General features: G+C 70.3%; 79 protein-coding genes and 1 tRNA gene (2 of these 80 running past the window's edge). 68 read left to right on the top strand and 12 right to left on the bottom strand.

Annotation, left to right across the window (positions count from 1 at the left end):
* From AB0M08_RS12515 to AB0M08_RS12490, 6 genes are all read left to right on the top strand, one after another.
* Positions 1 to 599, top strand: the 3' portion of a protein-coding gene (locus AB0M08_RS12515) for an amidohydrolase family protein (RefSeq protein ID WP_364492092.1). The gene continues 166 nt to the left of window position 1, outside the view; 599 of the gene's 765 nt are visible here — the last part of the coding sequence; its start codon lies beyond the left edge, outside the window; its stop codon occupies positions 597 to 599.
* The gene (locus AB0M08_RS12510; RefSeq protein WP_364492090.1) at positions 596 to 1039 is read left to right on the top strand and encodes a hypothetical protein; all 444 of its coding nucleotides are present in this window, start codon (positions 596 to 598) and stop codon (positions 1037 to 1039) included. Before AB0M08_RS12515 ends, AB0M08_RS12510 begins: the two co-directional genes overlap by 4 nt.
* A gap of 17 nt (positions 1040 to 1056) precedes the next feature.
* A complete protein-coding gene (locus tag AB0M08_RS12505; protein WP_364492088.1) occupies positions 1057 to 1815 on the top strand; it encodes a creatininase family protein in 759 nt (252 codons plus the stop codon).
* A gap of 11 nt (positions 1816 to 1826) precedes the next feature.
* Entirely contained in the window at positions 1827 to 2462 is a 636-nt protein-coding gene (locus AB0M08_RS12500; protein WP_364492086.1) for a cyclase family protein, read from the top strand.
* The gene (locus AB0M08_RS12495; RefSeq protein WP_364492084.1) at positions 2462 to 4003 is read left to right on the top strand and encodes a gamma-glutamyltransferase; all 1542 of its coding nucleotides are present in this window, start codon (positions 2462 to 2464) and stop codon (positions 4001 to 4003) included. Before AB0M08_RS12500 ends, AB0M08_RS12495 begins: the two co-directional genes overlap by 1 nt.
* A gap of 161 nt (positions 4004 to 4164) precedes the next feature.
* On the top strand, positions 4165 to 4929 hold the full coding sequence (locus AB0M08_RS12490) for a sulfite exporter TauE/SafE family protein (protein WP_364492082.1): 765 nt from the start codon (positions 4165 to 4167) through the stop codon (positions 4927 to 4929).
* Between the two features lie 42 nt (positions 4930 to 4971).
* Here the strand turns inward: AB0M08_RS12490 and AB0M08_RS12485 are convergent, their stop codons facing one another.
* From AB0M08_RS12485 to AB0M08_RS12470, 4 genes are all read right to left on the bottom strand, one after another.
* The gene (locus AB0M08_RS12485) at positions 4972 to 5805 is read right to left on the bottom strand and encodes an N-acyl homoserine lactonase family protein (protein ID WP_364492080.1); all 834 of its coding nucleotides are present in this window, start codon (positions 5803 to 5805) and stop codon (positions 4972 to 4974) included.
* A gap of 62 nt (positions 5806 to 5867) precedes the next feature.
* A complete protein-coding gene (locus tag AB0M08_RS12480; RefSeq protein ID WP_364492078.1) occupies positions 5868 to 6785 on the bottom strand; it encodes a cation diffusion facilitator family transporter in 918 nt (305 codons plus the stop codon).
* Positions 6786 to 6990: 205 nt separating this feature from the next.
* On the bottom strand, positions 6991 to 9717 hold the full coding sequence (locus AB0M08_RS12475) for an NACHT domain-containing protein (RefSeq protein WP_364492076.1): 2727 nt from the start codon (positions 9715 to 9717) through the stop codon (positions 6991 to 6993).
* A gap of 16 nt (positions 9718 to 9733) precedes the next feature.
* A complete protein-coding gene (locus tag AB0M08_RS12470) occupies positions 9734 to 10339 on the bottom strand; it encodes an AbfB domain-containing protein (protein WP_364492074.1) in 606 nt (201 codons plus the stop codon).
* Between the two features lie 273 nt (positions 10340 to 10612).
* Between AB0M08_RS12470 and AB0M08_RS12465 the strand changes: the two genes are divergently transcribed.
* Positions 10613 to 11527: a tyrosine-type recombinase/integrase gene (locus AB0M08_RS12465; RefSeq protein WP_364492069.1), complete on the top strand. Its 915-nt coding sequence runs from the start codon at positions 10613 to 10615 to the stop codon at positions 11525 to 11527.
* Here AB0M08_RS12465 and AB0M08_RS12460 read toward each other — a convergent pair.
* Positions 11524 to 12108 carry a hypothetical protein gene (locus AB0M08_RS12460; protein ID WP_364492067.1) on the bottom strand — a complete coding sequence of 195 codons (585 nt, stop codon included), beginning with the start codon at positions 12106 to 12108 and terminating at the stop codon, positions 11524 to 11526. The genes AB0M08_RS12465 and AB0M08_RS12460 overlap by 4 nt on opposite strands.
* Before the next feature lie 183 nt (positions 12109 to 12291).
* On the opposite strand from AB0M08_RS12460, the gene AB0M08_RS12455 reads away from it, so the two are divergent.
* The 44 genes from AB0M08_RS12455 (at position 12292) to AB0M08_RS12240 (ending at position 36309) form a co-directional block, all read left to right on the top strand.
* Complete coding sequence (locus tag AB0M08_RS12455; protein ID WP_364492065.1) at positions 12292 to 12534, top strand: helix-turn-helix transcriptional regulator; 243 nt, start codon at positions 12292 to 12294, stop codon at positions 12532 to 12534.
* On the top strand, positions 12534 to 12809 hold the full coding sequence (locus AB0M08_RS12450) for a hypothetical protein (RefSeq protein ID WP_364492063.1): 276 nt from the start codon (positions 12534 to 12536) through the stop codon (positions 12807 to 12809). The genes AB0M08_RS12455 and AB0M08_RS12450 overlap by 1 nt, the downstream gene beginning before the upstream one ends.
* 73 nt (positions 12810 to 12882) lie before the next feature.
* Positions 12883 to 13272, top strand: a complete 390-nt coding sequence (locus AB0M08_RS12445) for a hypothetical protein (protein ID WP_364492061.1) — start codon at positions 12883 to 12885, stop codon at positions 13270 to 13272.
* A gap of 110 nt (positions 13273 to 13382) precedes the next feature.
* Positions 13383 to 13700: a hypothetical protein gene (locus AB0M08_RS12440; protein ID WP_364492058.1), complete on the top strand. Its 318-nt coding sequence runs from the start codon at positions 13383 to 13385 to the stop codon at positions 13698 to 13700.
* Positions 13697 to 13981 carry a hypothetical protein gene (locus AB0M08_RS12435; protein WP_364492056.1) on the top strand — a complete coding sequence of 95 codons (285 nt, stop codon included), beginning with the start codon at positions 13697 to 13699 and terminating at the stop codon, positions 13979 to 13981. The genes AB0M08_RS12440 and AB0M08_RS12435 overlap by 4 nt, the downstream gene beginning before the upstream one ends.
* Positions 13978 to 14439, top strand: a complete 462-nt coding sequence (locus tag AB0M08_RS12430; protein ID WP_364492054.1) for a DUF6248 family natural product biosynthesis protein — start codon at positions 13978 to 13980, stop codon at positions 14437 to 14439. The genes AB0M08_RS12435 and AB0M08_RS12430 overlap by 4 nt, the downstream gene beginning before the upstream one ends.
* Positions 14436 to 14660, top strand: coding sequence for a hypothetical protein (locus AB0M08_RS12425; protein WP_364492052.1), 225 nt, complete (start codon positions 14436 to 14438; stop codon positions 14658 to 14660). The genes AB0M08_RS12430 and AB0M08_RS12425 overlap by 4 nt, the downstream gene beginning before the upstream one ends.
* Positions 14657 to 14977, top strand: a complete 321-nt coding sequence (locus tag AB0M08_RS12420; RefSeq protein WP_364492050.1) for a WhiB family transcriptional regulator — start codon at positions 14657 to 14659, stop codon at positions 14975 to 14977. Before AB0M08_RS12425 ends, AB0M08_RS12420 begins: the two co-directional genes overlap by 4 nt.
* 2 nt (positions 14978 to 14979) lie before the next feature.
* On the top strand, positions 14980 to 15414 hold the full coding sequence (locus AB0M08_RS12415; protein WP_364492048.1) for a WhiB family transcriptional regulator: 435 nt from the start codon (positions 14980 to 14982) through the stop codon (positions 15412 to 15414).
* Complete coding sequence (locus AB0M08_RS12410) at positions 15411 to 16244, top strand: PD-(D/E)XK nuclease-like domain-containing protein (RefSeq protein ID WP_364492047.1); 834 nt, start codon at positions 15411 to 15413, stop codon at positions 16242 to 16244. The genes AB0M08_RS12415 and AB0M08_RS12410 overlap by 4 nt, the downstream gene beginning before the upstream one ends.
* Positions 16241 to 16471: a hypothetical protein gene (locus tag AB0M08_RS12405; RefSeq protein WP_364492045.1), complete on the top strand. Its 231-nt coding sequence runs from the start codon at positions 16241 to 16243 to the stop codon at positions 16469 to 16471. Before AB0M08_RS12410 ends, AB0M08_RS12405 begins: the two co-directional genes overlap by 4 nt.
* The gene (locus AB0M08_RS12400; protein ID WP_364492043.1) at positions 16471 to 17307 is read left to right on the top strand and encodes a hypothetical protein; all 837 of its coding nucleotides are present in this window, start codon (positions 16471 to 16473) and stop codon (positions 17305 to 17307) included. The genes AB0M08_RS12405 and AB0M08_RS12400 overlap by 1 nt, the downstream gene beginning before the upstream one ends.
* Complete coding sequence (locus AB0M08_RS12395; protein ID WP_364492041.1) at positions 17304 to 17600, top strand: hypothetical protein; 297 nt, start codon at positions 17304 to 17306, stop codon at positions 17598 to 17600. Before AB0M08_RS12400 ends, AB0M08_RS12395 begins: the two co-directional genes overlap by 4 nt.
* Entirely contained in the window at positions 17600 to 17791 is a 192-nt protein-coding gene (locus AB0M08_RS12390) for a hypothetical protein (RefSeq protein WP_364492039.1), read from the top strand. The genes AB0M08_RS12395 and AB0M08_RS12390 overlap by 1 nt, the downstream gene beginning before the upstream one ends.
* Positions 17792 to 17810: 19 nt before the next feature.
* Positions 17811 to 19154 carry a replicative DNA helicase gene (gene dnaB, locus AB0M08_RS12385; protein ID WP_364492037.1) on the top strand — a complete coding sequence of 448 codons (1344 nt, stop codon included), beginning with the start codon at positions 17811 to 17813 and terminating at the stop codon, positions 19152 to 19154.
* A 26-nt stretch (positions 19155 to 19180) separates the two neighbouring features.
* Positions 19181 to 19915: a hypothetical protein gene (locus tag AB0M08_RS12380; protein WP_364492034.1), complete on the top strand. Its 735-nt coding sequence runs from the start codon at positions 19181 to 19183 to the stop codon at positions 19913 to 19915.
* Between the two features lie 168 nt (positions 19916 to 20083).
* The gene (locus AB0M08_RS12375) at positions 20084 to 20596 is read left to right on the top strand and encodes a hypothetical protein (RefSeq protein ID WP_364492031.1); all 513 of its coding nucleotides are present in this window, start codon (positions 20084 to 20086) and stop codon (positions 20594 to 20596) included.
* A 74-nt stretch (positions 20597 to 20670) separates the two neighbouring features.
* Positions 20671 to 21507, top strand: coding sequence for a hypothetical protein (locus tag AB0M08_RS12370; RefSeq protein ID WP_364492029.1), 837 nt, complete (start codon positions 20671 to 20673; stop codon positions 21505 to 21507).
* Positions 21504 to 22118: a hypothetical protein gene (locus AB0M08_RS12365; protein ID WP_364492027.1), complete on the top strand. Its 615-nt coding sequence runs from the start codon at positions 21504 to 21506 to the stop codon at positions 22116 to 22118. Before AB0M08_RS12370 ends, AB0M08_RS12365 begins: the two co-directional genes overlap by 4 nt.
* Positions 22118 to 22354 carry a hypothetical protein gene (locus AB0M08_RS12360; protein ID WP_364492025.1) on the top strand — a complete coding sequence of 79 codons (237 nt, stop codon included), beginning with the start codon at positions 22118 to 22120 and terminating at the stop codon, positions 22352 to 22354. The genes AB0M08_RS12365 and AB0M08_RS12360 overlap by 1 nt, the downstream gene beginning before the upstream one ends.
* A 26-nt stretch (positions 22355 to 22380) precedes the next feature.
* Positions 22381 to 22605 carry a hypothetical protein gene (locus AB0M08_RS12355; protein ID WP_364492023.1) on the top strand — a complete coding sequence of 75 codons (225 nt, stop codon included), beginning with the start codon at positions 22381 to 22383 and terminating at the stop codon, positions 22603 to 22605.
* Between the two features lie 19 nt (positions 22606 to 22624).
* The gene (locus AB0M08_RS12350) at positions 22625 to 22828 is read left to right on the top strand and encodes a hypothetical protein (protein WP_364492021.1); all 204 of its coding nucleotides are present in this window, start codon (positions 22625 to 22627) and stop codon (positions 22826 to 22828) included.
* Between the two features lie 83 nt (positions 22829 to 22911).
* On the top strand, positions 22912 to 23562 hold the full coding sequence (locus AB0M08_RS12345; RefSeq protein ID WP_364492019.1) for a hypothetical protein: 651 nt from the start codon (positions 22912 to 22914) through the stop codon (positions 23560 to 23562).
* Entirely contained in the window at positions 23559 to 23747 is a 189-nt protein-coding gene (locus AB0M08_RS12340; RefSeq protein ID WP_364492017.1) for a hypothetical protein, read from the top strand. The genes AB0M08_RS12345 and AB0M08_RS12340 overlap by 4 nt, the downstream gene beginning before the upstream one ends.
* Complete coding sequence (locus AB0M08_RS12335) at positions 23744 to 24187, top strand: DUF6221 family protein (protein ID WP_364492015.1); 444 nt, start codon at positions 23744 to 23746, stop codon at positions 24185 to 24187. Before AB0M08_RS12340 ends, AB0M08_RS12335 begins: the two co-directional genes overlap by 4 nt.
* Positions 24184 to 24375: a hypothetical protein gene (locus AB0M08_RS12330; RefSeq protein WP_364492013.1), complete on the top strand. Its 192-nt coding sequence runs from the start codon at positions 24184 to 24186 to the stop codon at positions 24373 to 24375. The genes AB0M08_RS12335 and AB0M08_RS12330 overlap by 4 nt, the downstream gene beginning before the upstream one ends.
* Positions 24372 to 24602 (top strand): hypothetical protein, encoded by a 231-nt coding sequence (locus AB0M08_RS12325; protein ID WP_364492011.1) that lies wholly within the window; start codon positions 24372 to 24374, stop codon positions 24600 to 24602. The genes AB0M08_RS12330 and AB0M08_RS12325 overlap by 4 nt, the downstream gene beginning before the upstream one ends.
* A 93-nt stretch (positions 24603 to 24695) precedes the next feature.
* Positions 24696 to 24772: transfer RNA gene (locus AB0M08_RS12320), tRNA-Met, on the top strand.
* Between the two features lie 385 nt (positions 24773 to 25157).
* On the top strand, positions 25158 to 25415 hold the full coding sequence (locus AB0M08_RS12315) for a hypothetical protein (RefSeq protein ID WP_364492009.1): 258 nt from the start codon (positions 25158 to 25160) through the stop codon (positions 25413 to 25415).
* A gap of 17 nt (positions 25416 to 25432) precedes the next feature.
* Entirely contained in the window at positions 25433 to 25672 is a 240-nt protein-coding gene (locus AB0M08_RS12310; RefSeq protein WP_364492007.1) for a hypothetical protein, read from the top strand.
* 14 nt (positions 25673 to 25686) lie between these two features.
* Positions 25687 to 25908, top strand: a complete 222-nt coding sequence (locus AB0M08_RS12305) for a hypothetical protein (RefSeq protein WP_364492005.1) — start codon at positions 25687 to 25689, stop codon at positions 25906 to 25908.
* A gap of 119 nt (positions 25909 to 26027) precedes the next feature.
* Entirely contained in the window at positions 26028 to 26483 is a 456-nt protein-coding gene (locus AB0M08_RS12300; RefSeq protein WP_364492003.1) for a hypothetical protein, read from the top strand.
* Positions 26480 to 28126 carry a hypothetical protein gene (locus AB0M08_RS12295; RefSeq protein WP_364492001.1) on the top strand — a complete coding sequence of 549 codons (1647 nt, stop codon included), beginning with the start codon at positions 26480 to 26482 and terminating at the stop codon, positions 28124 to 28126. Before AB0M08_RS12300 ends, AB0M08_RS12295 begins: the two co-directional genes overlap by 4 nt.
* A 9-nt stretch (positions 28127 to 28135) precedes the next feature.
* Complete coding sequence (locus AB0M08_RS12290; RefSeq protein ID WP_364491999.1) at positions 28136 to 29533, top strand: phage portal protein; 1398 nt, start codon at positions 28136 to 28138, stop codon at positions 29531 to 29533.
* Positions 29534 to 29536: 3 nt separating this feature from the next.
* Positions 29537 to 30601 (top strand): hypothetical protein, encoded by a 1065-nt coding sequence (locus AB0M08_RS12285; RefSeq protein WP_364491997.1) that lies wholly within the window; start codon positions 29537 to 29539, stop codon positions 30599 to 30601.
* A 42-nt stretch (positions 30602 to 30643) separates the two neighbouring features.
* Positions 30644 to 31309 (top strand): hypothetical protein, encoded by a 666-nt coding sequence (locus AB0M08_RS12280; RefSeq protein ID WP_364491995.1) that lies wholly within the window; start codon positions 30644 to 30646, stop codon positions 31307 to 31309.
* 58 nt (positions 31310 to 31367) lie between these two features.
* Positions 31368 to 32558 (top strand): DUF5309 family protein, encoded by a 1191-nt coding sequence (locus AB0M08_RS12275; protein WP_364491993.1) that lies wholly within the window; start codon positions 31368 to 31370, stop codon positions 32556 to 32558.
* Positions 32555 to 32917 carry a hypothetical protein gene (locus tag AB0M08_RS12270; protein ID WP_364491991.1) on the top strand — a complete coding sequence of 121 codons (363 nt, stop codon included), beginning with the start codon at positions 32555 to 32557 and terminating at the stop codon, positions 32915 to 32917. The genes AB0M08_RS12275 and AB0M08_RS12270 overlap by 4 nt, the downstream gene beginning before the upstream one ends.
* 88 nt (positions 32918 to 33005) lie before the next feature.
* Entirely contained in the window at positions 33006 to 33575 is a 570-nt protein-coding gene (locus tag AB0M08_RS12265; RefSeq protein ID WP_364491989.1) for a hypothetical protein, read from the top strand.
* A 10-nt stretch (positions 33576 to 33585) separates the two neighbouring features.
* Entirely contained in the window at positions 33586 to 34017 is a 432-nt protein-coding gene (locus tag AB0M08_RS12260) for a hypothetical protein (protein ID WP_364491987.1), read from the top strand.
* A gap of 6 nt (positions 34018 to 34023) precedes the next feature.
* Positions 34024 to 35106, top strand: a complete 1083-nt coding sequence (locus tag AB0M08_RS12255) for a DUF4082 domain-containing protein (protein WP_364491985.1) — start codon at positions 34024 to 34026, stop codon at positions 35104 to 35106.
* Between the two features lie 9 nt (positions 35107 to 35115).
* A complete protein-coding gene (locus AB0M08_RS12250) occupies positions 35116 to 35511 on the top strand; it encodes a DUF6093 family protein (RefSeq protein ID WP_364491983.1) in 396 nt (131 codons plus the stop codon).
* A 10-nt stretch (positions 35512 to 35521) separates the two neighbouring features.
* Positions 35522 to 35917 carry a hypothetical protein gene (locus tag AB0M08_RS12245; RefSeq protein WP_364491981.1) on the top strand — a complete coding sequence of 132 codons (396 nt, stop codon included), beginning with the start codon at positions 35522 to 35524 and terminating at the stop codon, positions 35915 to 35917.
* Complete coding sequence (locus tag AB0M08_RS12240) at positions 35914 to 36309, top strand: hypothetical protein (RefSeq protein WP_364491979.1); 396 nt, start codon at positions 35914 to 35916, stop codon at positions 36307 to 36309. Before AB0M08_RS12245 ends, AB0M08_RS12240 begins: the two co-directional genes overlap by 4 nt.
* A 1-nt stretch (position 36310) precedes the next feature.
* On the opposite strand, the gene AB0M08_RS12235 is transcribed toward AB0M08_RS12240, so the two are convergent.
* Positions 36311 to 36607, bottom strand: a complete 297-nt coding sequence (locus AB0M08_RS12235; RefSeq protein ID WP_364491977.1) for a hypothetical protein — start codon at positions 36605 to 36607, stop codon at positions 36311 to 36313.
* Positions 36608 to 36689: 82 nt separating this feature from the next.
* Here AB0M08_RS12235 and AB0M08_RS12230 point away from each other — a divergent pair, with 82 nt between their 5' ends.
* The 14 genes from AB0M08_RS12230 to AB0M08_RS12165 all read left to right on the top strand — a co-directional run bounded on the left by AB0M08_RS12230 (position 36690) and on the right by AB0M08_RS12165 (position 47122).
* Positions 36690 to 37025: a hypothetical protein gene (locus tag AB0M08_RS12230; protein ID WP_364491975.1), complete on the top strand. Its 336-nt coding sequence runs from the start codon at positions 36690 to 36692 to the stop codon at positions 37023 to 37025.
* Positions 37025 to 37360 (top strand): hypothetical protein, encoded by a 336-nt coding sequence (locus tag AB0M08_RS12225; protein WP_364491973.1) that lies wholly within the window; start codon positions 37025 to 37027, stop codon positions 37358 to 37360. Before AB0M08_RS12230 ends, AB0M08_RS12225 begins: the two co-directional genes overlap by 1 nt.
* The gene (locus AB0M08_RS12220) at positions 37353 to 37835 is read left to right on the top strand and encodes a hypothetical protein (protein WP_364491971.1); all 483 of its coding nucleotides are present in this window, start codon (positions 37353 to 37355) and stop codon (positions 37833 to 37835) included. Before AB0M08_RS12225 ends, AB0M08_RS12220 begins: the two co-directional genes overlap by 8 nt.
* Positions 37836 to 37956: 121 nt before the next feature.
* Positions 37957 to 38511, top strand: coding sequence for a hypothetical protein (locus tag AB0M08_RS12215; protein ID WP_364491969.1), 555 nt, complete (start codon positions 37957 to 37959; stop codon positions 38509 to 38511).
* A 107-nt stretch (positions 38512 to 38618) separates the two neighbouring features.
* Positions 38619 to 38876 (top strand): hypothetical protein, encoded by a 258-nt coding sequence (locus tag AB0M08_RS12210; protein ID WP_364491967.1) that lies wholly within the window; start codon positions 38619 to 38621, stop codon positions 38874 to 38876.
* A gap of 9 nt (positions 38877 to 38885) precedes the next feature.
* Positions 38886 to 42635, top strand: a complete 3750-nt coding sequence (locus AB0M08_RS12205; protein ID WP_364491965.1) for a phage tail tape measure protein — start codon at positions 38886 to 38888, stop codon at positions 42633 to 42635.
* Positions 42636 to 42644: 9 nt separating this feature from the next.
* Complete coding sequence (locus AB0M08_RS12200) at positions 42645 to 43424, top strand: hypothetical protein (protein WP_364491963.1); 780 nt, start codon at positions 42645 to 42647, stop codon at positions 43422 to 43424.
* Between the two features lies 1 nt (position 43425).
* Complete coding sequence (locus AB0M08_RS12195) at positions 43426 to 44532, top strand: DUF5047 domain-containing protein (protein ID WP_364491961.1); 1107 nt, start codon at positions 43426 to 43428, stop codon at positions 44530 to 44532.
* Positions 44533 to 44535: 3 nt separating this feature from the next.
* Positions 44536 to 44817, top strand: coding sequence for a hypothetical protein (locus AB0M08_RS12190; protein WP_364491959.1), 282 nt, complete (start codon positions 44536 to 44538; stop codon positions 44815 to 44817).
* Positions 44818 to 44825: 8 nt separating this feature from the next.
* Positions 44826 to 45287 (top strand): hypothetical protein, encoded by a 462-nt coding sequence (locus AB0M08_RS12185; protein WP_364491957.1) that lies wholly within the window; start codon positions 44826 to 44828, stop codon positions 45285 to 45287.
* Positions 45288 to 45295: 8 nt separating this feature from the next.
* Complete coding sequence (locus AB0M08_RS12180) at positions 45296 to 45571, top strand: hypothetical protein (protein ID WP_364491955.1); 276 nt, start codon at positions 45296 to 45298, stop codon at positions 45569 to 45571.
* A complete protein-coding gene (locus AB0M08_RS12175) occupies positions 45568 to 46518 on the top strand; it encodes a hypothetical protein (protein ID WP_364491953.1) in 951 nt (316 codons plus the stop codon). The genes AB0M08_RS12180 and AB0M08_RS12175 overlap by 4 nt, the downstream gene beginning before the upstream one ends.
* Complete coding sequence (locus tag AB0M08_RS12170; RefSeq protein WP_364491951.1) at positions 46515 to 46820, top strand: hypothetical protein; 306 nt, start codon at positions 46515 to 46517, stop codon at positions 46818 to 46820. The genes AB0M08_RS12175 and AB0M08_RS12170 overlap by 4 nt, the downstream gene beginning before the upstream one ends.
* Before the next feature lie 80 nt (positions 46821 to 46900).
* A complete protein-coding gene (locus tag AB0M08_RS12165) occupies positions 46901 to 47122 on the top strand; it encodes a holin (RefSeq protein ID WP_364491949.1) in 222 nt (73 codons plus the stop codon).
* A 72-nt stretch (positions 47123 to 47194) separates the two neighbouring features.
* Here AB0M08_RS12165 and AB0M08_RS12160 read toward each other — a convergent pair whose 3' ends face one another.
* Positions 47195 to 48274 carry a helix-turn-helix domain-containing protein gene (locus AB0M08_RS12160; protein ID WP_364491947.1) on the bottom strand — a complete coding sequence of 360 codons (1080 nt, stop codon included), beginning with the start codon at positions 48272 to 48274 and terminating at the stop codon, positions 47195 to 47197.
* Positions 48275 to 48423: 149 nt separating this feature from the next.
* Here AB0M08_RS12160 and AB0M08_RS12155 point away from each other — a divergent pair, with 149 nt between their 5' ends.
* The gene (locus AB0M08_RS12155) at positions 48424 to 48669 is read left to right on the top strand and encodes a hypothetical protein (protein WP_364491945.1); all 246 of its coding nucleotides are present in this window, start codon (positions 48424 to 48426) and stop codon (positions 48667 to 48669) included.
* 166 nt (positions 48670 to 48835) lie between these two features.
* Positions 48836 to 49138 carry a hypothetical protein gene (locus AB0M08_RS12150; RefSeq protein ID WP_364491943.1) on the top strand — a complete coding sequence of 101 codons (303 nt, stop codon included), beginning with the start codon at positions 48836 to 48838 and terminating at the stop codon, positions 49136 to 49138.
* Positions 49139 to 49181: 43 nt separating this feature from the next.
* Here AB0M08_RS12150 and AB0M08_RS12145 read toward each other — a convergent pair whose 3' ends face one another.
* From AB0M08_RS12145 to AB0M08_RS12125, 5 genes are read right to left on the bottom strand one after another with little or no spacing between them, the layout of a single operon-like run.
* Positions 49182 to 49400 (bottom strand): hypothetical protein, encoded by a 219-nt coding sequence (locus AB0M08_RS12145; RefSeq protein WP_364491941.1) that lies wholly within the window; start codon positions 49398 to 49400, stop codon positions 49182 to 49184.
* The gene (locus tag AB0M08_RS12140; protein ID WP_364491939.1) at positions 49397 to 51118 is read right to left on the bottom strand and encodes a DUF87 domain-containing protein; all 1722 of its coding nucleotides are present in this window, start codon (positions 51116 to 51118) and stop codon (positions 49397 to 49399) included. Before AB0M08_RS12140 ends, AB0M08_RS12145 begins: the two co-directional genes overlap by 4 nt.
* Positions 51119 to 51129: 11 nt before the next feature.
* Positions 51130 to 51345, bottom strand: a complete 216-nt coding sequence (locus tag AB0M08_RS12135; protein ID WP_364491937.1) for a hypothetical protein — start codon at positions 51343 to 51345, stop codon at positions 51130 to 51132.
* Positions 51345 to 52466, bottom strand: a complete 1122-nt coding sequence (locus AB0M08_RS12130; RefSeq protein ID WP_364491935.1) for a hypothetical protein — start codon at positions 52464 to 52466, stop codon at positions 51345 to 51347. The genes AB0M08_RS12135 and AB0M08_RS12130 overlap by 1 nt, the downstream gene beginning before the upstream one ends.
* On the bottom strand, positions 52463 to 52669 hold the full coding sequence (locus AB0M08_RS12125) for a hypothetical protein (protein ID WP_364491933.1): 207 nt from the start codon (positions 52667 to 52669) through the stop codon (positions 52463 to 52465). The genes AB0M08_RS12130 and AB0M08_RS12125 overlap by 4 nt, the downstream gene beginning before the upstream one ends.
* A gap of 223 nt (positions 52670 to 52892) precedes the next feature.
* On the opposite strand from AB0M08_RS12125, the gene AB0M08_RS12120 reads away from it, so the two are divergent.
* On the top strand, positions 52893 to 52996 hold the 5' portion of the coding sequence (locus tag AB0M08_RS12120; protein ID WP_364491931.1) for a hypothetical protein. The gene runs 103 nt beyond the window's last position; 104 of the gene's 207 nt are visible here — the first part of the coding sequence; the start codon lies at positions 52893 to 52895; its stop codon lies beyond the right edge, outside the window.

Here is a 52996-nt window from a genome sequence, read left to right as displayed (position 1 = left end):
TGGCCCAGCGGATCGAGAACGACTTCATCGCCGGCCTGGTCAAGGCGTACCCGGACCGCTTCATCGGCTTCGGCCAGGTGATGCCGCAGGCCGACGACGCGCTCGACGAGATCGCCCGGATGAAGGACGCCGGGATCAGCGGGCTCAAGCTGCACCCGAGCATGCACGGCTACCATGTCGCCGACCACGGCCTGCTCGACCCGGTCTTCGCCACGTGCGACGAGCTCGGCATGCCGATCCTGATCAACGCGCTGGACGACGCGTTCTGCGCGCCGCTGGCGATCGAGGAGATCGCCAAGGGCTTCCCCGGGGTGCCGACGATCATCGCGCACATGGGCGCGGTCTGGAACGTACCCGAGGCGATCATCGTGGCCGAGCGGAACCCGCACATCTACCTGGAGACCTCGGCGACGCTGATGGCCGACGTCAGGCGCGCGTACGCCCGCCTCGGCCCGTCGCAGATCCTGCTCGGCAGCGAGTGGCCCGGCTCCGACTTCGACCTGGAGCGGATGAAGATCGCCAAGGCGATCCCGGACGAGGCCGACCGGGCCCTGGTCGAGGGCGGCAACATGGCGAAGATCCTCGGAATCGCGGCATGACGATCATTCCGGTGACGCCGCCCGCCTCGATGCCGCCGGACGACGTCGAACTGCTGGAACACGCCCAGAAGCTGCTCGGCCGCGTCTGGACGTCCGGGCGGCACGAGGTCGCCACCGCCCTGCGGACCACCGACGGCGCGGTGCACACCGGCGTCCACGTGGAGGGATCCTGCCGCCGCAGCTCGATCTGCGCCGAGGGGGTCGCGCTCGGCACCGCCCGGGGCGCGGGCAACCCGCTCGCCGAGGTGGCGAGCGTGGTGTCGGTGCAGATCAAGCCGGCCGGCACCTTCCGGATCATCGCGCCGTGCGGCGTGTGCCGGGAACTGATCAGCGACTACAGCCCGGAGGCGACGGTCTGGCTGACCGCGCCGGCGACCGACGAGGTGATCGCGGTCCGGGCCCTCGACCTGCTGCCGGAGAAGTCGCGGCGGGTCTGGTGACATCTTCAGGAGGTTTCATGAGTACCGAGAACCGGCCGGTCCGCTGGGACGAGATGACCTGGCCCGAGGCCGGGAAGGTGACCAGCGACGCGGTGATCATCCCGGTCGGCGCGGTCGAGCAGCACGGCCCGCACCTGCCGCTCAACGTGGACACCGTGATCTGCCAGGAGGTCGCGCTCGGCGTCTCGGCGCTCACCGGCGTCCCGGTGATCCCGCCGCTGACGTACGGCGTCTCCGGTTCGCACGGCGACTTCGCGGGCACCGTCGCGCTGCGCCCGGAGACGCTGATCGCCGTGGTCGAGGACGTCATCGACTCCCTGCACGCGAGTGGCGTACGCCAGTTCATCCTGCTCAACGGGCACATCTGGAACAACGGATCGCTCGACGTCTCGGCCGAGAAGCTGCGCGTACGCCACAAGGACTCCCGGGTACGCGCCCTCGGCTACGTGACCATGTACCCCGGCCCCGAGGTCAACGGACGGGTCCAGTTCGGCCGCGGCCTGATGCACGCCAACTTCTTCGAGACCTCGGTCATGCTGCACCTGCGCCCCGACCTGGTACGCATGGAGCGGGCCACCTCGCACGTCGACGTCGACTCGTTCTGGGACTACCGGATGGACCAGGTCAGCGAGACCGGCGTCTGGGGCCGCGAGGTCTCCGCCGCCAACGCCGAGCACGGTAAGGCCGAGTTCGAGCGCTGCGTCCAGACCACCGCCCAGGCCGTCAGCGCCGCCGTCCGCGAGCCGTGGCCGTCCTCCGCCCACCGCCCCGACTGAGAGGTTTTCCCGTGGAGATCTTCGACATCACCCTCCCGATCCACCCGGAGATGCTGCACTGGGGCCGCAAGCCCGAGGTGGAGATCGTCGAGTCGCTCGCCAACGGCGACGCCTCCAACGTGACCCGCTGGCGCCTCGGCGCGCACACCGGCACCCACGTGGACGCGCCGGCCCACTTCGTCGACGGCGCCACCCCCGTCGACAAGCTCGACCTGCACTCACTGGTCGGCCCGGCCGTGGTCGCCGACCTGACCGCGGTCACCGGCGACATCACGGTCGCCGATCTGGAGGCCGCCGGGGTCGCCGGCCAGAAGCGCATCCTGCTGAAGACGTCGAACTCGGCCGGACCGCTCAAGGAGCCGGACCGCGCACCGTCCTGGGTCGGTCTCTCCCCCGAGGCCGCGCAGTGGCTGATCGCCGAGCGGGTCGAGCTGATCGGCATCGACTACCTGACCATCGAGAGCCACACCCGCACCGAGACCTGGGACGCCCACCACGTCCTGCTCGGCGCCGGCCTGATCATCCTGGAGAACGCCGACCTGGACGGCGTCCCGGGCGGCGCCTACGAGCTGGTCTGCCTCCCGGCCAAGCTGGTCGGCGCGGACGGCTCCTTCGCCCGCGCCATCCTGATCAAGCGAGACGCCTGATGACCGTCCGCGTGGCGGTCGCCGCTCCCCATCCGGCGGCCGTCGACGCGGCGCGGACGGTGGTCGAGGCCGGTGGCAACGCCCTCGACGCCGCGCTGGCCGCGGCGGCCGCGCTCACCGTCGCCTACCCGCATCAGTGCTCGGTCGGCGGCGACCTGGTCGCGATCGTCCGCCCGGCCGGCGGCGAGCCCCGGGCCGTCCTGTCGATCGGAGCGGCCGCGACCGATATCGACATCCCGGCGCTGCGGGCGGCCGGCGACCGGATGCCGTTCGGCGGCCCGCAGACGGTGACCGTCCCGGGCGTCGTCGCGGGCTGGGCGGCGATCGCCGGTCTCGGCGCGCGCCTCCCCCTCGCCGAGCTGCTCGCCCCCGCCCGGGCCCTCGCCGCCGGCGGGGTGGCGGTCAGCGCGGGCCTGCACCGGGCCATCCTGGGCCGCCTCGACGACATCCGCGCCGACCCCGGCCTGTCCGCGCTGCTCCTCGACGGTTCCGGCGCCCCGGTCACCACGCTGCACCAGCCCGCGCTGGCCACCACCCTCGGCGCGATCGGCACGAACTGGCGCGCGTTCTACAAGGGCCACCTGGCGCACCGTCTGGTGGAGGGTCTCAACGCGCTGGGCAGCCCCCTGTCGGTGACCGATTTCGCCGGTCACAAAGCAGAGCTTTCCACCCCTCTCTCCGGTACGGCCGGAGCCTTCACCTGGCACGCCGCACCCCCTCCGGTCCACGGGGCGACCTTCCTCGCGATCACCGGTTCGGCGGACCTGCTGACCGACGCCCGCCGCGCCCAGCTGGCTCGCGACGCCCTGCTCGGCGACCCGCGCACCGGCCCGATCGACCTCGACGGCCTCCTGCTGCGCTCCCCGGCTCCCGGTTCGTCCGGCGTCCTCCCCCCGGGCACCCTCCCCCCTGACACCCTCCCCCCGGGCGTCCTCCCGTCCGGCACGGACTCCATTCCGAAGCCGGCCGGTGACACCGTAGCCGTCACCGCGGTCGACAGCCAGGGGACGGCGGTGACCCTGATCCAGAGCGTGTTCCAGAGCTTCGGTTCCGGGCTGCTCGACCCCGGCACCGGCCTCGTCCTGCACAACCGGGGTTCGTCGTTCAGCCTCGATCCGCAGCATCCCGGCCGGATCCAGCCGGGGGTACGTCCCCCGCACACGCTCTGCCCGACCCTCGCGGTCTCCGGCGACACGGTGGTGGCGCTGGGCTGTCAGGGCGGCCGCGCACAGCCGTGGATCCTCGCCCAGGTGGCCCCGGACGCCGTCGGCTCCCCCGACCTGCCCGGCCTGCTCGCCCGGCCGCGCTGGATCATCGGCGCCCGCGAGATCGACCGCCCGGTACCGACGCTGCTGATGGAGCCCGGCACCCCGGACTCCGGGACCCTGGCCGCCACCGCGACCGGGATCGGCCTCGCCGTCGAGTACACCGGCGGCCCGCACGACGACGCCGGTCACGTCCAAGTGGCACGGCTGCGCGACGGCGTTCTCGCCGCCGCCAGCGATCCCCGCGCCGACGGTGTGGCCGCGGTGTTCTCCTGACTCGCTCAGCGCCGGACGCTATGCCCCATCATGTGGTGATATAGCGTCCGGCCGATCATGTGCCCCGGGGCGGGCATGTCACAGAGCGGAACGGTCGTGTCGCGGGGCGGGGCTTCGCCCGTACCCTGGAAATCTGATTTTGATCTTGAAAGTGGGCGGCGTTGAACCTTACCGAAGCGACGTTGTTGCTGGTGGCCGGGCTGGCTGCCGGAGGAGTGAACGCGATCGCCGGGGGCGGGTCGCTGATCACCTTTCCGATGATGCTGGCGATCGGGATGCCGTCGGTGTCCGCGAACGTGAGCAACGCGCTGTCCGTGGCGCCGGGCTACGCGTCCAGTGTGGTGAGCAGCCGAGCCGATCTCGCCGGGCAGGGCAGGCGGGCACTGCGAGTGATCCCGACGGCGATCGCCGGGGCGCTGTGCGGGTGCGCGCTGCTGCTGAAAACGCCGCGGCACGTGTTCGACTTCGTGGTGCCGTTCCTGGTCATCGGGGCGGCCCTGATGCTGGCGTTCCAGACGAAGCTGCGCGGACTCGTCGGGCATCCGGCACACGTCTCCGACCGGCGCGCGCAGGTCATGCTGCACACCGCGGTCTTCCTGTGCGCTCTCTACGGCGGCTACTTCAACGCGGCGCTCGGCGTGCTGCTCGTGGCGGGACTCGCGCTCGTCCTCGAAGAGACGCTGGCCCGGGTGAGCGCCCTGAAGAACCTCCTCTCGGCGATCGTCGGCATGGTCACGATCCTGGTGTACAGCATCTTCGGCCCGGTGAACTGGGCCGCCGTGGCCGTGGTCGCGCCGGCCACGGTGATCGGCGGCTACCTCGGGGCGAAGGTCGCCCGCCGCCTCCCGGCGAAGGTCCTCCGCGCGGTGATCGTGACCTTCGGCCTGCTGGTCGGCACCTATCTGTTCGTGCGCGCGGTCATCTGACCCCGCTCGTGCAGGCGGTCACTGGGCCGCGTTCGTGCGCGGTCATCGGGCCCCGCTCGGGCGTGCGGTCATCGGGCCGAACCTCTCCCCCAGCTCGGCGGTGAGTTCCGGCCATGCGATCGGGTCGTGGCCGGGGATCACCCGGTAGCCCCGCCGGGCGCCCACCTCCTTCAGCTTGCGGATCTGCTCCACCGTCTGCTCGGGAGTGACGCCGAGGAACGAGCCGATCGCGCGTTCCTCGGTGATGTTCTCGGTCAGGTCGGCGGCATCGCAGGCGAAGACGAACCCGCCGCCGCCCACCGCCGGGTCCAGATCGACCACGAAGCTCTGGTGCCCCGGCGTGTGCCCGGCGGTGAGCAGCGCGGTCACCCCCGGGGCGATCTCCACGTCACCGTCCGCGAACCGCCAGTCGATCCGCGGGTCGTCGTAGTCGATCCGGGCCATCGAATACTTCTCCGGCTCCGGGTGATTGCTCGTCCCATACGCGAGTTCGGCCCTTTGAATGTGCACCGGAAGCCGCCCGGCGAAGTGTTTCAGCCCGCCCGCGTGGTCGACGTGCAGATGACTGAGCGCCACCGCGGTGACGTCGTCCAGCCGCAGGCCGACCGCGGTCAGCGCCTCCTCCAGCGGCTCCCCGTCGCCGGGAAGCTCGGGTTGATAGTTCGGACTCGGATAGAACCGCCGCCGCAGCGCGGGATCACGCAGCAGCGCCGTGTTGAACCCCGTGTCGATCAGCAGCCAGCCGTCCCCGGTCTCCAGCAGCAGACCCGGAACCGGCTCCCGGACACGCTCGGCACGGGACCCACCGTGCACCGACGCGGATTTCGGCAGGTCCTCCCAGCCGAGCGTGAGCGCGATGATCCGGCGAACCCCCATGACAAGCCTCCCCGAGACGTGGGCGAGATTGGATCCCACCCTATCCCACTGGGATCCACCCTTCAGTCTGTGGCGACCGTCACGGTGACGTGGTCGATGCCGGGATCGGCGAGCAGGCGCTGGCGCATTTCGTTCACCCGGACCACCAGCTCGTCCGCCGACCCGCCGCGCATCTCGCCGGACGGCACCACCCAGAGGTTCACCAGCAGGCTGGACGGTCCCACGTAGACCGCGTGCGCCTCGTCCAGGCGCTCCACCCAATCGGCCTCCGCCACCGACGCACGGATCGGCCCGAGCACGTCGGCCGGCGCCGACTCGTCCAGCAGCAGCGCCTTGGAACGCCGGGCCAGCAGGTACGCCACCACGATCAGCAGCACGCCGATACTGATGCTGCCGACCGCGTCCCAGCCCGCCCAGCCGGTGAACGCGTGCAACAGCAGCGAGGCCAGCGCCAGGCCGAGACCGATCAGCGCCGCCGAGTCCTCCAGGAACACCGTCGCCGCGCTCGGATCGTCGCCGCGGCGCAGATGCTGCATCAACGACCTTTTCTTCTCGTCGGCGTCGCGGCGCAGCTGCCGGTGCGCGACGAACCAGGAGTAGCCTTCGAACCCGGCCGAGACGAGCAGCACGGCCACACCCACCCAGAGGGATTCGAGGGGCTCCGGCGCCAGCAGGCTGCGAACCCCCTCGCCGATCGAGAGCACTCCGCCGACCAGGAAGATGCCGAGCGCCGCGAGGAACGCCCAGAAGTACCTCTCCTGCCCGTACCCGAAAGGATGCCTATCGTCAGGACCCCGCGCCGACCGGCGCAATCCCACGAAGAGCAGCACCTCGTTGCCGCTGTCGGCCACCGAGTGAGCGGCTTCGGCCCACATCGACGCGGATCCGGTCATCAACGCCGCCACGGTCTTCGCCACGGCGATCCCCAGGTTCGCGATCACCGCGACGACGACGGTGCGCGTGCTCTCCTCTTCAGCCACGCCCAGCCCTTACCCCGGCGGTGGCCACTCCGAGCGTCTCACTCACGCCTTTCTTACGGTACGCACGTTCCCACCCCGGGTCGCGACGTCACCCTCAGGCTCGCGGCGCCGCGAGCCGCTGCCCGCTTCCGGCCCGCAGCGCGACCGCCTGCCAGCGACGAAACGGGGCGCGGTCACCGGACCCGGCTGCGGAGCGACGCGGGCGCTACGAGACCGCCTGCGCCGGGAAGTCGTCCGGCCAGGTCAGGACGCGGCGGTTCCCTCGCGCCCACTCCTGCAGGAATTCCCGCTCCGGATGATCCAGAGCGGACACTCCGCTCGGCAGTGCGCCGGCGTCCTCGCTCCACCGCGCCGCGATGAGCTGCCCCATCAGACCGCCGGGATGTTCGTGGGGCGGAAAGTGCCGGATCACGATCTCCGCCGCCCCGGCCGCGAGGTAGGCCAGTCCGCCCAGCACCTCCGCCGGGGACGCCGCCGCCCGGGCCAGCGCACGGTTGAACACCTCCCCGATCCCGGCGAAGTCACGGGCCGGCAGGTCCGGCCCGTCGACCGGCTCCAGCAGCCACGGCCGCAGGCCGGAAGTGATCAGCCGGAGCTGGCGGGCCGCGACCGGGTCCCGGCCCACCTGCTCCGCCAGCCAGACCGCCGTGCAACTGGCCGTGTGCGGCGAGGCCCGGTGCAGCGCCCCCGCGAAGAGCGACTCCCGTTCGGAGCGCCCCGAGAAGTCCACGATCCCGTGCTGGATCACCACGTCCCAGGCCCAGTCGTGCCAGGTGAGGAACTCCCGCATCGTCCCGGGACCCTCGGCGGCGATCTCGGCGAGCGCCCCGGCGAGCGCCACCTGCACCCCGGACGCGTGCCGGAAGTCCGGCCCCAGCAGCACCGGCAGCAACTGCCGGTCCTGGAAGAGGCGGCGGGTCAGCCGCACGCACCCCCGCACCAGCGAGATCAGACCGTTCTCGTTCAGCGGGATCACGTCAGCCGTGTTGACGATGAACGCGGTGACCACCCGCCCGTCGTCCGGCGGTAGCCGCCACGCCCGCTCCATCAGCTCGCCGATGGTGTCCGAGGCGCCGTTCGCCCGGTGGACACCGGCCATCGACACGGCGATCTGGGACAGCACCTCACCGCGCCCGGCGAGCAGGAACGGCAGCAGGCCGTCCGCGAGCGCCGCGCTGGTCCCGGCGTTGCGTACCAGGTGGGTGGCGGTGAAGTACTCCAGGAAGCTGCCGTGCGCGAACGAGTAGACGTCGTTCCCCGCGTCGTCGACGTCCACGTTGGTGAAGATCCAGCCCCGCCCGCGGCACAGCGCGATCATGTCGGCGGCGAGCTGGACCGCCTCCCGCCGGCTGGTCACCGCCTCGGCGAGCATGTTCTGCGCCGCGACCTGTCTCAGCTGCTCCTCGGTCATGCCCGCCCGGTACTCGGGGCGGCTGTAGACGAGATGGGCGATCTCGGCCAGCGCCACCTCGTAGACGTCGGTCTCCCACGGGCGCGTGGTCACGCCCCGCGCCGTGTCCCAGTCCCGGACCAGCATCTCGACGCACCGGCGGTAGATCTGCGGGCGCTGCCGCGGAATGGCGCCGTGCCCCCGGTAGAGGATGCAGATCAGGGCCAGGAGCAGTGGATTGGTACGCAGGTCGTCGGCCGATTCGCTGCTCGTCATGAAGTCCGCGACGTAGTCCTCCACGGATCCGGGACGGTCCACCGCGACCAGCCCGAACCAGTTGCGGGCGTAGGCGCGCACCTGATCGGCGGTGAACGGCATGACCCGGAACTCGGTGAAGACCCCGGTGTCCAGCCGGCTCTCGTGGTACCCCGTCGACCGCGCGGTCACCAGGAAACGAGTCAGCGGATAAGCGAACGCCGCCGCCTCGATGACCTCCGCGGTCCGCTTCCGGAGCGCGAGCGTCGGCACCTCGTCCAGTCCGTCCAGCACGACCAGCGAGTCCCCGGCGAGCAGCAGGTCCTCGACCGTCCCGGACGGCACCGTCACCTGGTACCGGGCCTCCAGCGTCCTCTCGATCTCGCGGACCAGGTTGAATCCGGCGTCCTGGTCGAGGCGCCGCAGGTCACGCAGCACCACCTGGAAGCAGGGCCCGCGCTCGGTGAACCACGTGACGCCGAGCCGCGAGCTCGCCGTGGACTTCCCGGCGCCGGGATCGCCCAGCAGGACCGTACGGTCGATGTGGTCTTGGACGTCGCCGAAGGCGATGCCGCCGCGCCGGGGATCGGCCAGCAGACGCACGTCCGGGCCGACGAAGAGCCGCTCGGAGGGGACGAGCCGCCGGTGGTCCAGGTCCGGGATCACGATGCTGCCGTGATGGGTCAGAAAAGCTTTCCGGTACGCGTCGAGCCAGGCCGTCGCCTCCTCCGCCGTCGGCCGCCCCGCCCTGGCGAGCGTGGCGGTGTGGCGCTCGATCGCCTCCAGGGTGGCCCGGGTGAGGATCGCCCCGGCCCAGTCGAAGCCCTCCCCCGACCGCACCGGCACCGAGGTGAGCTGCTCGGCGACCTCCCGGCACTGAAGCTGGAGACTCTCCTGGAAGCTCAGATAGTAGGCCGCCAGTTCGGTCGGCGCGGCACCGTGGAGCTCCGCGAAGAACAGCCTCTCCAACCGGCTCAGGACCCGGTCCGGTGCCACACCCGCGACGTAGGCGGCGATGATCTCCTGAGCGGCGGAGCGCACCGCCCCGCTGCCGGCGAACGCGGTGATCTGCCGGTTGGTGACCCCGGCCGGCAGCTGATCGAGCAGCGACAGCGTCCGCGTGCCGCCCCGGTGCGGGCCGCCGATCTGCAGGAGCCGGCCGGCGGCGTCGCTGTCCTGTACCAGCCCCTTCTTGATCAGGGTCAGCCGGAGCCGGTTCACCAGGGGCGCGGCCGCCTGGCCGACCACTCTCCCGAGGGCCGGCCCGGCGCTCTCCACAAAGGTCACACCCCGATTATGGGTGTCAGTAGCCGATCCGGAACGTGGCGTCCTGCTTGTCGGTGGTCGACGAGCTGCTGCTGATCACATCGATCCGCAGCACGTAGTTGGAGTGCCGCAGGTACCGGGTCGGGTAGTTGTACGACTGGAACGACGTCCACGACGAGTCGGCGAACCCACTGGTCTTGTAGAACGTCGCGTCGGCCGCGAACGTGCTGGTCCCGTCGTTGGTGTTGAGGACCATCGCGTAGTTGGAGTGCCGCAGGTACATGTCCGGGTAGTTGACCGAACGGAACGACACCCCGCTCGAATCGGCCAGGCCGGCCACCAGCGTCCACTGCTGATCCTGGTACGGGTCGAACGGGTAGGCGTCGATCCGCCCCACGTTGCTGGCGTGCCGGATGTACCGGTCCGGGTAGTTGTACGACTTCACCCGGTTCCAGGACGGCGTGCCCCACTTACCGGTCAGGTTCGACAGCTCGGTGGCCGTGATCGGCACGATCCCGCAGTGCTTCGAGTTCAACGGCTGCGTGTACGCCCGGTCGTTGAGCAGCGTCCACGACCCACCCGCCACGCTCGTCGTCGACCAGCAGAAGAACCGCCCGTTGGGGCTCCACGTGTCGCCCCACATGTACCAGGTGTCCGACGTGTTCGACTTGCTGATCTGCGGCGCCTCGACCCCACGGCCGGGAGTGATCGCGCTGGTGTAGACGCTGAAGCTCCCCGGGTCCAGCGAGCTGGACTTCGTGCCCAGGAGCGTACTGTTGGAATTGTTCTTGTATTAACAGTACTAGCGAACACCCTCAGCAATCCCTCAAACAGCACCTCTACCTGCATGTACTCACCAAGACCAGCCGATCGGACAATGGCAACAGCGCTACTACTGCAGTTAACCTTTCCGATCATGCACGAGGACTTCAACGCTCTGCTACCAAGCTGGGAACTGGACCTACAGGCCGACCGGTACCCACCGACCACCCGCAGGTCGTACGTGATTGGAGTCCACCGGTTCGGCGCCTGGCTATACGCCCACCACCCGGGCGTCAGCCCGCTGGAAGCCAAACGCGAACATATTCGGGGCTGGCTCGCCGACGCCAACGAGAAGTACGCGGTCAACAGCACTCGCGCATGGCTCACCGGGATTCGGCACTTCCACCGGTGGCTCGTCCGCGAAGGCGAAGCAAAGACCGATCCCACTGAAGGCGTTCGCGGACCGAAGCCTGGAGAGACCGCGACCAATCTTCTCAGCGAATCCGAGGTCAGCGCGCTCCTCTCAACCTGCAACGGAACGTCGTTCAAGGAGCGGCGCGACACGGCCATCATCTATGTCTTCTTCGACGGCGGTGTACGCCTTGCGGAAAACTCCAAACTGGAGGTCGAGGACTTCAACCTGCAAAGCAGAATGATCTTCGTCAAGGGGAAAGGCACCAACCGGTCCGGGCCGCGAGTCCGAGCGGTTCCACTCGGGGTCAAAGGCACCCGAGCCGTCGACCGGTATATACGCGAACGGCGGAAGCACCCCTTCGCCGAACTTCCCCAGCTATGGCTCGGCGACAGGAACCGCGGGCCAATCACCCGGGAAGCCATCAGAGCCATGCTGGAGACCCGGGCGGCCCAGGCCGGCATCAAGAACTTCCACCCGCACATGGCACGCCATACCTGGGCATCCGAATTCCGAAAGGCCGGCGGCGAGGAGGGCGACCTAATGGTGCTCGGCGGCTGGAGATCGCGCCAGATGCTCGACCGCTACGGCAAGATCGCGGCCGTCGACCGCGCACAGTCGTCCTACCGCAAGCGTTCGTTCGGCGACCGGATCTAGCGCTCTGGCTCCTCCGGGAGCGCCTCTTCGTTGACCTGCCACTCGGCCTCGGTGTCTTCGGATGCCGAGGCCGAGCTGCTGTCCGCGCGCCGGAACATCGGAATCGCAGGCTGGTCGGCGGCCTGGGCGCGGAGCTCCATGACCTGCCGTATCCGGATGAGCTTCTCCTGGGCGGTCATGTTCTTGTCTGCGTAGATCAGGTCGATGAGTTCGTCACCGCCGACCGGATGCTCCGGGTCGATCCCGACAGAGATCATCGACGTCGCGGCGACAATGTCGACCCGCTTCGCAGCTTGTTCCAACTCCAGTTGCGCCTCAGCCGCGTCGACACGGCCGGCGTCTGCGAGCGCATCTGCCGTCCTGCCGATCGCCATGTTCATCCTGGCGAGCGTCTGCGCGTTGCCGCGCACGGGTATTTTCATGCCACCTGCGGCGGGCTGCCATCCCTTGACGATCTGCCGCCACCGAGTGTCACTGATCCCGGCCTTCGCGGCGAGCTGACGAACAGATTCACCGGTTCGCTTCGCCCACTCCTGGATCATCCTGCCCTCAGGCGTTTGCTCCGGTGTCATCTGTTCCACGATTTCATGGTTTCACGCGAACGTCCGCGAAGTCCACCGCGACCTGCGCAACCCTTCGAACAACAGTGCGTAACCCCTGGTCGGGTCGATGTCGCGAAAGACGCGAACTGTTCGAGCCTCTGTCTCAGAAGCTACGCACAGGTTCTCTTTACTTCGCGAACGTTCGCGTGTAGCTTCGTTCCCATGCCGAACACCCCACGGCCGAGGCGAGTAGCCCCGGTCACCCACGACCCCGCCGCCCTGAAGTGGGCGCGCGAACGTGCGGGATGGCGTCAGGGAGCACTCGCGCGGCAGCTCGGAATCTCCGCGAGCGTCCTGTGCGAGGCCGAGAAGGGCACCCGGGGCCTCGCACCCTCGGTGATGAACCGGCTGGCCGAGACGTTCCAGTGCCCGGTCACGATGCTTCTCGCCAAGGTCGCCGCCTGATGCCCCGCAACCATCGCGAGACGCCGATGGAACGGGCCTTGCACTCCCGGGCCGCTTCTCACGCCCGCTGGTCCCGCGAGGCCGACCGCACCGCCGCGACCGCGCCGGCACGGGCTGGGCTCCAGGCCCGGTTCGAGCGGCAGGTCGACCCGGACGGGGTCCTCCCGCTGCCCGAACGTGCCCGGCGCGCCGAGTCGGCGCGGAAGGCGTACTACGCGGACCTCACGCGGAAGTCGATCGCTGCCCGGCGCCGTAAGCGCGAACAGGCTGCCTGACCCGCACAAAAAAGCACCGCCAGCTCCACTTCCCGGCGGCAACTGGCGGCACTCACTACGAATGGAGTATCCCATGACCGACGCCCAGCAGGCGACCACCAGCACCGACATCGGCCTTCGACGGTCCGTCACCCTCCAGACGATCGCCACCCTCGCCGAGCAGCACAATCTGCCGTTCCCGCTGGACATCGGCTTCAGCAGCACCGGCCGCCGCCTCAACCTGCGGCTCGACGACAACGACCGCGCCGGCGTCCACGCCTGGGCCGCGGTTCTCGGCTTTCCGATCGAGCCGGAGAAGGCGCCCCACCGGTCCAAGACCGTCGGTGACGGCAGCCCCTGGGTCGCCGTCAAGGCCGAGCGCATCGACTACGACAAGCCGGTCTGGCTCGCCTGGAGCTGGGTGTCCGTGTGGTCCGCGGTGAACGTCCCCTCCCGCCGCAAGGCCAAGGCGGTTGGCGCGTGATCTCCCTGTTCCGGCTCGCCCCTGCGTCGGCCATCCGGCCGGCGCCCCGGCACCGCCGCCCGTTCTTCCGACCCGCGACCGCGCTGGCCGCCGCTCCGAACGGAGCCCCCATGGCCGTCTACCACTCCGACCACGCCACCCGGCCCGAGCCCGGCCGGGCGACCACCGTCGTCGCCGTCGCCCAGGCGCCCGCGCCCGCCGTGATCACCCCGTGCCCCTACCTGCCCGCCGTCACCGCCGCGGTGCTGCGCAAGCCGACCGGGCCGATCCGTAACCTGGCCGAGCTCAACGCCGCGCTGGCCCGCACCGACCGGCCGAACCCGCCGATCTACGCCGCCCTCGCCGCCGAGCTCGGCCTCGACCCGGCCCCCACGGTCATGTCGGCGCCGGCCGGGGACGCGTCGCTGTGGTTCGGGGGTGCCCGGTGAAGCGCGACCTGACGATCGTTGACCCAGAAAGCGACCGCCGCGCCCTGATCACCTACTCGGCCAACTCCTGGGCGACCATCTGCATCGACTCCCCGGACGGCTACCAGTGCCGGATGTCGATCGGCGGCTACTACCGCCGCCCGTCCGCCATCGCAGCCGCCGAGGCACACCTGCGCTGGCACGCCAACGGGAAGCCGACCTGCTGGCGCTGCGGGAATTGGCTCAGCCGCAAGGGCGCGAACCGGTGCCGCAGGGGCACGGGCTGCGCGGTGGACCGGTGATCGCGCCGATGCCGCTCGACGTCGCGGACCGGATCTACGCCGAGGTCCTCACCGGCGCGTACCGGCGCTCCGTCGGCGCCGAGGGCCGCGGCGCCAAGCACCAGGACGAGGACCTCACGCTCGGCCCCGCCGCCGTCCGGATGTGCCGGTGTGAGTGGGGGCCGTGCGGCCACTGCCAGGCCAGCAGGCCCGACCGGTGTGCCCACCGGCGCGGCACCTCGCCGAAGACGTGGCACGAGACGTGGATCCTCAACCGCGACGGCATGGCCGTCGCCGAGGTCCGCCTCACCGGCCGTCCCTGCCAGTGGCGCTGCCCCGGGCCGCCCGGCGGCGATCTGCTCTTCGCCGTCCAGGCCGACGCAGTCGTGCCGCCGCGTACGAGGGCGGAGCGTCCGGCGGCCAAGCGGCCGGCGGTGGAGCAGCCGAACCTGTTCGCGCTCGCCGGGGGTGCCGCATGAGCATCCTCTCCACCGCCAGCGCCTGGACCCTGACCGGCATCCTCGCGCTCGCCGCCCTCGCCTGGCTCCTGGCCGCCGTCTTCGCGTCCGCGATCACCGTCTGGGCCCTCCACCGGCTGTCCAACCTCCGCGACCAGCTGGACGCCGCCGAGTTCGAACGCGACCTGTACCGCGACCTCCTGGCCGACTACATCGACACCACCCCCAGAGACCAGTCGTGATCGAGCAGACCCTCGACATCCGCCTCGACCCCAGCGTCATCAAGCTCCTGCCGATCTTCGAGGCCGGGCCCGCCTGGATGCGCCGCCGGGACCTGCCCTGCGCGCCCATCGACGGCGTGGCCGACCCGCTATGGACCTCCGACCAGCCCGGCGACAGTGTGCGCGCCGCAAAGATCTGCACCACGCGCTGCCCGGTCCGCGCCGAGTGCGACATGTACGCCACCCAGAACGGCGAGTGCTTCGGCGTGTGGGGCGGCCTCAACCGCTCCAGTCAGGCCACTCGCACTCGCACGGCCAGCACCCGGAAGGCGGCCTGACCATGGACAACCGGCCCGTCTACGAGACCCGCGAGGGCTGCGACGCTTCGCGGCACGACACCGCCAACGCCTACCGGAAGAGCCGCTGTCGCTGCCCGCAGGCCCGCGCCGCCGAGCAGGAACGCAACCGGAAGTACGAGAACCGGCCGAGCCGCCGGAGCCGGGTCCGCAGCGGCCAGCCCTGCCACTCCCAGCCGGGCGTGCCCGCCTTCTACCTCGACCCGAGCCGCGGTTACGCCACCGTCGACCCCGACGTCATGTTCCCCGACACGAACGGCGACAGCACGGAGGCCAAGAAGGCCTGCGGCGCCTGCCCGTTCGCCCGGGAGTGCCACACCTGGGCGGTCGAGACCAAGCAGTGGTTCGGGGTGTGGGGCGGCGTCGATGAGAAGACCCGCCGTGCGGAGATCACCCGGCGTCGGGCTGTGGCGGCATGACCGTCCTGGCAGCGACGGCGCCGGGCGTCTATCCGGACATGCCGGAAGACGTCTACCACCGTGATCTTGCCGCGTCGTCGACCGTCCTGAAGGCCCTGCTGAAGGACCCGGCCGCCAAGGTCGACTACCAGCGGCGGAACCCGTCCGCACCGAAGCGCGCCTTCGACTTGGGCAGCGCGGCACACACCATGCTCCTCGGCCGCGGCTCGGAGATCGTCGAGGTCCCGTTCGCGGACTACCGGAAGAAGGACGCCCAGGCGCTCCGCGACGCCGCGTACGACGCCGACCAGATTCCGCTCCTAACCCGTGAGCTCGCGCAGGTCCAGGCGATGGCCGGCGCCGTGCGCCAGCACCCGGACGCTGGCGTGTTCATCGCCGCGCCGGGCGACCCGGAACTGTCGATCTGGTGGACCGACCCGGCCACTGGCGTGCCGTGCCGCGCCCGGTTCGACAAGGCCATCCGGGACCGGCGCGGGCGGCTCGTGATCGTCGACGTGAAGACCACCATCGACGCATCCGACTACGGGTTCGGGAAGGCCGCCGCGAGCTTCGGCTACCACCAGCAGGAAGCCCACTACACCGCCGGGGCGGTCGCCGTCGGCCTGGACGACGACCCCGGGTTCGTGTTCATCGCCGTCGAGAAAGACCCGCCGCACCTGGTCAACGTCGTCCAGCTGGACGGCACGGCGCTGGAGACCGGCCGCCGCCGCAACGAGCGGGCGCTCGCGATCTTCGCCGAGTGCACCGCCACCGGCGTCTGGCCCGGCTACCCCGACGGCATCACCGAGATCAGCCTGCCCTCCTGGGCGACGCGAGAGGACACCTGGTGAGCGACCTCGAACGAGACGAGTACGGCCGCTTGCCGCACCAGCTACAGGCCACGATCACCGACCCGATCGGCCTCCGCGTCCAGGTCACCGTCACGGTTCCGGCCGGCTGGACGTGGGCCGACAGCGCCCTCAGCGACTGCTCCGAAATCGCGCAGATCACCGCGAACCGAGCCATGACCCAGATCCAGCAATGCCGCAAGAAGGCGGCAGAGGAGTGCCCGTTCTGATGACCGAGATCGCCATGCGCACCGAGCAGGCCGCCGCCGTCGAGACCTACCGCGAGTCCAGCATCGCCCGCCTCCAGGCCTGGGCCGAGCAGGCCGTCGCCGTCCGGCAGATGGCCGAGGGCATCTGCTCCACCTCGTTCGCCCCGAAGGCGTACCGCGGCAAGCCCGACGAGGCCACCGCCGCGATCCTCGCCGGCGCCGAACTCGGCCTCGACCCGATGGCGTCCCTGCGCGCCTTCGACGACCTGATGGGCACCCCCGCCCCGAAGGCCATCACCCTCCGGGCGGTCGTCCTCGCCGCCGGCCACAAGCTCCGGATCGTCGAAGCCAACGAACGGCACTGCATCATCGAAGGCCTGCGCCTGGGCGACACCGAGTGGCAGCGCCGCGAGTGGACCATCGACCGGGCCGCCCGCGCCGGGTACGTGGCCAAGAACCCGAAGTGGAAGACCGACCCGGAGGCCATGCTCGTCGCCCGCGCCACCTCCGAGATGGCCCGGTGGATCGCCTCCGACGCGATCATGGGCATGCCGTACGCCGCAGAGGAACTCGCCGACGCCGGGGCCGAGACCACACCGATCACCCGCCGAGTCTCGGCCGCCGACATCGTCGGCACCGCCGTCCAGCACGCCGTCCCGTCGGCCACCGCGAGCCTCGACCAGATCGAGCTGATCCGCACGCTCTTCACCCGGCACGAGGACACCATCGCCCCGGGCACCCAGCGCGCGTTCGTCGCCACGGTCATCGGCCACGACCTGGACCAGCTCACCGACCTCACCGTCGACGAGGCCGACAAGGTCATCGACGCCATCGACAAGGCCGGAGACCAGGCGTGAACAACGACTGCACCGCCAACCGGCACGGCACCGACTACGCGGTCCGCAAGCTCGGCTGTACCTGTCCGACCGGGCTCGCCGCCCGGCGGGCCAGCCGCGGCCGGATCGTGCCCAGCGCTACCGGCCGCCACGGACGCCCTCCCGCCTGGCTCATCAACGAGCGCATCGCCACCACCGCGGCCCTGACCCGGCAGAAGTACAGCGCCGCCGACATCGCCGTTCGCCTCGGTGTTGCGCAGCGCACCGTCATCCGGTATCGGGCCCTCATCCGCCAGCCGACGATCGCCCGCTGATGCGCCTCCCGGACTGGTGCCTCTTCGGCGACCGCGCACACCGCGCCGCCTACGCCGTCGACGGCACCAGCCGGGAGTGCATCACCTGCCTCGCCCACCTCGAGCAGGCACGCCGATGGGCCGGACGCAACGCCCGCGTCACGCCCCTCCAAGGACACGAACCCCCACCAGAACAGGCCGCCCTGTTCTGATCGGCTCCCGGGAGCACCCATGACCAGCCAGGCAGCCGAGCCCACCTCCGGCCGCACCCCACCGAACAACGTCGCCGCTGAACGCGTCGTCCTTGGAGCCATGATGCTCTCGACCGACGTGATCGCCGACATCATCGAAATCGTCAAGGCCAGCGACTTCTACCGGCCCGCCCATGCCGCGATCTTCAACGCGATCATCGACCTGAGCAGCCGTGACGAGCCCACCGACCCGATCGCCGTCGCCCAGCAGCTCCTGGCAGTCGGTGACCTCCAGCGCATCGGCGGAGTCCCGTACCTGCACGACTGCCTGGAGACGGTGCCGACCGCCGCGAACGGCACCTGGTACGCCCGGCAGGTCGCCGAAACCGCCGGGCGGCGGCGCCTCATCGAAACCGCGACCAAGATGCTGCAGCTGGCCGCCGCACCGGACCTCACGCTCGACGAGGCCCTGGACCAGGCCGGGGCGGCGTTCCACGACGCCATCACCCAACGCGACAGCGGTGAGCTCCGCCCGCTCGCGGACCTGGTGGACCCGACCATCGCCGAGATCCGCTCCGTGGCCGCTCACCGCGGAGAGCTTCGCGGGGTGTCCACCGGCTTCCACGACCTGGACCAGCTGACCGGCGGCCTGCGCGGCTCGCAGCTGATCATCGTCGCTGGGCGGCCCGGCATGGGCAAGAGCATCCTCGGCGTCGACATCGCCCGCACCGTAGCTCTCCGCGACGGCAAGCCGGCCGCGTTCTTCAGCCTGGAGATGAGCGAGCAGGAACTCGTCACCCGCATCCTGTCCGCCGAGGCCCGGGTGCCGCTCAACGTGTTCAACAGCGGTCACGTCGACGACAACCACTGGGCACGCCTCGACCAGCACGCCGCCCGGCTGAAGGCGGCGCCGCTGCACATCGACGAGACGCCAGCGCTCACCATGACCGAGATCCGGGCCCGGTCCCGTCGCCTCGCGCAGCGCCACGGCCTGTCCCTGATCGTCGTCGACTACCTGCAGTTGATGACACCGTCCGGCCGGCGTACCGACAGCCGCGAGCAGCAGGTCGCCGAGATCTCCCGGAACATGAAGCTCCTCGCGAAGGAGCTCCACGTCCCGGTGATCGCGATCGCCCAGCTGAACCGTGGGCCGGAGCAGCGCAACGACAAGCGTCCCCAGCTCTCTGACCTTCGCGAAAGCGGGTCACTGGAGCAGGACGCTGACATGGTCATCTTCGTCCACCGCGATGACTACTACGACAAGGACTCGCCGCGGGCGGGCGAGGCCGACTTCATCCTGGCGAAGCACCGCGGTGGCCCGACCGACACGGTCACCGTCGCCGCCCAGCTGGCGTTCGCACGCTTCGTGGACATGGCCCTGTGAAACGCCACCAGTTCGAGCGTGCCGTGTTGGCGTCGGATCTCCCGGCGCCGACCCGGCACCTCCTGCTCACGCTCGCCGTGCTGGCGAACTGGCCGGGCGGGATCGTCCCGGAGCGGTACACGAAGTCGCTCACCGGCCTGGCCGAGCTGACCGGCATGTCCCGGCGGTCGGTGATGGCCCACCTGAACACCGCGGAGAAGACCGAGGACGTCGACGGCTGGGTGGTGCGGTACCGACCGACGGTGGCGCGGGCCCGGGCGGAGAAGGCCCGTACGGCGTACCGGCTCACCATCCCGGCTAGGGCATCTGCTGCCCTAGCGGAGCAGCCGATCGAACTCCGCTCTAGGGCGGGAGATGCCCCAGAAAACGGCCCCTCTAGGGCAGGAGATGCCCCAGAGCTAGGGCAGGAGCTGCCCCCCTCTAGGGCAGGAGCTGCCCACAAGCCATTCCTCTCCAGTTCTTCTTCCTCTTCACACCACGCCCAGACCGCTATCGCAGGAGCGCTCGGCCTAGAAGAGGAAGAAGCCGACACCATCTACCGCCGGATCATCGCCGAACGGAAACCGATCGCCCCGTCCCGCTACATCAACGCCCTCATCGCATCCGGCGACATCGAGCAGTACCGGCCCACCCCCGCCCACACCAGCAGCCCCACCTACACCGGCCCCCACTGCGACTTCGTTGACCCCGGCGACGGCACCGACTACTGCGCCACCTGTTCCGGCCACCGCAAACACGCCAAGCACCGGAACGCCGCATGAGCAGCCCCGAACACTTCGCCGCCGTCATCGGCCGACTCCTGCCTCAGCTCACCTGTCCTGCCTGCCGCACCCCCATGCACCCCGCAGCGATCGAAGGCACCGATTCGACCGTCCACCCGGCCTGCGATCCCAGCTTCCGGTTACCAAAAAACCAAGGAGACACCGCGAATGAGCACCACCGACGTACTCGGCCTCGACCTGTCGATGACGGCAACCGGCGTCGCGGACCAGCAGGGCACCCGCACGATCAAGCCGAAAGCCTCTGGTGACCAGCGCCTGGTCGAAATCGTCGCCGGGATCGCCCCGCTCGACAAGGTCCGCTTCGTTGTCCTGGAGGGCTTCGTTGTGAAGTCGCCGGCCGCGTCGGTGCTCGGCATGGTCCACGGTGCCGTCCGGCTCACCCTGTCCTACAGCACGGTCCTATACCTGGTAATCCCGCCGGCCACGCTGAAGAAGTTCGCCACTGGCAAGGGCAACGCCACCAAGGCGGACATGCGCATGGCCCTGTTCCAGCGGGCCGGGCTCGACCTCCGCGACGATAACCAGGTCGACGCCTGGTGGCTCCGCGCCGCCGGGTTCCAGCTGATCGGCGCGCCCATCGTCAAGCTGACCGCCGCGCAGACCGCCGCTCTTGATCACATTGCGCTCCCCTCCGCGCTCAGCGCACCGCTCACGGCCTAACCGGCCTTCCCGAATACCTGCGCCTACCCGAAACCCGCACAGGCCATCTCAGACCATTTCCCCAGGAGCAGCCCATGATCCTCGACGACGCACTCAAGATTCTCGACCGTGCCGAGACTGCCCACGAATGGGTCAAGCTGAACGGGTACGCCCCGCCCTACGTCCGCGAGCACTTCAACCACGACGTCCCCGCCCTCGTCTCCGCCGTCAAGGACCTGATCGCCGCAAACGCAAAGCTCACGGCCGACCTGGCCAAGCCGTGCGGCACCTGCCACCCGTGCGACAACAACAGCGAGCTGGTCCGGCTCCGCGGCATCGAGCTGGCCGCCACCCACTGGCTCGACACCGACGAGGCCCTCGACCAGGCCCGCTACACCGACGACGGATTCACCTTCGGCCGGGCCTCCGCCGCCTACGCCGACGCCGGCAACAACCTCGCCGCCACCATCCGCGACACCACCAACGCCATCTGCATCCACTGCGGCCGCACCCGCCGTCGCGCCGACCTACGCCTCAGCGCCCCCATCGGCCAGGACGTCATCGACGGCGACGACCTGATCTACGTCAGCCTTTGCCGCGACCTCGCCACCTGCCAGACCGAGCCCGTCGACGAGCAGCCCGCCCCGGCCGGCGGCGCCGCCCTCGACCCGCGGACTGCCCGCGAGACCGCCCGTACGATCGAGTGGAACGAGCGGTACGCCATCGGGACCCCCGTCCGTTACTGGACCGGGGTCCGCGAAGGCGCCGGTAAGACCAGCCGTACCCGCACCGAAGCAGACCTTCTCGGCGGCCACACCGCCGTCGTCTGGGTCGACAACGAGCCCTCCTGCATCGCCCTCACCCACGTCCAGGCTGGCGACACCACGTCGTGCCCGGCCGCGGCCCAGACCCTGGCCGGTGAGCAGTCGTGACCGACCTGACCCCGAGCACCGCCCTGGCCTACACCACGCTCGGCTTCCTCCGCGAGTACCCCAGCCTGTACTTCCCGGACTCGCCCCTCGACACGTACGCAGCGTGGGTCACCCGCCTGTCCGGCGCCATCCTGGAACTGGCCATCGACGACTCCGGCCGCGAGACCGGCCGGATCTACGACGTGCCCCGCGGCTCCCCGGCCGCGATCGCAACCGTGCGCGGCCAGAGCGTCGAGTCGGCCGCGTGGAGCCTGCTGGAAATCACCCTCGATCAGGGCTTCGTGGGCGATCGGCACCTGTCCGACACAGACCTGAGCCTCGACGACATCGCCGACCTGCTCGCCGTGATCTTCGGCCCGTGCCCCGAGCCGCTCCCCGGCCCTCTGCCGTCCCCCTGCGACTGCCTGGTCCGCCTCGGCCGGGCACCCGCCCATGCGAACACCTGCCCGGTCTCGCCCCGGTACGCCACCGGCGCCGGGCGCGCGTGGCGAGAGTGCGCCGTGAGTGCCGCCTACCTGTCGGCCGCCGAGCACCAGCGCGACTGTGTGTACCACCGCGCCGGGATCGGCGAGTACGGCCGCTCGTCCTTCGACGACGAGACCACGTTCTGATGATCATCGCCGTCCCCGAACAGCGCGTTGGCGAGTTCCACCCGCTCAACGGCAAGCCGTACCGGGAAACCGTCACCTGGTACCGCTACCGGTGCACCGTCTGCCAGCACTCCCCTGCCCACGCCCTCGCATCGACCGCGCCCGGCGCCCTCGAACAGGGTGCCTACCACGCTGAGCAGGCCCAATGCCACGCCGAAGGCCAACTCACCCTCTTCCCCGACCTCGCCGCCGCGTAACCAGACACCACCGAAGGACGAACCCGATGACCCGCCAGGAAGCCCTCGCCCGCGCCCACCAGCTCGCCGCCAACGCCATCAGCGACGCCCTCGCCGACCCCGCCGTCCTCGACCACCTGCCCTACACCGACGCCGAGGACATCCGCACCGCCGCGGAGGAGCTCGAAGCGAACCACCGGCGTGCCGAGCAGCGCATGACCCGGCCCGTCGAGGTCCTGTTCGTCTCCCCCGACGCCGTCCTCCGCGCCTGACCAGACCAGGAGCCACCCCGTGATTTGCCCTCCGTGCAAGGCCGCCGCCGACCTCGCCTCCGGCCGCGACGGCACCCCCATCGAAGCCGGCTGTGGCCTCGAAAACGCGTACGGCCTGGTCGCCAAGCTCCACGACCGCTGCACGAACTGCCCCTGCCAGCACCAGATCAGCGAGATCACCCCCACCCTGCCGGCCAACTGCCCTGCCTGCGCCACCGACTGACGCATCACCCCGGCCGGGCGCACCACCCGGCGCCCGGCCGGCCAGCACCACCCTCGCCCACCAGCACCACCCCGAGGAGCCACGTGAACGCCCACCCACACAGCCTCCACGCAGCCACCAACCTGTGGTCCCTCGACACCGCCCTCCGCCACCTCGCCGACCGCGTCCGCAGCGAAGCAGGCGCCCGCGACATCTACGGCGACGGAGGCACCCTCCAGGCCTGGCGCCCCCGCCCCGACCGCAACCCCACCGGCGGCCACGCCGACCCCATCGGCGACGCCGTCCTCGGCATGACCTACCGCATCGACACCCCCTGCGCCGACCGATACCGGGCGGCCACCGCCACCCTCTGCTGGCTCGCCATCCACACCCTCGGCGACCTCCCCGCCGAAAACCGGACCCCGATCCAGCAGCTCCTCCACCACATCGACATGGTCCCGCCCCAGGCCGCCGCCGAGGTCGCCCGCTGGGCCGCCGACGAAGACCGGCGCATCCGCGAACTCCTCCACCTCGACACCGGCCAGCAGCCGATCCCCGGCGTCACCTGCCCCGCCTGCTCCCGGGTCAGCCTTGCCACCAGCGGCATCAACGCGACCAGCACGGTGGTCGTCTGCACCAACGATCTGTGCACCTGCCTCGGTGACATCTGCCTGTGCGGCATGAACATCCACGCCGACGGCGCCCGCCACATCTGGACCGCCGCCTACGTCAGCACCTGGAAGGTCGCCGCGTGATCACGATCTACGGCGAGACCCGGATCTGGTTCGACACCTACGAGATCACCCACTACATCCGCACCGGCCATCAGCGCCTCGCCGTCCACGGCGGCCAGATCGTCTTTGCCGACACCCGCGAACCCTGGCGGCCCCGCCAGCCGGGCGTACTCGAAGAAGCCAGCCATTGGAAGGCGCGCCGATGACCGACGACCTGATCGCCTTCATCACGGCTCGGCTCGACGAAGACGAGCAGCTGGCCAGCACGGCAGGCGCTGCATGCGGGTGCCACCCCGGCGACACCTTTGCGACCTGGACCTGGACTGACCCCCACATTCAGGCCGGCCAGCACACCGTCCTCGGCGGATGGGACTGGACCACCGCAGTAGACGACGAGGTCGGCAAGCACATCGCCCACTGGGACCCGGCACGTGCCCTGGCCGAGGTCGAGACCAAGCGGCGGATCCTGGATCTGCATGCACCCCTTGGCTGGTACGGCCCGAACGGCCCGATGTGCTCGACGTGCGGCAAGACGGGACGCCCCGGCGACGAGGATGTCGTGGTTCGCTGGCCGTGCGACACCGTGCGCCTGCTCGCGATGCCGTACGCCACCCACCCGGACTACCACGAGGAGTGGCGCCCGTGACCAGCCGTCCTTGCCGGGCCTGCGGGCGGCCCCTCATCGAAGTTGCGCGCACGGACATCACCACCTTCGGCGACCTCGCCCAAGGCCTCCGCCGTTACACCTGGGGCCGGTACGCGGCCTGCGAAGGATGCGGCAGCACCGCCGGGCCCGAACTCCCCGTCAACCAGACCTGGACCGAACCCGCGTGATCGTCGTCGACGGGCGCCGGTGGGGCACCGCCGCCGAGATCGCCGCCCACCTCGGCAACGGCGTCACCGAACACGCCGTCCGCTGGTGGGCACGCCACAACGGCCTCACCCGGCAACGCATCCACGACCGCGCCGGCCGCCCCCAGGTCTGCTTCAACCTGGACGAAGCAATCGAGATCGAAGCCCAAAAACGGCTCAGCCCACGAGGAAGACGCCGCGCACCCTAGACAACGCGGAGATCATTCTCCAAACTGAGCGCGGACAGAACTGTACCCACAGCCCGGTGAGCCCTTACGGCTCCCGGGCTGTCGGCATTCCAGAGCGCGTTGGAGCAGCACGGCAGCTCGCCTGGCTCATGACCAGGAGGCCGCGGGTTCAAATCCCGCACGCGCCACCACCACCACCAGCGAGCACCGGGAGGCCCGATGCGCCGGGCCCTCCGCGTCTGCTCGTGCACCAGCTGCACCGCCCACCCCGGCCGCAGCTGCCCCGAACTCGTAGCCAGCGGGCGCTGCCCCACCTGCAAGCCCATCGCCGAAAAGGCACGGGGTACCAGGCAGGCCCGCGGCTACGGCCAACAGCACGACCGGCTCCGCGCCCGGTGGAAACAGCGCGTCGACGCCGGCCGTGTCCGCTGCGCGCGCTGCCGCCAGCCGATCGCACCGGGCGCGCCGTGGCACCTCGACCACGACGACGACCGAACCGGCTACCTCGGCCCCTCGCACGCCACGTGCAACAACCGGGCCGGAGGCAAGGCCTCACACCGTTGACCAGGAGGAACCATGCAGCCCACCATCGGACGCATCGTCCACTACCTCAGCCACGGCAGCCCGGTCCGCACCGACGGCACCCAGGTGTTCAAATCCGAGCCCCGCGCCGCGATCATCACCGCCGTCACCGAGACGCCGCTCTTCCCGAACAACCCGATCGTGGACCTGTGCGTGCTCAACCCCACCGGCCTGAACTTCGTCCAGAACGTCGCCTACGACGACACCAGCAACCCGGCCGGCGGCACCTGGCACTGGTTGCCCCGCGCCTGACCAACGGGAGCCTGACGATGAGCAGCGCAGAGAACGCCATCGACCAGGCCGTCACCCAGCACGTACGCGACGAGCAGTGGCCCGGCGTCGTCGTGGGCTGGGTCGTCTGCGTCGCCCTCGTAGACCACGACGGCCAGGACGAGACCAGCAGCGTCGGCACCATCTACCTCGGCGGCAGCCTTCCCAGCCCCGTAGCACTCGGCATCGTCGAGGCCAGCCGCCTCCGCATGCGCCAGCAGTTCCTCGCCGACAGCTGACCAGGAGGCCGACTATGCACTACCTCGCAGACGAGCACACCCACTGGTCGTTCACACCTCGTGCGCGTCTGACCACCGAACAGCGGGTCGCCGCGTACGGAGGGCCCTGGTCGCTCACCCCACGCCAGCGCCGCCGCGCAGCTAAGAAGGACCGGCGAGCGATGCAGCGGCCCGGCGCCTGGGTTGCCCTGGACGACGGCCAGTTCCTCTGCCTCTGCCGCTGTTACCCAGCGTGACACAGGGGGTGGGGGGAGACCCCCAAGCCGGAACCGCCAGGGACCGCCGGGGAGGTGGATTTTTCTCTGTACGGGTTCCCAGGATTTTTCCGTGACTCTCCGTTAGGGCGGTGAAGACGATGCCCGGTCCGCCTCCGAAGCACCCGGGCACGCGTCAGCGCCGCAACCGGACCAGCACGGCCGCCACGCTCTCCGTCGTCCACGACGTCGAGGAACCGGCGCTGCCGACCAGGCTCTGGCACGAGCAGACCAGGTCCTGGTGGCGCGACATCTGGGCGTCGCCGATGGCTCCGGAGTGGGACGACTCCGACGTGCACGGCCTGTTCAACCTCGCGCTACTCGTCGACGACTTCTGGACGACCGACGACCCGAAGCTGCGCAAGGAACTCGCGGCGGAGATCCGTCAGCAGCGGCAGGGCTTCGGCCTGACGCCCATCGACCGGCGCCGCCTTCAGTGGGAGATCGAGCGGACCGACGAAGCGCAGGACCGCGGCCGCCGGCGCCGCGCCGCCGTCCCTGCCAGCCCGCCGAAGCCCGCCGCTGAGGACCCGCGCGCGGTACTGCGATCGGTATGAGCACGTTCATCGTTCCTCCGTTCGACGAGGAACCGTGGCCGACGCTCGGCCCGGCCATCTGCGACCTGATCGAGGATCGTGCGATCTTCGGCCCCGGCTCGCTGAAGGGCCAACCGGCGAAGCTCGACGCCGAGACCCGGGCGATCATCTACAAGTCGTACGAGCTGTACCCGCGCGGCCACGAGCTGGCCGGCCGCCGCCGCTTCCGCCGGGTCCGGATCTCGCTGCGCAAGGGCACCGCGAAGACCGAGAAACTCGGCTGGATCGCGTACGCCGAGCTCCACCCCGAGGGCCCGGTCCGCTTCGACGGATGGGACGCATACGGGCAGCCGGTCGGGCGCCCGGTCAACGACCCGTACATCCCGCTGCTGGCCTACACCGTCGACCAGGTCGAAGAGCTCGCGTACAACGTGCTGCTCACGATCTGCCAGGAGGGCCCGGACGCCGAGCTGTTCGATTCCGGCCTGGAACGGATCATCCGCCTCAACGACTGGGGCCGCCCGGACGGCAAGGCCGTCCCGCTCGCCCAGTCTCCGTCCGCCCGTGACGGCGCCCGGACAACGTTCCAGGGCTACGACGAGACGCACCGGCTGACGATGCCCCGGCACCGCGACGCCTACGAGACGATGGAGGCCAACCTCCCGAAGCGGCCGCTCGACGACCCGTGGTCGATGGGGATCACCACGGCGGGCGAGCCAGGCGGCGGGTCGGTGGCCGAGCTCGACAAGGACGAAGCCGAGCTGATCGCCAAGGGCAAGATCGAAGAGCCCGAGCTGTTCTACTTCCACCGGCAGGCATCCGACGGTCACGACCTGAAGACGTTGGAAGGCCGTCTGGAGGCGGTCCGGGAGGCGTCTGGGCCCGCCGCCGAGTGGTCCGACCTGCGGGGCATTGCGAAGCAGTGGGACCGGCCCGGCTCCGACCACTCTTATCTGGAGCGGGTCTGGCTGAACCGGTGGACGCAGAGCGAGCGGAAGGCCTTCGACGCCAAGCGGTGGCGCGAGGATCTGATCCGGCCCAGCTACGTGATCCCGCGGGGCGCGAAGGTCACGGTCGGGTTCGACGGTTCCCGCTGGCGGGACACCACCGCGCTGATCGTCACCGAGCTGGCTACCGGATTCCAGCACCGGTACGCGTCGTGGGCGCCGGAGGACTTCGACGACGGGGAGGTCCCGGTTGCCGAGGTCGATGCGGCCGTCGCGGAGATCTTCGCCAGGTGGAAGGTGGTCCGCTTCTACGGCGACCCGGCCCGCGGCTGGGACGTCAAGCTCGCCGAGTGGTCCGGCCGGCACGGCCCGAAGGTCGTCGTGGAGTTCTACACCGACTCCCGGAACCTGCGCCGGACCGCGATGATGTGCCGCTCGTACGCGCAGGCGATCAAGACCGGCGAGGTCACCAACGACGGCGACGAGACGTTCGCCCAGCACATCGGTGCCGCACACAAGCGGGACACGAACTTCGTGCTCGAGGAGGGCGAGGAGAAGGGCACGTTCCTGTGGGTCATGTCCAAGGAGCGCCCGGACTCGCCGAAGAAGATCGACTGCGCGATGGCCGGTGGCCTGTCGTGGCAGGCCTACCTGGACGCGGTCGCGTCCGGCGCGGCGAAGCCTCAGGCCCGGCGCCGGGTCATCGTCATGTCGTAAGGAGACCCGGTGCTGCCCGACGAACCTCTGGGTTGGATGAACTGGCTGGCACGCCGGCACGATGCCGAGCTGCCCGAGCTGCGCGAGCTGGACGCCCTGTACGAGGGCACCGCGCCGCTGGTCTACATGCACCCGGAGATCGTGAAGGAACTCGGCGACCGGCTCCCGCCCGTGTCGCTGGGCTGGCCCCAGCTGGCGATCGAACCGCTCGAAGAGCGCCTCGACTTCCTCGGGTTCCGGGACCGTACCGGCTCGCTGGACGACAACCTGCGCAAGGTCTACCAGTACAACGACCTGGACGAGGAGAGCCAGCTCGGCCACCTCGACGCTCTGGCCATGCGCCGCTCGTACCTGGCGGTCGGGGCCAACGACGACGACCGGGACATTCCGCTGGTGACCGTCGAGTCGCCGCTGGAACTCTTCACGTACATCGACCCGCGCGGCCGGAAGCCCCGCGCCGCGCTGCGCCGCTGGTCCGAGGATCAGGACTCGCTGGTACGGCTGCCGGAACAGTTCGCGACCCTCTACCTGCCGGACGAGACCATCTGGTACGACCAGGGGCCGAACGGCTGGCGCGAGACCGGCCGCGACCGGCACAAGCTCGGCGAGGTCCCGATCGCGCCGCTGGTCAACCGGTCCCGGACCGCGAACCGGTACGGCCGGTCCGAGCTGACCGTGCCGATGCTGACCCTCAGCCACGCGGCGAACAAGCTGGCCACCGACATGATGATCGGCGCCGAGTTCCACGCGATCCCACTGCGGGCGCTGCTGGGCGTCGACTCCGCGGACTTCGTCGACGAGCAGGGCAACCGCAAGAGCGCGTTGCAGGTCATCATGGGCAAGCTCCTCGCGATCCCGGTCGAGGACGCCAACAGCGTCAAGCCGTTCGAGTTCACCGCCAGCGCGCTGACGAACTTCCACGACTCGATGACGCAGCTGGCCAAGCACGCCACCGCGCTGGCCGGCCTGCCGCCGACCGCGTTCGGCGTGGTCACCGACACCCCCGCGAGCGCGGAGGCGTGGCGGGCCGCCGAGGCCAGGTTGGTGAAGCGCGCAGAGCGCCGCCAGCAGGCGTTCTCCGGCGGCCACGAGCGCGCCGCCCGGCTGGTCCACCGCATCCAGGAAGGCGACTGGGACCCGCGGGCTCGCGAGCTGGAGTCGCAGTGGCGGGACCCGGCGACCCCGACTCGGGCGCAGGCCGCCGACGCCGCGGTGAAGCTCTACTCCGAGGGCATCACGACCCGACGCCAGACCCGCATCGACCTGGGCTACACGCCGGGACAGATCGCGCAGATGGAGATCGACGACGAGGACGAGGACGAGCTGCGCGCCGCCACCAAGCAGGTCGCCCAGCCGGTCGTCGACCCGGCGGGCGGCGAGGACGACGACCTGGACGAGGTGGACTAGCCGATGGCCGCTCCGCTGGAGTCGGCCCGCTACTACCGCGACCTCGCCACGCTCGGCACCCAGGTGCAGCGGCTCATGCAGCGGCTGTGGCGCAGGGTGGACCGGGCGGACATCTCGCGGTCGTGGGCCCGCACCATCCCCGAGGCGGTCGGTCTGCTGACCGGCGCGCAGATCGTCGCCGCCGAGCTCGCGGACCCGTATCTGCGGGCCGTGGTCGGCGGGACCGCGCTGGGCCGGATCGACCCGGCCGGGTTCGCCGGCCTGGCCGCGGACGGCGCCGACCTGGCGAGCCTGCTCTACCTGCCCGCGATCGGCGCGAAGGAACGGATCACCGCCGGGGCGTCCCCGGCCGGCGCGCTACGCCTGGAGCGGCAGACGCTCGCCTTGTACGCGCGGTCGGAGACTGCCGACGCCGGGCGCCTGTCGGTCGCCGCGGCGATGGGCACGCGGCCGCACGTCACCGGCTACTACCGGATGCTGGTCGGGAAGTCCTGCCCGCGCTGCACGATCCTGGCCGGGAAGTGGTTCCGCACCAGCCAGGGTTTCCGCCGGCACCCGAACTGCGACTGCGTGCACATCCCGGTCCAGGAGGCCGACACCAGCTACGCGCTCGACCCGCGCGCGGCGATCGCGGCCGGGCAGGTGCACGGCCTGTCGAAGGCCGACACCGCGGCGATCCTGGAGCACGGCGCCGACCCGTCCCAGGTGATCAACGCGAAACGCGGCACGTACCTGGCCGGTGGCCGGGCGTTCACCACGACCGGCACCAGCCGCCGTGGTGTGGCCGGCGCGCGGATGCTGGCCCGTGACCTGGACCGGGCGCTCGGCAGGCCGGTGACCGGCCGGACCTACACCGATCTGATTTTCAGCAGGCACAAGGCGACCCAGTACGCCGAGCTGCTGCGCAAGGGCAAGACGTTCACCCGGACGACCAGGAGCGGCAGGGCCCAGTCCTACCACTACCAGTTCTCCCGGTCTCCCCGGCCGACAGCGGAGCAGATCCTCGCCGACGCGACGTCGCGCGAGGAGACGGTCCGGCTGTTGACCAACTTCGGATACATCCTCTGACCTGCGGCGCGATGCCCGGGTCACCACGTGGAAGAGGTCGCGATGACCCATCTGCCGATCCATCCGTTCACGGGCCTTCGGGCCATCGGGTTCCGTCGTGACGGCCGCCCGATCTACCCGGTGCGGGGCGGCTCGCAGCCGATCGTGACCCCACCGGCCGACCCGGCCCCGACGCCCGCGCCGACCCCGGCCCCGGAACCGCCGAAGCAGGACGAGCCGCTCGGCCCGGCCGGGCTGAAGGCGCTCCAGACCGAGCGCAAGGCCCGCGAGGAGCTGGAGAAGCAGCTGGCCGGGCTCGCCCCGCTGCAGAAGCTCGCCGAGGCCCTCGGCGCGACCGCCGACCCGGGCAGCGGCAAGACCGACGTCGACGCGCTCCGCGAGCGCTTCGACGCCCAGCAGCGCGAGATCGCGGAGGAGCGCACCGGCCGGTGGCGTGCCGAGGTCGCCCAGGAGGCCGGGCTGGGCCCGGAGCTGGCCGCGCGTCTGCAGGGCGACTCCCGGGAGGCGCTGCTCGCCGACGCCCAGGCCCTCGCCGCGCTGATCCCCGCCCAGCCGGACGGCCCGCGTACCCCGGCGCCGGACCCGTCGCAGGGCTCGCGCGGCACCCCGCCCGCCCCGTCGCTCGACGCGCAGATCGCCGAGGCCAAGGCCGCCGGCAACTTCCGCCGGGCGATCGCCCTGGAGCGCTCGAAGCTCCAGAACCTCTGACCCCCTCGGGCCGGCGCGGCCGCGCCCACCATCAACCCCCTGAAGGGAGCACCAGCTGATGGCTGGTATCACCGCGCTCGGCACGACCTACAACCTGCCGAACTACACCGGCCTGCTCTACGGCCTGACGCCGGCCGACACCCCGTTCTTCTCCGCGATCGGCGGGCTGAACGGCGGCGGCCAGACCACCGACACCGAGTTCGAGTGGGAGACCTACGACCTGCGGGCCGCGGGCCAGAACACCGTGCTGGAAGGCCAGGACGCCCCGGCGGCACAGAACCGCGTCCGCGGCAAGGCCGACAACATCCTGCAGATCCACCAGGAGACGGTGGCGGTCTCCTACACCAAGCGGGCCGCGACCGGCCGCCTGGCGGGCCTGCCGTCGCAGGGCACCGCGAACCCGGTCGTCGACGAGCTCGACTGGCAGACCGAGCAGATGCTCAAGCAGATGATCCGCGACATCAACTACTCGTACCTGCTCGGCACCTACCAGAAGCCGTCCGACAACACCACCAAGCGCCAGACCCGGGGCCTGCTCGCGGCGATCACCACCAACGCGTACAACGCCGCGACCGCGGCTGGCACCGCCGCGCAGACCGGCACCGCCGCGGCGTCGACCGACCTGATCACGCTGGCCTCGCACGGCCTGGTCAACGGCGACACCATCCACTTCTCCAGCGTCGGCACGGCCACCCCGCTGTTGGTCACCCCGGCGTACTACGTGGTCAGCTCGTCGACGAACACGTTCTCGGTGGCGACGACCAAGGGCGGCACCGCGGTGGACATCACCGCCGACGGGACCGTCACGTGGCAGAAGGGCACCGCCCTGACCCTGGACATCTTCAACGACGTGGCGCAGATGGCCTACGACAACGGCGGTCTGACCGACGGCATGCCGGTCGCCGTGGTCGGCTCCGCGCAGAAGCGCGCCATCACGAAGGCCTACACCTCGGCCGGGTACGTCACCAAGGAGCTGGCCGGCAACGTCGGCGGCGTCACGGTCGACACCATCCAGACCGACTTCGGCCCGTTCGGCATCATGCTCGACCGGGTCATGCCGCAGGACACCATCGCGCTGGCCACCATGGCCCAGCTCAAGCCGGTGTTCCTGGAGGTCCCGGAGAAGGGCCACTTCTTCGAGGAGCCCCTCGCGAAGACCGGCGCGAAGGACTCCAACATGCTGTACGGCGAGACCGGCCTCTCCTACGGCAACCAGCTGGCCCACGCCAAGATCACGGGCCTCAAGTGAGCGCCGACGAGCTGGTGGTGCTCGCCGAGGTCGTCACCGTGCTCCAGCCCGTCGACGCCAGCACCGCTTGGGTCGACCGGCCGCGCGGGACGGTCCTGGCGCCGCTGGACGACGAGACCCACGACCGGCTGCTCGCCGCCGGCGCGATCGGCTACCGGACGCCGGACACCGCCGAGCCCGTCGATGACCAGGGCGACGAGGACCCCGACGAGGTGCCGGTCGGCACCGTCGACGAGGTCCTCGCCTGGGCCGGCGCCGACAAGACCCGGGCCGCCCGGGCGCTCGCCGCCGAGGAGGCCGTGGGCGACAAGGCCCGCAAGACCCTGCTCGCGCAGCTGCACGACCTACTCGTCGAGTAGCACCCTTCCTCCCCATGGGCACCCCGGCCACCACCCCCGGCCGGGGTGCCCACCCCTACTTCCTGGTGCACTCCGGCGAGGAGATTCGATGGCTGCCGACCTGCTCGCAACGGACGAAGACCTCGCCTCCCTCGCCCAGCAGGACCTCGACACCGCGTCGGCGATTCTCGCCCTGGAGATCTGTACCGCCGTCGTCCAGGCCGAAGCTGAGCAGCGCATCGTCCGGGTCGTCGACGACACCGTGACCGTGTGGGGCACCACCGATCGTGTGCTGTGCCTGCCCGAACACCCGGTCGTCTCCGTCCTCTCGGTCACCTACAACGGCACGGTCCTCGCCGCCGGCGCATGGCGGCGCTGCGCGAGCGGCCTGTGGCGCGAGTCCGGCTGGTCCGAACGCACCGGCGAGCCCGGCGAGGTGGCCGTGGTCTACACCCACGGCCTGGCCGTCGACGACCAGAAATGCCAGTACGGCCGCGGTGTCGTGCTCGGCCTGGCCCGGGGCCTGGTCACCAACCCCGACGGCGTGCAGCGCGAGCAGATCGACGACTACGCCGTCGCGTACGCCGAAGCCGAGGCCGCCCTGACCGCCGCCCCCGAGGTCGGCGACCGGCTCCGCAAGCTCTACGGCCCGCCCCGCTCGATCCGATTTATCTTCTGAGGAGCCCGCCGTGGCCAACGCTGTCTTTCCGTACGCCCTCGAGGGCTTCGGCCTGGGGGAGATCGACTGGGACACCGCCGTGATCAAGGCGGCGCTCGTCCGCGGCTACACCTACTCGGCCAGCCACAAATTCGTCTCGGACGTAGTGGCCGCGGGCGCCACGATCAACGCGAGCTCGGCGGCGCTGACCGGCAAGACGGCCGCGCTCGGTGTGTTCGACGCGGACGACACCACGATCACGACCACCGCGAGCGCGGTGAACCACGGCGTGCTGGTCTACCAGTCGAGCGCGGTGGCCGGCGGCGCGGACGTCGCGACGACCGCACAACGGGTGATCGCCTGGTACGACACCGGGACCGGCCTGCCGATCCAGCCAGGGACGGGCTCGACTCCGATCGCCTGGGACTCCGGCACGAACCGCATGTTCAAGTTCGGGGGGTAGTCCCCGGTGGCGGTCGAGTACCTGACCTGGCCGAACGAGCCGACGCTCACCAACGGGTACGACGGCTCGAACTCGTACAGCATGGGTATCAAGTTCACCCTGACCGCAGCCTCTGCGTGCCCAGGGGTGCGGTGGCGCGTCCCCGATTCGCTGGAGTCTCCAGCGGGCGGCACCCACGTCGTCAGCGTGTGGGACCGGCTGACCGAGACCCGCCTCGCCTACAAGGAATTCACCCCGGTCGCGGGCGGCTACCAGAACATTCTCTTCGACACGCCACTGTCGCTGTCGGCAGGCACCGAGTACGTGGCCTCCGTGCACACCGTGCACTACGTATACAGCGCCCCAACCCCGACCTCCGGCTGGACACTCCAATCGCCGTCCGGGGTGCTGCAGGCCACGGAGAGCAAACTCGCGATCTCCGACTCCGGCCCGGCGACCTACCCGTCAGGCAGTTACAGCGCCTGGTACTACGTATCGCCGCTGATCGGCTCAGACTCGACATCGGCGGTACCCGCCGGTATCGCAGTCCCGGCCACGGCGGGGTCCCCGGTGGCTGTCCTCACCGGGGCAGCTCCCTCAGGGATCGCTGCCGCTACTGCGGTGGGCGCACCGACCGCGGCGCTTGGCCTGACCGCCGTCCCGGCCGGTATCCCACTGGCCGCCATGCCTGGATCGCCAGCGAGCAGCCTGCCCGGATCGGCGCCGGCCGGAATCGCCGTCACGGTGGCCGCCGGTACGCCTGCGATGGGGGCAACGGGGGCAACACCTGCGGGTATCGCTGTGGCGGTAGTGCTCGGCGCACCGAGAGTGGACCTCGTCCTGACGGCGGCCCCGGCCGGGATCGCCGTCATGGTCGTGGCCGGGGCTCCGGGAGCGGGCAGTCCAGGGACGGTACCGACCGGCATCTCTGTTCCGGTTGCTGCCGGCGCCCCGGTGGCCACGCTGGCCCGGGCCGCAGCACCCTCCGGGGTCGCCGTACGGATCGCACTCGGCACGCCCGCGATCGCCGCGCCGGGCCGCCTGATCACCGTCCGGCCGAACTCCGGCACCACCATCCGGCCGTCTCGCGGCACCACCGCCCGGCCGTAGGAGGTCTTCGTGCCCATCGACCGTCTCGTCGCCCGCGCCCAGGCCGCCGCCGAGCGGCAGATGCGCGACACGTGCACGATCCGCCGTCGGACCGGCATGTCCCCGGCCGACCCGGTCACCGGCAAGACCACGCCCACGTACCAGCAGCTTTACACCGGGCGGTGCCGGGTCCAGCAGTCCGACGTGCAAGCCGACGGCCGGAACGTGGGCGAGGCCCGGATCATGCTGGTCCGCCGCACCGTCCAGCTGCCGATGTCCGTGACCGGGCTGCGGCCGAAGGACGAGATCCGGATCGACTCCTCCGCCGACGAGGACCTGACCGGCCGCGCGTTCGTGATCCAGGACCTGGCCGGCAAGACCGACGCGTCGGCACGCCGGGTCGGCGTGATCGAAGCGACCAGCTGAGGAGCACCTGGTGGACGAGATCCGGATCGACTCCTCCGACGTCACCCGCCTGGCCGCCCGGATCGACAAGACCGCCGCGGCCGCGATCGGCGAAGTCGAGCAGGTGGTCGCGAAGGGCTCCCTGAACATCAAGAACGGGGCGAAGGAGCGGATCGGCCGCGGGCCGTATCTGCCCCGGTACAGCGCCGCGATCGGCTACGACATGTGGTCGACGCCCACCGCGGTGCGCTCGGAGATCGGCCCCGACAAGGACAAGGCGCAGGGTCCGCTCGGCAACATCCTCGAATACGGCTCGCCCGGCCGGGCGCCGCGCCCGCACCTCGGGCCCGCCGCTGATGAGGAAGAGCCGCGGCTGGAGCGCGCCCTGGAGGATGCGGTGGTCAAGGCGATCGAGGCGGGCCTGTGATCGCCGAACACGCTGCGGTGTATCTGGACGCGCTGACCGTGACCGGGGTAACCGTGCGGGATCAGCCGGTCGATCCGGAGCAGCCGCCCGACCTGCCGTACCTGGTCGTCTACATCTCCGTGACCACCCCGGAGGCCACCTCCCTCGAGGAGACCGCCGACCGGGTCCAGGCCGACGCGATCGTCCACGCGGTCGGCCTGACCACGGACTCGTGCCGGGTGGTCACCGGGCTGGTCTGGTCGGCGCTGCTCGGCCTGCGCCCGCAGATCACCGCCCGGGACTGCGGGCCGATCCGGCTGATCGACGACCGGCCGGCGGACGCGGACCAGTCGACCGGGCGTGCGGTCCTGGACGAGGTCACGGTCTGGCGGTTCGTGAGCCTGCCCGCCTGAGCTACTTCCGCTTCTGCTGCCCGGCGAGAACTGACAGCAGTCCGAACACAGCGAACCCGCCGATGAGCGCCACCGCACCTTCGCCGCTGACCAGCCACAGCAGCACTGTCGCGAGGATGGCCAGAACCACTCGGTTGGCAAGGCCGGGTGCGGCCCTTGACTTGCGAGGCCGCATCACGTCTTCGATGACCCGGTCCACATAGGTCAACGCGACGTTGTAACGGGCTGCGATTTCGGCGCTGCCGCGCCCCGCAGCGAATTCCTCAGCGATCCGCGCGTCCAGGTCTTGGTTCTGCACGCCGATCACCGTATCGCCTGCTCGCGCCCCTTCTCGTCGCCCAATCGGCGCATCCACAACCACCACTCGAAGGAGGCGCCGTATGGCGCTGAGCCCTACCTCCGTGCCGGGGCAGACCAAGGTCGTCCCGACCGCGGCCACCCCGTCCGCGACGGAGACGATCTCCGCGAATGACATCGGCGACCGCGGCCTGATACTGGTCGTCACCAACGGCTCCGGCGCCTCGATCAACGTCACGATCGCCGACCCCGGCACCACCGCGGCCGGCAACGCGGGCGCCGCCACCGCGCAGGCCGTCGCCACCGCCACCAAGGGCTGGTTCCGGCTACTCCCGGCGCACGTCAACCCGAACACCCAGCTGGCCACAGTCACGTTCTCGGCCGTGGCGTCGGTGACCGTCGAGGCGGTGCGCGCCTGATGGGCCGCCAGTACTGGATCACCGACCCGGTCACCACCGACTACGCCCGCGTCGACTCCGCGGCCGAGCGCGATGTCTGGCTGGCCTCTGGCTGGTCGGTCGTCGACGAGCCCACCGGCGTCGAGCAGGTGTGGGTGCGGCACCCCGACGTCGAGTTGCCCGGCCGCCTGGCGGCGATCGCGATCAATGAGGTCTGGCAGCACAAGGGCTGGGAGCCCTGCGCCCCGCCAGCCTCCGTCTACGTCCAGCCGCCCGCGCCGACCGCGGCACCGGCGGAGTCCACCACCCCGGCCGCCACCAGCGGCGACAGCATCGAGGAGGGCACGAGTGCCTGACATCATCGGAGACGGCAAGGAGGCGTGGTGGTGGGTCGCGTCCATCGCCAACATCAACGCCCCGACCGTCGCTGAGATCAACGCGGGCATCCGCATCTCCCAGTGGATGACCAAGGATGGCGCGTCCGGGTTCGCGCCGGAGACCGCGGACGCGTCGACCGCGAACATCGAGTCGACGTTCGACACCAACGTCAACGGGCGGAGAAGCTTCAGCGGCCCGAAGGTCCGGCTCAAGAAGCAGTCCGGCACCGACACCGCGTACAACACGCTGCTGCCGGACGCGACCGGCTACCTCGTGCGCCGCAAGAGCCTCGCAGCGACCACCGCGGTTGCGTCCACCCAGCCCGTTCAGGTCTTCCCGTCGATGTGCGGTGAGACGGCCTGGCTGGACGTCGAGGACAACATGCCCGAGCGGTACGACGTGCCGATCAAGATCACGGCCACGCCGTCGCTGCGCGCGGTCGTCGCCGCGTAACGCCTGCACCACCCCGCACCACCAGACGCCCCGGAGCCCTCGGCTTGCGGGGTTTTTTCATGCCCGGCGGCGCTGTCCCGACGCCGCCGGGCATCTCGGGACATCGAGGCTGGAGAAGAACGTGACCACCGACTTCAAGACGCTGCTCGCCACCGCGAAGCTGCCCCGCCGCACCGTCCCGGTGTGCCTGCGCGGCGACCTCCAGGCCGACTTCGAGGCCCTCGAACGCGACCTGGAGATCGCCCGGAACAGCCCGGCCAGCACCTCGATGGAGAGCACCGGTACCAGCAGCGCGATGGAGATCGCGCAGCTGATCGAGGAGCTGCGCGAGGAGATGCGCGAGCACTCCTACATCTTCGTCCTGCAGGCGCTGCCCCGGCCCGAATACCAGCGGCTGAAGGACCAGCACCCGCCGCGGCAGGACGAGTCCGGCGACATCGTGCGCGAGGACGTCGTGCTGGACGCGAACATCGACACGTTCCTCGACCCCCTGCTTCGTGCCTGCCTGGTCGACCCGGTCCTGACCGATGCTGAGTGGGCGGACCTGGACGAGAAGCTGACCGACAGCCAGTACAACCTGCTGGTCAACACCGTGCACGCCGTGAACCGAGGTGGGGTCAGCATCCCTTTCTCGCGCGTCGCCTCCAGGCTTCTGGCGAGTACCGCCGACGAGTAGAGGCCGCCGAACGCCTCGGCATCCCGCCGTCGAAACTCGACGGCCGCGAGCCGCTGCAGGTCACCGAGTACGAGTACGACCCGGACACCGGGCGACTCCTGCGGACGGTGACCAGCAGCGAACCGGCATGGACCGAGCAAGACCGCGCCGAGATCTTCGCGCTGGAGCTGTACCGGTCGTGGCTGTGCCCGCTGCACGGCGGGCCCCTCGAGGAGTGCACCAGCCACGAGGACACCGGCCCGGACTTCCACGTCCGGCGGACCCGGTGCCGGGCGCAGGACGCGGTCCTGGCCGAGCAGGAATCCCTCAAGATCGACCGTCCGGGCGCGGTGCTCTGGTCGGTGCAAGCCCGCAACCAGCTGTAGGAGGCCCGCGTGGGTCGCACCGTCACGATCAAAATCGACGCTGCGATCGGCGGCCTGAAGGCCAAGCTCCGCGACGCCGGCGGCGCCTTTCGGCAGTTCTCCAGCGAGGTCGACCGGGCGGTGAAGGCCGGGAACTTCGACGGCGTCGCGGACGGCATGGCCAGGGTCGGAACCGTTGGAGTTGCAGCGTTTGGCCTGGCGGTCGGCGCAGCCGCGAAGTTCGACAAGCAGATGTCGGCAGTCGCCGCCGCTACCAACGCGGCCGGCCAGGAACTGGACATGCTGCGTACGGCGGCAGTCCAGGCGGGCAAGGAGACCTCGTACAGCGCCACGGAGGCCGCGCAGGCGATCGAGGAGCTGTCCAAGGCGGGCGTGTCCACCGCGCAGATCCTCTCCGGCGGTTTGGACGGCGCGCTGAGCCTGGCCTCAGCCGGAAGCCTGGACGTTGCGGAGGCCGCCGAGGCCGCCGCGTCGGCGATGACCCAGTTCAAGCTGTCCGGCTCCGATGTTCCGCACATCGCCGACCTGCTCGCGGCCGGTGCGGGCAAGGCGCAGGGAAGCGTGCATGACATGTCCGAGGCGCTGTCGCAGGGCGGCCTGGTCGCCTCGCAGATGGGCCTCTCGGTCGAGGACACCGTCGGCGCGCTGGCCGCGTTCGCGTCCGCAGGCCTGATGGGCTCGGACTCCGGCACCTCGCTGAAGACCGCGCTGATGATGCTGGCGAACCCGACCAAGGAAGCCAAGCAGACGATGGAGGACCTGGGCATCCAGGTCTACGACTCGACCGGCAACTTCGTCGGCCTGGTCGACCTGGCCGGCCAGCTGCAGTCCCAACTTGGCGGCCTCTCCACCGAGCAGCGCAACGCCGCCCTCTCCACGATCTTCGGATCAGACGCGATCCGCGCCGCGAGCGTGCTGTATGAGCAGGGCTCGTCCGGTATCCAGGGCTGGATCGACAACGTCAACGACTCCGGCTACGCCTCCGAGGTGGCCGCGAAGAAGACCGACAACCTGATCGGCGACATCGAGCGACTCCAAGGATCGCTTGAGACCTTGGCGATCGAGAGCGGCAGCGGCGCCAACGATGGGCTCCGCACGTTGGCGCAGGGCGCAAACACACTCGTCGACCGGTTCGCGAGCCTGCCACCCGCGGTGGGGGAAAGCATCGTCGTCCTGGCCGGGCTGAGCGGTGGAGCGGCGCTGCTCGCCGCTGGCTGGGTAAAGGCACGCCGATCCACCGCCGAATTCCTCGAGGAGCTTCGAGGCGTCGGTCCGGCTGGCAGCCGGGCTGCGAGCGTCCTGGAGAAAGTGACCTCAGCGGCGGGGAAGGCGGCTGTCGCGTTCGCGGTGCTGCAAGTGGCCGACATGGCTATCTCCGCCACGATGAAGGACCTGAACCCGCAGATCGACGCGCTCGCGATCGGCCTGGACCGGTACGTCGATAGCGGTGTCGCCGCCGGTGAAATGGCCCGGCTACTCGGCGGTGACCTGTCGAAACTCGACGGCCAGTTCCAGACGATCGCCGATACGAACAACACCCGCTACAACCTGGCGCGCAAGCTGGGCGAAGGCATGGAGTCGTTCTCGTCGACGCTGGCGAAGGCGGACGACAGCCTGACCAGCACCAAGGAGCGGATCACTGCAGTCGACCAGGCGCTCGCTCAGATGGTCCAGTCGGGGCAGGCCGACCAGGCACAGGCCGCGTTCGACATGCTCGCCAAGCAGCTCGCCGTCAACGGCGTCAGCATGGAGGAGTTCAAGGCCCAGTTCCCGACGTACACGGCCGCCGTCGAAGTCGCGGGGTCGGCCAGCTCGACAGCCGCCAACGGCATCTCGGCGGTGGGCAGCGAGGCAGACACCGCCGCCACCAAGATCGAAGAGCTGAAGGAAGCCTTCGACACCCTGTTCAACGCCCAGATGGATCTGGACCGGGCGACCGACAACTACAAGCAGGGCATCCGCGACCTCAACAAGGAACTGACCGAGGACAAACGGACTCTGAGCACCAACAGCCAAGAAGGCCTGGACAACCGGGACGCCGTCCTCGACCAGATCCAGAACATCAAAGATCTACGAGCCGCGCGCCTGGCCCAGGGCGACTCCATCGACGAGGTGGACGGCAAGTACAAGTCCGAGCTCGGCTCGCTGAAGAAGACCCTGATCCAGCTCGGCTACAACAAGTCCGCCGTCAAGAACCTGGTCGACGCGTACCTGGACGTCCCCGACAACGTGTCGACTGGGGTTACCACTCCCGGCCTGGTCGCCGCTCGCAAGGGTGTGGAGAACTACGGCACGAAGCTCGACGACCTGCGGACCGAGATCAACACGGCGGTATCAGTGTCGGGCGCCGAGGCCGCAGAGCAGAAGTTGCGTGACCTCCTGGTCTTGCAGCAGTCCCTGACCAAGGGCATCAGCGTGTCTGCGGCTTCCTCGGCGTACAACAAGAACGCGTACGCGACCGGCGGGTGGACCGGCCCGGGTGGCATGTACGACGTGGCCGGCGTGGTCCACGCCGATGAGTACGTGGTCCGCAAGGAGTCTCGGCAACGGTTCGAGGACGACCACCCCGGCGTCCTGGACTACATCAACCGGTGGGGTGAGTTGCCCGGTGTCCTCGCGTCCCGTGGGTACGCGACCGGCGGCAGGGCGCTTCCCGGGTACGCGTCCGGCGGGTACGTCAACGTCGCCCCGTCGTCGAGCAGCAGTTCGTCCTCGCTGAGCGGTTCGCACCTGGACTACCTGGACGCGATCGTGGCTGCCCGCAATGCGGTCGCGGACCTGACGCGGAGCCTCAAGGAGAACGGGAAGAGCTTTTCGCTGGCTACGCAGAAGGGCCGGGACAACCGGTCCGCGCTGATCTCCGGGGTCCGGGCCGCCCAGGCGGCGGCGGAGGCCAAGTACGAGGAGACCGGCAGCCTGAAGGCCGCGAACGCGGTCTACGACGAGTACATCAAGAAGCTCGACAAGAGCCTGAAGGCGATGGGCCTGAACGCGAAGCAGCGCAAGAAGCTGATCGCGGAGTACTCGGAGCAACCGGACTACGACATCGCGGAGAAGACACCGTCGAACTCGTCGGCGCACGTCCAGTCGGTGACGGACCAGATCGCCGCGAACCAGGCCCTGTCCGACGCGAAAACGTCGTTCGCCTGGACGAAGCCGACGTTCAACGTCAAGACGGAGGCGGGCCAGACCGAGCTGCAGGAGCTGTTCTCGTACCTCTCCGCAGCCGAGCAGGCGGCGCAGTCTCTGTACGCGGAGACCGGAGACGCAAAGAAGGCGACGGCGCTCTACAACTCGTACCTGGCCAGCCTCAAAAAGGTGCTGGTCGGGTCGGGTATGACCAGCGCTCAGGTCGACAGCCTTTACAAGCAGTACGGCCGGATCACGCTCAGCAAGAACCGGTGGGGCGGCGTATACGAACGCGCGTCCGGCGGGCTGCGGGAGGCGCAGATCGCGGCCGGCGGGGCGCCGCTCTACCAGTGGGCGGAAGAGGAAACCGGCGGCGAGGCGTTCATCCCGCGCCGCGGCGACCAGGCGCGGTCGCTGGCGATCTGGCAGCACGTCGGCGAGCAGTGGCTCGGCCAGCCGGTCTGGCGGCCCGGCTCGGCGACCGGCGGGTCGTCGGCGGCCCGGCAGGTCACGGTCGAGGCCAGCATCCCGATCACGCTCGGCACCACCACGATCTCCCAGGCCGTCCGGATGGAGATCGACACGGTGCTCGGTGAGGTCACCGCCGCGACCGTCTACCAGACCGCTTAGGAGGCGATCATGGCCACCACCCTGACCGCCACCCCCGAGCCGGGTAACAACCCGCCCCGGGTGCTGCTCAGCCTGACCTACACCGGGTCCACGTCCGCGACGATCGTGCGCAACGACCCGGACGGCACGCAAACCCCGGTCCGGTTGGCCGAGCCCGCCACGCTTGACGGCACCGGGTCCTGGGTCGGCTACGACTACGAGTCGTGGTTCGAGGCGTCAACGACCTGGACGGCGACGACCACCGCCGGGAGCATCACGAGCTCGGCGGCGACGCTGTCAGTCTCGGACATCTGGCTCCGGCACCCGGGCGTCCCCGCGCTCTCCCAGAAGGTCGACTTCCAGGGCGAGGGGACGCCGGTCCGATCGGTCGTGCAGACGGTATTGCAGCCGCTCGGCCGGGCCACCCCGATCGTCGTGTCCGACGGCCGGCGCAAGGCCAAGACCGGCAGCATCACGCTCCGGACGAAGAACGACACCGAGCACGATGCGCTGCTCGCGCTCCTGGACGACGTCGCCGTGCTGCTGCTCGACGTGCCGGCCAGCAAGAGCTACGGGCTGACGCTGCGGCACCAGTACCTGGCGATCGGGGATCTCACCGAGACCCGGCTCCGGCCGGACTTCTACCCGCATCCGTGGCGGATCTGGACCGCCCCGTACACGTCGGTCGGGCGTCCGGCCGGCGGGCTGGCCGCGCAGCGCACCTACGCCACGGTGCTCGCCGCGAACGCCACCTACCAGGGCCTGATCACCTCGTACAGCACGTACACCACGATGCTCACGGGGGCCTGACGTGTATCCGGTCTCCACGACGTTCGGGGCCGCGCTGCGCGAGTCGCACACCGCGGTGTTCCAGGTCGACGCGTACCTGTCCGGGTCGCTGATCGCTTCCAACATGCAGATCACCGACGGGCAGGTCAACGTCAACTCCGGGGACGGTGTGCGCCGGACCCTGGACGTCACCCTCGCCGACCGCACCCTGTGGAAGACCCTCGACGTCGTCGGTGTCGAGCTGCGCCCGTACCGCGGGATCCGCTACCCGTCCGGCGACACCGAGATGGTGCCGCTCGGCGTGTTCTCCCTGGATCAGCAGCAGATGTCGCTCTCGGGTGGCGGGATCCAGATCCGGTCGGCCCCCGACCGGTGGGCGTACGTGCAGCGCCAACAATTTGAGACACCGGCCGCGTCCCTGCCGACCGCGCTGATCTCCTCCGAGATCCGGCGGCTGGTCACCGGCGTGACCCTGCTGTCCAGCGTCGCGGTGACGTCCACCGCGACGTCCACCGCGACTCCGGGCGCGCTGGTCTGGGAACAGGACCGGGCCGCGGCCGCGATCGACCTGGCCACCAGCATCGGCGCCGAGGCGTTCTTCGGCGTTACCGGCGGCCTGGTCATCCGCGATGCTCCGCTGCTGTCGCAGACCCCGGTGTGGACCGTCGACGCGTCGGCGTCCGGGGTGCTGCTCTCCGGCGACCGGATCCGTGACCGGTCCCGGACCTACAACGTGGTGGTCGCCTACCCGTCGTCGACGTCCGGCAGCTCGGTGTACTCGCCGGTAATCGTCGCCGACACCGACCCCACGTCGCGCACGTACGTCGGCGGCCCGTTCGGCCGGGTCCCGTACCGGTACACCTCTGCGGCGCTCACCACGTCCGCCCAGGCGCTCAAGGCCGCAACCGCGATCTTGAACAAGGCCAAGGGCGTCAACGCCCAGCTGTCGATCGAGGCGGTCGTGCACCCGGGCCTAGACCGCGGCGACGTGATCACCGTGCTCGCCCCGGACGGCACCACCGAGGTCCACCTGATCGACGCGCTGACCATCCCGCTGACCGTCTCCGGCACCCAGTCGATCACCACCCGCTCCAGCCGGCCGGACGGCGACATCCCCTCCTCGGAGTAGCCCATGGCCTCGGCCACCGCCAAACTCGCCGCCGAAATCCTCCGAGGCCGCCCCCCGCAGGGCTCACCGACCGCCTGGGTCGAGCCGGCCACCGTCACCACGGTCGCCTCCGGCGCAGCCGCCGACGGCAACGCCCTGGCCACCGTGACCTGGCGCGGCACCGCGGTCCAGGCGGCCTACCTCTCCCCGTACGCGCCGGCCGTCGGGCACGTCGTCGCCGTGCTCTACCAGACCAGCGGCTCCCTCCTGATCCTCGGCCGCATGGTCGGCACCCCGCCCAGCTAGGAGGCCTCGTGCCCAGCACCACCACCTTCGCCCTGCCGTACCCGGCGCTCAGCTCGGCGCCGAACGTGCCGCAGGACCTGCAGCTGCTGGCCGCCGCGATCGACCTGCTGCTCACCCCGGTCCTGACCACCACGACCGCCAGCATCGGCACGGTCTCGTCCGGCTTCACCGTCAACGACGTCCGCGCCATCACCCTGCTCGGCGGCCGGCTGATCTTCCTCGACCTCTACCTGTCGAACACCGCCGCAATCACCGTGACCAGCGGAAACATGACCGACACCACAGTTTTCACTCTCGTGTCCGCCCTCTGGCCGTCGCACTACACCTCGTTCGTGTGGGGCAACGGTTCGGTCGGCGGCGAGGGCAACGTGATCTCCACCAGCGGCGAGGTCAGCCTCCGCGCGGCCAGCGACTCGATCGCGGCCGGCACCAACATCCGCATCTCCACCGCGTACCTACGCAACCCGTAAGGACTCGCATGCTCATCGAAGTCCCGGACACCCCCGTGGCCTCGTTCGCCTACCGCGACCTGGCCGACTCCGGCATCGGCGACGTGACCCTCACCCTGCCCGTGGCGCTGTTCTCCAGCCAGGCCAACGCCAACACCCCGCCGCTGCAGGAGATCGGTGAGGCGCTGATGCCGATCCTCGAGGCCCAGTACCCCGGCTCGGCGCTTCGCCTGATGGGCATCACGCTCACCGGCGTCGCGCAGACCGTCCCGCTGACGAACACCTCGACGGAGGCCTCCGCATGACGTACGCCCCCGACACCCTGCAGGACGCCCGGACGTTCCTGATCACGACCGTCCCCGGCCTGTCCGGCGCCGCGGTCGGCATCGTCGGCGACACCAGCCACGCCGCCACCGGCACCTCCTACCACCTCGGCGAAGACGACCTGGCCGACACCGCGTACTCGATCATCGAGTCGTCCCGCGACAAAAACGGCCTCACCGACGCGGCCAGCGCGCTCGACGTCGGCTGGTTCTCGGTCAAGGCGGGCGGGAAGACCCACACGCTGCGCACCTTCTCAGCGTGGCTAGTCGCCGAGTGCGAGGCCGGTGCCGCCGACACCCGCGACATCCGTGAGGTCATCTACACCCTCGACGGCAAGACGGTGAAGCGGTGGGACCGGCTCGGCCGGCGCACCAGCGGCGACAGCAGCCACCTCTACCACACCCACATCTCCTACTTCCGCGACAGCGAGAAGCGCGACAAGACCGCGCTGTTCCGGCGCTACCTCACCGAAATCGGTCTCCTGGAGGACGACACCATGCCCACTGTTGCTGACGTCTGGGCCTACGACCCGGGCAAGAACGGCACCACCGACGCCAACGGCGGCATCCCGAACGTGGTCTCCACGACCGCGGCCGCGCGGAAGGCCAACACCACCATCTCCCCGGTCACCGCGCTCTACCACCTGCTCCTGCGCACGCAGAAGCTGATGGACGGCCAGACCGCCCAGGCGACCGCGGTCGCCGCGATCGGCACCGCCGTGGCAACGCTCGCGAAGGCGCAGGGCGCCGACACCACGAAGATCACCGCCGCGCTCGACGCGCTCTCCGCCGCGGTCGCCCAGGTCGACGAGGAGACCGTGACGGCGCTGCTCGGCGGCGGCGTCGAGCAGCTCGCCGACCTCCTAGCCGGGTCGCTCGGCGCCGACGACCTGGCCAAGCTCGGCGCGCTCCTCACGCAGGCGCCGTGACCACGGACGCGCTGATCGAGGTCGGCAAGGTCGCGGGGGCGGTCGTCGCCGTCGCCGCCATGCTCAGCGTGGCCAACAAGGCCCTCCGCTCGCTGCGCCGCCTCGGCCACCTCGCCGACGAGGTCCTCGGCGACGGCAAGAAGCCCGGTTGGGGCCAGCGCATCGAGAGCCTGGAGACCGGCCAGGTCGAGCTGACCAAGCTGGTCAAGGGCATCGACCACGAGGTCAGGCCGAACTCCGGCGGGTCGATGCGCGACGCCGTCGACCGGATCGCCCAGGCCACCGGCGCCCACGACTCCTGACCCGTACGCGCCACCGCCCACCCCTCTTCGAGGCCCAGCACCGTGCTGGGCCTTTCGCGTACCCACGGAAGGGAACCACCGTGTTCACCAAGAAGTTCTGGCTCGCGGCCGCCGAGCGCGCGGTCAAGTCCGGTGCTCAGGCCCTCGTCGGCCTCTGGGGCCTGGACGGCTTCGACATCGTGCACGCCGACCTGCCGCTCGCGGCCGGTGTCGCCGGCGGCGCCGTCGTCCTCTCCGTGCTGACCTCGCTGGTCTCCAGCACGGTCGGCGCGTCCGACGACCCGAGCCTGGTCACCGAGTAACCAGCCCCAGCGACACCCACACGAAGCCGCCCCGCAGACCCCGACCGGGTCTGCGGGGCGGCTTTCGTCGTTTCAGGCTCCGGCGCGTGCAACCTCGGCGAGTACAAGGCGTAGGGTCTGCGAGCGCTTCTCCGGCGGCAACGCGTTCATGGCTGCTTGCGCGTAGGCCAGGCCGCCAGCCTTGTCGCCGGACTTCGCCATCATCAGCCCACGGTGGAGCTCGATGTGCGTCTGGAATCGGACCAGCGCGGCTGGTCTGCCGTCGTCGGCTTCGTCCTGGGCGGCCTGTCCGCGGCGGACGTCGCCGAGCCGGGCGTACAACATGCTGCGGAAGGTCGCCATGCGCCAGCCTGGAACAGCGAAGTCGCTGATCTCCGCGTCTTCCGACCCGATCCGGTCGAAGAGCTTACGAGCGTTGTCGTCGGCAGTCACCGCTGCCGCGTGGTCGCCACGGTTGCCAGCCACGTGGGCGAGCGCGACGAGAGAATTCAGCCGACCGAGTGACGGCTTGTCCGAAAGGCCGATCGCCTTGGTGGCGAGCTGTTGGGCGGTACCGAGCGCTGCGCCCTCGTACGCAAGCGCGATCGCGGCACGGCCCCGAACCCAGACCCGGGTCGAAGTGTCCTCCGATCGGTCAGCTGCTTGGACCGCGAGTCGGTACCAGCGGATCGCTTCGGTAGGGTCGCCGCTCGTCTTCCCGTACGTGGTGAGCAGCCGGGCCGCGGCCGCCCACATGCCCGGCGTGTCGAGTTGCTGCTGGATAAGGACCAGGTCGGTGGCAAGCCGGTCCTGTAGTTTCGCCGCGCCGATCTCCATGTAGTCGCGCCCGTACTGGAGAACGCCGGCCCGCCATTTGTCCTCCGCGCCCTTCTTGGACAGAGCGGCGTTGAATCCCCGTTCGATGAGCTGGTGGGCGGCGGCTGGTCCCAGGAGCCCGGCGCCGATGGTGCCAAGTATGAGCCCGCGACGTTGCATGCAGTCCTCCCCAAGTACCTGGGCATAGGCGAGGATCACCTCGTCAGTGAGCTGTCGCCGCCCAGCTTCGATGTTGCACAGGTGCGCCGCGCTGACATTGGCCGCCGCGGCTACCGCAGAGGCCTTCTTGCCTTCGGCCTCCCGCGCCTCCCGCAGCCTCGCGTGAAGATCGTCCATGGGCCACCTTCTGAAAACTAGTGAAAACCCCAAGGTGCTCCTGATCACAGCATGCTCAGTGGACGCTACACCGTGGAGGCGGCGGATCAGGCCCTGGACCGGTCGGGCCCGTCGCCTTCCCCACCACCGTCGCAGGGGAGGCGATAGGCATGACCAGTACGGCGCTCGATGTCGATTTCGGTGGTCATGATCCGACCCCGGCGTTCCTCTGCAAGTCGTGCGGATGGCCATGGCCCTGCGATCCGGCGCGGGCCTCCCTGACGGAGAAGTACGACCGGGCCGCAGCCGCGACGATCATGTGGGTCTTCCTCGAGGATGCCGTCCGCGTGATGCCCAACGCGTCGTCCGCCATCCTGTTCGCCAGGTTCCTCAAGTGGACGGGCGGCGACCGGTGAGCCAGCACGGCCCGCAGCGGCAGTGGCGGCGCTTCCGGCCCTGGATTCGTGGCTGCCGGTGCGGCATCGACGCCTACCCCTGCCCCATCGAGCGGCAGTGCGCCCGCCTCCGGCTGGTGCAACAGCGGGCCGCCATGGTCGCTAACCCGGGCAAGAGGTGGGCGGCGTGAAGGACTACCCGCCCGCGCCCATCATCCACTCGCCGGCCTGCCGCGACGTGCCGCCGATGATGATCCCCCAGGCGATCGCCATCGTGGCCCTCAACTACCCGAACGGGGTCCCGCACGACTGCGTCAGCCCGCACGACCCTCGGGCCAAGGTGGTCGTGGTGCCGATGGAATGGCCGGTGCACGAGTACAAGCCGACGGGGCGATACACCTTGCCCGACGCCGTACGCGCCCTCTGCGACACCTGCCGGAGCACGCACGGCCTCGCCGATTCGCTGATCATCGTGACCCACGGTTCCTGAACACGGAAGCGCCCCGGCCGATCGGCCGGGGCGCCCGCCTTCGCTATCCGTGCCGGTGAAGCCAGTCCCACGCCCAGCGCCAGGCCCGGCGCCGGGATCCGGAGCCCTCGCACCACCAGCACTTCCGGAAGACCTTCCCGTCAGCGCGGTGGTGTTTCCCGGCGCCCTTGCAGCAGAGGCAGTGCGCGAGCGGCCACCGCCAGCACTCGTACCCGTAGACGGCTGCGGCGAGGACCAGGCCGCCGATCAGCAGCGCGATCACGACGCACGCTCCGCCGGCGCGGCGCTGGCCGCCCACGCCTCCAGGTCGGCGCGCGAGTACACGTCCGCGAGGCCGTGCTTTCCTCGAGGAGATGGCACCTTGCCGACCCGGCGCTGCAGACGCTTCTTCGCCGCCTCGTACCGCCAGGGGATCACCCCGGCGTCGATCGCGTCCCGCAGCGTCATCATGTCCCCGTCTCCGGGGACATCCCTGCTCAGCGGCCTATCAAGCCGTTCGCTCGGGTTCGCGAGGGCCCGTGCCTGCGCGGTCGTCAGGTACACGACCTGGCACTCGGTGGCCGTCCCGCCGACCACGATTTGCCAGCGGCCGAGCGTCCTCGACGACTTCGGCATCGCAGCCTCCGGGACGAGCATCTTCCACGCGTTGACCGTGTACCTCGCCATGCACCGGACCCCGAAGTTCTCCCGGGCCTCCGGGCCGCCGATCGCCCGGGCGGTCAGCATCTGTGCGATCGCGAGGACGTTTTTTTTGACGGCGCGGCCCATGAACAGCAGCTCGCCGAGGGCGGTAATCGCCGGGCTGCGCTTCGGGTCGCCCTTCTCGCGTACCTCGGCCCAGTAGACCGCGAGCATGCCGATCGTGGCGTTGAGCTCCTCACAGATGACCAGGTGGCGCGGGCCAGGGTCCCAGTCGTCGTCCTCGTACAACGCCGCGTCGTTGAGCTGGTCAGCTTCAACGGCGGCCCGGACCAGCGCCTCGTGCATCTGGGCGGGCTTCGTGCAGTAATCCACCCCGGGCATGCCGATCGCCCACCGGTGGGAGCCCTTGCGGTCCAGGATCGTGACCCGGCCGCCCCGGGCGAGGACCTGGACGGCGATGAGCATCGCGAGCACGGACTTCCCCGCGCCGGACCCGGCCGACAACGCGATGTGCGGCGAGTCGTCCTTCAACGAGATGACCACCGGCTGACCACCGACGCCCTGCCCGATGTAGAACTCCCACTCGGCCAGCTTCGGCAGGTACGCAAGCAGGTCGTCGTACCCGACCGACGCTGGCGGGCGCTTCCGGACGGTCCAGCGGGCGGTGACGTGCGGCCCGACCTGCTCCCACGCCTCGACCAGACTGCCAGCCGGGATCTTTGAGCTGATGATGCTGGAGACCAGCTGGCGCTGCTCCCGGGTCAGGTACGGGCTGTCGATCTCCAGCTCGATGCGCGGGCCGAGATCCTCGGCGGGCCGCCGGAACAGCGCCAGCCGCTTCGTCGCCGGCCGCGCCCAGCGCTGCACCGCCCACGCAACGCGCTGCGAGTGCTCGGGCAGCCACCGCACGATCGGTTCCAGGCGCTCGCCGTACCAGAGCCGAACCGCTTCCTCCGCCGGGGAGAGCGGCGTGGCCAGCCGCGGGGTGAGGCTGCCGAGCGCCGGGTCGACGTGCAGCCGGATCCCGGACTCCAGGCCGAGCGCTGGCCGGAGCGCGGCCAGCGTCGGGGTGATGTAAGCACCGCGGAACCGGCGGTCGACCAGCTTCCGCCGACTGCGAACCGCGGCGACAGCGGCGGCGGCCGCCGCAGTCGTGAGTACCTGCTCGGGGTAGAGCGCCGCCACGCCCGCAGCCGCAGGGACGGCGACACGCAGGGCCTGACGCTGCCACCCAGCAAGACGCCCACGGCCACGGAATCGGTACGGGTGCCCGGCCCGGCGTCCGTTGAGCGGCTGGCCGGAGAGGTACCGGTAGAGAAGAGTCCGGGTGATCTGCATGTGGCCCCCGTTCAGTAGCCGTTCCGGGTCAGCGCCTCGAACGCCGCGCTCACCTCGGCCCGGGTCGCGGTTCGCCTCGCGCGGTCGAACGCGTTCTTGGCCGCCTCGAACTCGTCGCTGTCGATGTTGCGGTCAGACGCGTCGGACTCAACCATCCCGAGCCTGACCAGCTCCAGCACCACCTCGCGGCGCAACGGCGGCTCCTGCGGCTTCTTCCGGCCGAACATCAGTGCTCCCCCGTCCCGGCGCCAACGAGGTCCGGCTTAGCGCCGTTGATCGGCTTCGTCGCCGTCGGCTGCTGGGTGGCGTTGCGCCGGTTGGCGCGCCGGACGGTGCTCTCCGACGTAGCCGCCAGGCGGGCGATCCGGTTCTGCGTCGCGCCGGGCAGCACTGCCTGGACGGCGCGGATCACGAGGTCGACATCTTCCGTCACCCGGTCGTCTTTGCGGGGCGTCTGAGCTGCGACGACAACCCGGCGGACGGCCTTCAGCCGCAGGGTGCGGATCTGCCGCCGGTGGCGGAGCCGGGCCTGCTTCTCGGTCTTCGCCTGCCGGTCCGGGAGACCGGGCACCGGTGTGGCCGGGGCGTCCCCGGTCGCCGCCGCCTCGAACCAGGTGGCGCGCCCAAGCCGGGCCCGGGCCTCGTCGATCATGGCGTCGTCGGCGACCAGGCTCAGCCGGGCGAGGCGCCCCGCGCGACGGCGCGTGAGCCATCCGGCGCCGTGCTGGCGGCGGAACTCCAGGTTCACCAGCTGCCGGGTGAGGCGCTCGCGGTGCACCGTCTCGATGTCGTGCTCGCCGGGCTGGATCGCGCCGATCCAGACCAGCAGGGTCCGCGGCGTCCACCGCCAGCTGGTCGCGCCGGGCCGCTTCCCGGGGACCATGCCGTCCCACCAGAGCTTGGTGACGACGATCGGGATCGCCGCGCGCAGGATCGCCTCGGGCGCCGAGTGAGAGATCGACCCGGCGATGATCGCCATCAGGACGGCGAGGCCCCAGGCGGTCTGTCCGGGCTGCCCAGGCCAGCCGTGCTCGAGCTGGTGACGCTTCGCTCGGAGCATGGAGAGCACCAGGGCCAACTCGTTGACGACGAAGAGCAGCAGCGTCAGGCCGAGCGCGAAGTGGAGCCGGTTCCGGGTGATCTCCCAGATGGCCTCGCTGGACCAGCCGAGGCCGATCAGCATCGCCCACGCGGCGAGCGGCTCGTCCGGCCGCTCCGACCGGGCGATCGTACGGATCTTCCGTGCCGCCAGCGCCAGCACGGCGACGGTCACCAGCAGCGCGCCGAGCAGGATCTCTCGGCTGCCGGCGGCGGCGTCCTCGAGGAAACCGGTCAGGTAGGTGGTCATGCCGCCCACACCTCCTCGACCTCGACGTCGTCCAGGTCCAAGCCGTCCTCGGCGAGCGCGAGCTCGAACCCGGCCCGGCGGACCTGCGGGGCGAGCCGGTCGTCGTGGCGGTTGACCAGGGCGCTGCAGACGGCGGCAACGGTGCCGACGCAGGCCGGCGCCCCGCAGGCGATCAGGAGCGTGTTGAAGGTGGCGAGGTCCATCAGGACACCTGCCGGTGGGGTGCGAGAATGCACATGGTTTGACTCCCTGCTTGAGTCGGCCAAGGCCCTCGGTCGGCGTTGCCTCGCCAGCCGAGGGCCGTTGTCGTTCTTGGACCTGAGTATGTCGCGAAAGTCGCGGGAGTCGCAACCGGAGTTTCGGTCGCATCCGTCGCCAGAGTCGTGAAATCATGCTCGCCAGACCAGCGCGACGAGGGGACGCAACGTGAGCGAGTGGATGAGCGTGACCGAGGCAGCCACCCTCCTCGAGGTGGACCGGCGCACCATCCAGCGCTCCCTCGCCGATGATGACCGGCGCGCCCGCGAGTG

The sequence above is a fragment of the Actinoplanes sp. NPDC051851 genome (assembly GCF_040681165.1).
Classification (GTDB): Bacteria; Actinomycetota; Actinomycetes; order Mycobacteriales; family Micromonosporaceae; genus Actinoplanes.
This window is presented reverse-complemented; position numbering and strand designations above follow the sequence as displayed.

Coding starts and splice junctions, on each gene's coding strand:
- AB0M08_RS12510 (WP_364492090.1), top strand. CDS start 596: ATGACGATCATTCCGGTGACGCCGCCCGCCTCGATGCCGCCGGACGAC.
- AB0M08_RS12505 (WP_364492088.1), top strand. CDS start 1,057: ATGAGTACCGAGAACCGGCCGGTCCGCTGGGACGAGATGACCTGGCCC.
- AB0M08_RS12495 (WP_364492084.1), top strand. CDS start 2,462: ATGACCGTCCGCGTGGCGGTCGCCGCTCCCCATCCGGCGGCCGTCGAC.
- AB0M08_RS12485 (WP_364492080.1), bottom strand. CDS start 5,805: ATGGGGGTTCGCCGGATCATCGCGCTCACGCTCGGCTGGGAGGACCTG.
- AB0M08_RS12470 (WP_364492074.1), bottom strand. CDS start 10,339: ATGTGGGGCGACACGTGGAGCCCCAACGGGCGGTTCTTCTGCTGGTCG.
- AB0M08_RS12465 (WP_364492069.1), top strand. CDS start 10,613: ATGCACGAGGACTTCAACGCTCTGCTACCAAGCTGGGAACTGGACCTA.
- AB0M08_RS12455 (WP_364492065.1), top strand. CDS start 12,292: ATGCCGAACACCCCACGGCCGAGGCGAGTAGCCCCGGTCACCCACGAC.
- AB0M08_RS12450 (WP_364492063.1), top strand. CDS start 12,534: ATGCCCCGCAACCATCGCGAGACGCCGATGGAACGGGCCTTGCACTCC.
- AB0M08_RS12445 (WP_364492061.1), top strand. CDS start 12,883: ATGACCGACGCCCAGCAGGCGACCACCAGCACCGACATCGGCCTTCGA.
- AB0M08_RS12440 (WP_364492058.1), top strand. CDS start 13,383: ATGGCCGTCTACCACTCCGACCACGCCACCCGGCCCGAGCCCGGCCGG.
- AB0M08_RS12425 (WP_364492052.1), top strand. CDS start 14,436: ATGAGCATCCTCTCCACCGCCAGCGCCTGGACCCTGACCGGCATCCTC.
- AB0M08_RS12415 (WP_364492048.1), top strand. CDS start 14,980: ATGGACAACCGGCCCGTCTACGAGACCCGCGAGGGCTGCGACGCTTCG.
- AB0M08_RS12410 (WP_364492047.1), top strand. CDS start 15,411: ATGACCGTCCTGGCAGCGACGGCGCCGGGCGTCTATCCGGACATGCCG.
- AB0M08_RS12400 (WP_364492043.1), top strand. CDS start 16,471: ATGACCGAGATCGCCATGCGCACCGAGCAGGCCGCCGCCGTCGAGACC.
- AB0M08_RS12390 (WP_364492039.1), top strand. CDS start 17,600: ATGCGCCTCCCGGACTGGTGCCTCTTCGGCGACCGCGCACACCGCGCC.
- dnaB (WP_364492037.1), top strand. CDS start 17,811: ATGACCAGCCAGGCAGCCGAGCCCACCTCCGGCCGCACCCCACCGAAC.
- AB0M08_RS12375 (WP_364492031.1), top strand. CDS start 20,084: ATGAGCACCACCGACGTACTCGGCCTCGACCTGTCGATGACGGCAACC.
- AB0M08_RS12370 (WP_364492029.1), top strand. CDS start 20,671: ATGATCCTCGACGACGCACTCAAGATTCTCGACCGTGCCGAGACTGCC.
- AB0M08_RS12360 (WP_364492025.1), top strand. CDS start 22,118: ATGATCATCGCCGTCCCCGAACAGCGCGTTGGCGAGTTCCACCCGCTC.
- AB0M08_RS12355 (WP_364492023.1), top strand. CDS start 22,381: ATGACCCGCCAGGAAGCCCTCGCCCGCGCCCACCAGCTCGCCGCCAAC.
- AB0M08_RS12335 (WP_364492015.1), top strand. CDS start 23,744: ATGACCGACGACCTGATCGCCTTCATCACGGCTCGGCTCGACGAAGAC.
- AB0M08_RS12315 (WP_364492009.1), top strand. CDS start 25,158: ATGCAGCCCACCATCGGACGCATCGTCCACTACCTCAGCCACGGCAGC.
- AB0M08_RS12310 (WP_364492007.1), top strand. CDS start 25,433: ATGAGCAGCGCAGAGAACGCCATCGACCAGGCCGTCACCCAGCACGTA.
- AB0M08_RS12305 (WP_364492005.1), top strand. CDS start 25,687: ATGCACTACCTCGCAGACGAGCACACCCACTGGTCGTTCACACCTCGT.
- AB0M08_RS12300 (WP_364492003.1), top strand. CDS start 26,028: ATGCCCGGTCCGCCTCCGAAGCACCCGGGCACGCGTCAGCGCCGCAAC.
- AB0M08_RS12295 (WP_364492001.1), top strand. CDS start 26,480: ATGAGCACGTTCATCGTTCCTCCGTTCGACGAGGAACCGTGGCCGACG.
- AB0M08_RS12285 (WP_364491997.1), top strand. CDS start 29,537: ATGGCCGCTCCGCTGGAGTCGGCCCGCTACTACCGCGACCTCGCCACG.
- AB0M08_RS12280 (WP_364491995.1), top strand. CDS start 30,644: ATGACCCATCTGCCGATCCATCCGTTCACGGGCCTTCGGGCCATCGGG.
- AB0M08_RS12275 (WP_364491993.1), top strand. CDS start 31,368: ATGGCTGGTATCACCGCGCTCGGCACGACCTACAACCTGCCGAACTAC.
- AB0M08_RS12265 (WP_364491989.1), top strand. CDS start 33,006: ATGGCTGCCGACCTGCTCGCAACGGACGAAGACCTCGCCTCCCTCGCC.
- AB0M08_RS12230 (WP_364491975.1), top strand. CDS start 36,690: ATGGCGCTGAGCCCTACCTCCGTGCCGGGGCAGACCAAGGTCGTCCCG.
- AB0M08_RS12225 (WP_364491973.1), top strand. CDS start 37,025: ATGGGCCGCCAGTACTGGATCACCGACCCGGTCACCACCGACTACGCC.
- AB0M08_RS12200 (WP_364491963.1), top strand. CDS start 42,645: ATGGCCACCACCCTGACCGCCACCCCCGAGCCGGGTAACAACCCGCCC.
- AB0M08_RS12190 (WP_364491959.1), top strand. CDS start 44,536: ATGGCCTCGGCCACCGCCAAACTCGCCGCCGAAATCCTCCGAGGCCGC.
- AB0M08_RS12180 (WP_364491955.1), top strand. CDS start 45,296: ATGCTCATCGAAGTCCCGGACACCCCCGTGGCCTCGTTCGCCTACCGC.
- AB0M08_RS12175 (WP_364491953.1), top strand. CDS start 45,568: ATGACGTACGCCCCCGACACCCTGCAGGACGCCCGGACGTTCCTGATC.
- AB0M08_RS12160 (WP_364491947.1), bottom strand. CDS start 48,274: ATGGACGATCTTCACGCGAGGCTGCGGGAGGCGCGGGAGGCCGAAGGC.
- AB0M08_RS12155 (WP_364491945.1), top strand. CDS start 48,424: ATGACCAGTACGGCGCTCGATGTCGATTTCGGTGGTCATGATCCGACC.
- AB0M08_RS12140 (WP_364491939.1), bottom strand. CDS start 51,118: ATGCAGATCACCCGGACTCTTCTCTACCGGTACCTCTCCGGCCAGCCG.
- AB0M08_RS12135 (WP_364491937.1), bottom strand. CDS start 51,345: ATGTTCGGCCGGAAGAAGCCGCAGGAGCCGCCGTTGCGCCGCGAGGTG.
- AB0M08_RS12130 (WP_364491935.1), bottom strand. CDS start 52,466: ATGACCACCTACCTGACCGGTTTCCTCGAGGACGCCGCCGCCGGCAGC.
- AB0M08_RS12125 (WP_364491933.1), bottom strand. CDS start 52,669: ATGGACCTCGCCACCTTCAACACGCTCCTGATCGCCTGCGGGGCGCCG.